Below are 57,671 nucleotides of genomic sequence, written 5' to 3'. Positions count from 1 at the left end.
GCTTGAGCTATTGTTATAGATGGAAGTACCCCATATGTATTATAATTTTTAATTGCATCTTCTTTTATTTTATTTATAAATTTTAATTCATGTGATAAATTTTTATCTTCTTTTTCTTCTTTTAGCATTTCCAATTGATATTTACCTAATTTTTCTATATATTTATGTACTTTTCTTTTTTGATTATTATCAAAGTTTAACTTCTCCATTACACTTTTTAAAGGAAGAATCTTATATTCACCTCTGTACGTTATAATAAAAGTTTTACCTATTTTAGTTGTAACCTTATCATCTATGGAATTAAAACTATTTTTATTTTGTACTGCTGCTATAGCTGCAATTTGTTTCCAATCTAATTGAACTTTCTTATCTCCTATCTTATCTGCCATATCCATGTAATGTTTCATATCTAAATTATTCATGTTTATACTTTTATTTATACCAAAATTATAAAAAAATAAAAAAGTAATCATTATTAAAACTATACTAATTACTAATAATATAATTTTAAATATTTTTTTCATCTGTTCACCTCGTTTTTACAAAATTAACCTATATATAAATATATCACCTTATACCTATTTGTCCAAGTTAAAAAGTGAGTTCACTTTTAGTAAACTCACTTCTCATCAATACTTAATTTTTGTTAAACTCATCTAATTAAGTTGTAGTATCTTCTATATTAAACTTTTCAATTAATGAATTTAAATACTCTGCATACTCTTTTAATTTCATAGCTTCACTTGAAACTTCATCAATTCCTCTAGCTTGTTCATCAGATGAAGCACTAACTTCTTCAGATGTGGCTGCTGTTTCCTCAGAAATGGATGATACTTCTAATATTTTTTTACTTAAATCATCTTTACTTGTTTCAATACTTAATAATGAACTATCCACTTCTACTATGCTTTCTTTAAGTTCTTTAATGTTTGAAACAATTAAGTTAAATTTATCTTCTGTTATTCTTACACTTTCATTTGTAACCTCGTTAAGTGATTTATTACTCTCCATTTCCTTATTAAGTGATACTATATCATTTTTAATTTTTTCAATTACTGCATATATATCTTTAGCTGAATGAGCACATTGATCTGCAAGTTTTCTAACTTCTTCTGCTACAACTGCAAAGCCTCTTCCTTGTTCACCAGCTCTTGCAGCCTCTATACTTGCATTTAACGATAGTAAATTTGTTTCTTCTGCTATAGATTCAATTACATCTATTATTTTACCTATTTCATTTGAATTTTGTTTTAAATTTTCTATTTTACTTGCTATATGATTATTAGATTTTTCATTCTTTGTATAATTATTTATTAAAGTATTTATTGCTGAAGTACCCTCAATTGAAGCATCTTCAACTTTTTCTGAAATGCTTAGCATATTTTTAGCACTTAGTAATGATTTATCTAATTCCACACCAAACATTTGTGTATTTCTTACACTTTCATCTAATCTTTCAGCTTGCTCATTTGCTCCTTGTGAAATTTGTTGAACTGCATTTGCAACCTCTTCACTTCTTTCACTAGATTCAAGCATTATAGAATATAAATTTTCTGCACCAGCTTTAACTTCATTAGATGATGCTTTTACACCATTCAGTACATTAGCCATATCATCTATAAGTAAATTTACTGCTTCAACTATAGCTAAAACCTCTACATTATATTTACTATTTACTTCTGCTTTTTCTGTAAAGTCACCATCTTTAATTTTTTCAAGTATATGAACAGAATCTGAAATTCCTTTTGATATTCCTGAAGAAATCTTTCTTGATACTATAAAAACAATTATCAAAATTAGGACAAATAATATAGCAAATGGTGCTATTTGACTAATTTCTTTATCTAATATGTATCTATTAGTTGTCATATTAACTAAAATTAAATTAGAGGTATTAAGTTTTTGTGTTGAAACCACATAATTTGTTCCATCAATAGATACAGTTTCTAAACTGTTATTTTCTATAGATAACAATTCATTTATCCAAGGTTTTTCACTTGAATCACTTCCTATAAATTCATTGTCAGTAGCAGAAACAATTAACCCTTCTCTAGAAATAAGCATGGATTTAAATTCTTCTGATCCTGTATCAAGTTTTTCATTTAAATTATCTATATCTTGATCTATAGCTATTACACCTATAACATTTCCACTATTACCTATAATTGCTTTTGAATATGTTGTTACAAATTTTCCTGTTATATTATCTTTATATGGATCAGTTAAACATACAGAATCTTTATTGTTTATTGCATCTTGATACCATTTAGTTGATTTAAAATCAAAATTATTTTTAATTGCAAAATTATCAGGTAAATCTACTATATATCCATCTTCTAATGCTATGTATACTGATAAAATGTGTTCCCTATTTTTTAAATAGCTAGCAAGTGTTTTTTCAAACCAGCTTCTTTCATTAAATTTATTTTCTAATGATCCTTTAGCATTTGCATCATCAGTTAAAAAGTTTAAGTCTTGTTTTACTGAATTATAAAATGAACTTATTGATTCATTTATAACATTTAATTCATAAAGACTTGCATTCTCAATTTCATTTTTTACATTATTTCTTACAGAATACAATGTTATAACATTTACTAATATAATAGGTATTATAGAAACAATCATTGCCATTCTTATAATTTCTTTTCTAAGTGTTAATCTTTTGTTTTTCAAATTTTTCACCTCAATGTTAAATATCTTTTCTTATGTAAAATTAATACATATAATAAAACTTATAATAATCGGTTACTTTAATTTTTCATAATATAAATTTATTATTATAATAATTACCATTCCTTATTAATTATATATCACACTCCATTATAACAAATTTTTGAAATTCTAAAATTACATATATCTTTTTAACCTTCGTATTTATAGAACTATACTTTATTAAGTTTTTGTTAATATTAATTAATTTTAATATCTTTCTTACATATAAAAGCTATAACTAAAATAACTAAATAAAAAATTAAATATCTTATAAACTCTAATTTTAAAAAATAAGATAACATAATATATGTTGTCATAGATAAAATTAGACTAATTAGTCCATTTTTAGTATTTCTAGATATATAAACTCCTTGTGTCAAAAAGATTATAGGATTAACTCCTAAAAGACAAACTTCTAAAAGCTCATTATTTTTCAATGTATAACATACCCCCATACTAATTATAATTACTATTGATGAAATTATCTTTGTTAACATAAACTCCCCCACACTTATAATTCTTTATATATCATTAATTAAAGCCATTCTAACATGATCTTTCCATTCACCATTTACCTCTAAAAAATTATGTGCTATTCCTTCATTTATGAAGTTTAATCTTTTGCATAAATTTAAAGATGAAGTGTTTTCTTCACGTATATAAGCCTCTATTCTATGCATACCATACTCATTAAACATAATTTCTATGCCTTTTTTTAAGGCTTCAGTCATATATCCTTTATTTGTTTCATCTTTATCTAACTTATATACAACATGACAAGATAAAAATGCAAATGGAACTATATTATAAAATGTAATTTCTCCTATTATTTTATTTAAATCTTCCTTTTTAAATATCCATAACTTTAACATTAACTTATCTTGAATAAATTTCAAATCAGTTTTTAATTGAGTTTTCTGAAAATTTTCAGTATAAAACTTTTTATCTCTCAATGGTTCAAAATCACTAAAAAAATCTACATTTCTATTTATGTATTCTGTAACAATACAACTATTTGAATCATCTAAAACTTTTAAAATTAATCTATTCGTTTGATAACTCTTCATATTAAATCCCTCCTTTTACATATATTACATATTATACATTATATGTTTTCTAATATATCATTAAAAGTAAAAAAAGACCTGCAATTAACAAGTCTTTTTATCATGTTTCTTTCTTATATATACGTAACTAACGATAGCTATTAATATAATAATGACTGCTAAATAGAGTAAAATTATATATGGATACTGAGGTTGTTCATAAACAATGGTCATCTCGGTGCCATCTTCTATATCACTTAGCTTATACTTCCATTTAGCAGTGTTTGAATCAACAATTTCTGTAGAATTGCTTTCTAGTATAGCACCTGGAACTTTTATTACATTTTCATAATCTATATCTTTTATAACTTTGCTTACTTGACTTGTAAATAAATTATAATTATCCTTAGATACTTGAGCTAATGCATCTTTTAATATATTTTTATTAACTTTTATATTTAATGCTACTTTATTCTTTAATATACCTGGGATTATTTTCTCTTGTAAATCTATATACTGTTTTATATTCTCTCTATTGTGTACTTTTTCAAAATTAAACAAAGTATATTTGTATTCTATTACTTTCATATTATCTTCATCATATCTCTTAACTTGAAACCCTTGAGATGATATATCTTTTTCATTTGATAATATAGGATCTATAACTTTGCTTACATACTTATCATATTTTATTTTTCCCATAATAAATCCAGTACCATCTTTATTTATTTCTGTTACTGTAGTTAAATTTACCTTTCCACATCCTACTAAAAAAATAGTTAAAAAAATAGCTAGAATTAAAACTCTAATTTTTTTCATTTATCTCTCCTCATATTTAAATTTATAGTTTATTATTAATTATACTTGAATTTTTGTCAATATAATTTTATATTGCAAGTATTCCATATTAATATTATAGACAATAAATCTCATATAAAGTAAAATTATACTATAACATATTTTATTGGAGATGATTTACTATGGAAAAAGGTTATATTCATGTATACACAGGAAACGGAAAAGGAAAAACTACTGCAGCGGTTGGACTTGCTGTGAGAGCTGTTTGTGCCGGGAAAAAAGTATACTTTGGTCAATTTGTTAAAGGTATGAAATATAATGAAGTAAACTGTGAAAACTATTTGCCTAATATAAAATTCGAACAATTTGGAAGAGGATGTTTTATATCAAAAGCTCCAGAACAAGAAGATATAGATAGTGCTAAAGAAGGCTTATCTAAAATAAAAGAAATACTTATAAATAATACCTATGATGTTGTTGTTCTAGATGAACTTACAATTGCAATGTATTTTAAATTATTCACATTAGATGATGTACTAAATGTTTTAAAATTTAAACCTGAAAATACTGAAATTATAATAACAGGTAGATATGCACCCGATGAGTTAATTGATTTAGCAGATCTTGTTACAGATATGACTGAAGTTAAACATTATTATTATAAGGGTGTACTTTCAAGAAATGGGATAGATAAATAAAATATAAAGTGCTAGAAACTCTAGCACTTTATATTTTTTATAAATTTAATTTTTCTTACTGGGAAATGGTATTATCTTGCACTTAGGCATTGGAACATATTCATCATCTTCTGCTTCTAATGTATCTAACATCTCTTCCATATCTCTTAAATTGTTTATCTTAGATAAATGACACTTATTAATTATATTGTCTAAATTATTATTATCTAGCATTTCTATAAGAGAATTTAATTCTAAGAATTCTTCTATATCTTCACTTGATAAATTTTCTATATCAATCTCATCATCATCAATATCTATTGTAATATCGTCATTATTAATATCTTTCTCTTCTGGTATATGTGATATAATTCCATCTTTTAATGCTTTCTCTTGAATTTCTTTTGGTACATATCTTATATCGGTTATAAAACCATCCAAATTTACAAGCCAAGTTAAAGGGTTTTTGCTTAAATTACTAGGAATAGTCCACTTTAAGTCTAAAGGTGTTATATCCAGTAAATCTGATATATTATTAGACTTAGAAGATACAGAACTTCCACTAACCTTAAAATAAGAATATAAATCTTTAGCTTTTATATGTATTGCTTCGCTTGGATCAAATAAAAAGTTAACTTTACCAACTACATGTATTATAGAGGGTGCCCAAACATCTATTTTCCCTCTGCTAATTCCTTTAGGATTTTTTCTACATACTTCTTCACATAAATTAATACAAAGTTTTTTATATTCATCATTTAAATAACTATCACAAAAACTTTTTATTAAATCTATTATATTATAATATCTATCTTCAATTTCTTTTGGTATAACTGACATAACTTAATTCTCCTTTTGAAAATAACTAATTGCTTTAAACTCATTTAATTTACTTATAATATTATTAATACTCTTTAAAGTCAATAAATTTATCTAATATATAAATTATATTTCAAAATCATCTACATTATCAACCTTAAAGTATGAATTTATTCATATATGTATCCAAAATATATTTAGTACATTTTTATATAAAAATTTATATTTATTTAATTAACTTGTAATATTAAAAGAAGATGCCATCTTTTAAGCATCTTCTTCTAATTTATTCAACATCTTTTTTTAAATTTTCATATTCAATTTTAGCTTTATCTATTTTTTCAGAAATTTTACGTTTTTCATCTTCACTTTCAACACACATCATTGCATACAATAAATTAGTTATCTCTCCACTTTTTCTACTTAAAGCTAATCTTTTTTCATCCATGAAGTTTCGCCCCCTATACCAATATCATGTATATATGAATTTAATATTTTTTTAAAATCATTTTCCTACTAATTTAATTTATGTAATATATACATATTTGCTACATTTTAAGATAAATTCTACTATAAAAATTGTTCAAACTGTCATAATAAGAAAGTTTTTGAATATATTCTTGCATTAATTCTAGCTAAACTTTATATAATCAAATTTTTATAAATACTACTATAAATTTAACAAAATAAGTATATATACATTCATTATCATGTTATTATAAATGTATATTTTATGAATTTGAAAGGATATGATTTTATGAATAAATTAAGTAATAACTATGAAATTGCTGTTTTTGCTGGTGGATGCTTTTGGTGTATGGTTTCTCCCTTTGATGTTTTAGATGGAATTATAGAAGTTATATCTGGTTATACTGGTGGCATTCTTGAAAACCCAACATATAAAGATGTAAAGTCTCAAGTTTCTGGCCATTATGAAGCTATTAAAATTTTGTATAATCCTAAAATTATTTCATATGAAAAACTATTAGATGCCTTTTGGCGCCAAATTGATCCAACTGATGATGAAGGACAATTTCAAGATAGAGGCTCATCTTATAGATCTGCCATATTTTATACATCTAAAAATCAAAAAACTTTAGCTGAAAATTCTAAAATAACTCTTGAAAATTCAAAAAGATTTAAAAAACCTATTGTAACTAAAATTCTTCCATTTTCTAAATTTTATAATGCTGAAGAATATCATCAAAATTTTTATATAAAAAATGAAGTGGAATATAAAAAAGATCGTACTAAATCAGGAAGAGATGAATTTATAAAAGAATATTGGGGCGAAGATTATTATAGTATATACAAATAGAAGCGTATTTTTATCACGCTTCTATCATAGTCAAAACATCCACTTTATAAATTATGTAATAGTTTATTTATGAAAACTTAAATTCTTTCTTTTCCTATAAATACAGCTGCTAAAGTTCCTGGTCCTCCATGTGTTCCAATTACTACACCTATTGAATTAATTATTACATCTTTTACAGTACTTTCTTCTAAAATTATATTCTTTAATTCTTCTGCCTCCGTCAAACAATCAGCATGGCAAATAAATATAGTCTGATTTTCTAAATCTATAGCATTATCTTTAATTTCTGAAGCTAAGTATTTTATTGCTTTCTTTTTTCCTTTAATTTTAGATTTTACAACTACCTTTCCTTCATTATCAAGAGTTAATGTAGGTTTAATATTTAAAATTGAACCTACTGTAGCCGTAGCACCTGATATACGTCCACCTCTTTTTAAATGAGCTAAATCATCAACAACAATTGAATGTATAACTTTTTCTTTAATATTTTCTATAAATTTAACTATTTCCTCTTTATCTAGCCCTTTATTTATTAATTCACATGCTTTATAAACAAGAAGTCCTTCTCCTAATGATACACTTTTAGAATCAATTACCGATATATCTGCATCATTATATTTTTCTAATACACTATTTCTAGCAATTACCGAACTATTAAAAGTTCCACTTAAAGCACTAGATAAACCTATATATATTATCTTATATCCTTCTTTTACATACTTTTCAAAAATTTCTTCAAATGCAAATACATTCGCTTGAGATGTTGATGGCATTTTACCTTGTCTAATTAAACTATAAAATTCATCCATTTTAAAATTTTCACCTAAATCATCCAAAATAAAATTTCCATCTATATTTACTCCTAGAGGCACAAAATCTATATCGTTATCTTTTACAAATTCTAATGGTAAATCACTTGCTGAATCTGTTATTAATTTTATTTTCATTTAAAAATCCTCCTAAAACTCACATGAGTTATGATTCATTATTTTAAAATTTACTATGAATTAATTATATGTTATTTTATTTTGACAATCAAATTATTCTTTATTCAAATTATTTGATTAGCTTTCTTTTTCGCTTTTATTATAATAATTACATTGATTTAAACATATATTTTCCTTTAAATTTATTTTTTATAATATTTAAGAATAAAAAAATCTAAAAACTATATGGTTCAAATTTCATCTTTTAATTTATTACTTTCAAAACTTGGACACCCTCAAAAGCGAGACTAGCTAAGAATTGTTTTCATCAGTTTTATATTTCATTATTAATTCTTGTACAATATTTTATATCTATATTTATCACTGAAATAAGAATAATTGAATTTTTGAACTTTTATAACTAATATATACTAAAAATAAAGAAAGGATGAATAAACTCATCCTTTCTTATTTCTTACATATAAACATTCCTGCTTTAGTAGTTATTTCTAAAGTCCCATTTTTGTCCACATAACTCCTTATATATTCTGTAAATTCCTTCTTCTTATTGCCTTTTAAAATTTCTGTACCTTTTATACTAGATGATTTATATGAAACTACTGCCTCTACATCAGAAGTTATAATTTTCCCTTTCAAAACTTTAACATCTGTATCTTTAAAATGATTTTTTAAAATATCTTTTCCATTTTCTAAATTAAATCTTTCACACATTCCATTACTATGAAGTCCCATAGATGCATCAAATTTTTCTACTAGCGAATTTAGCTCTTTCATTGCTTCACAAGAATTTGTAGTTACATAAAATGTTCCATCTTTTTTTAAAACTCTTTTAATTTCTGACAAAGCTTTATCTATATTAGGAATTAAATATAACATATGTTGCGCTATTATTATATCAAAACTATCATCATCATATGGTATATGTTCTGCATTAAAATTATTATATATAAAATTTCTATTCAAATTGATTAAGTTTTCCCTAGTAGTGTCCAACATACCTTTTGAATAATCTGATAGTACTATTTCTATATCTTTATTTAAATTTCCTTGGTTTTCACTCCAAAATTTACCTGTACCACAACCAATTTCTAATACTTTCATATTATTTTTAAAAACAATATTTGCAAAACACCAACTATTCCATGGTGTTTTATTAATATTATAGCTATGAAGACTAAGTCTATTTTTAAAATTTTCTGAATTTTCGTATTGTTTTTTAACCTTATTTTCTATATTTGTTATCTTGATTATATCAATGAGATTTTCAACTTCTAAAAGTCCAGTATTTCTAATTTTATCTTCAGCCTTTAAAAATACTTCTATAACTGTATCTAAATGTCTTCTTTTTTCTTCTAGGGCTTCCTTTTGAAACTTAATCATCTCTTCTATATTTTCTTCATTATTATATAAAATATTTTTTATTTCATTCAAAGAAAGTCCTATAAATTTTAAAGTAATTATTTGTTGAAGTGTTAAAAAATCTTTTTCAGTATAAATTCTATATCCTGCTTCTGTTTTATCACTTGGATTTAAAAGACCTATTTTTTCATAGTGTATTAATGTCTTTACAGTTACCCCTGACTTTTTAGCAAATTCACTAATTTTCAAGAAATCACCCCCTCAAAAATTATAATAATCTAACACCTTAGGTCAGAGTCAACAAATATTTTAAACTTTTTAAAGTGATTCTAATTTTAAGATCTTCTTAAACTCATAAATCTTTGAAACTTTAAAGTTACTAAACATGTAAGTCCAGCTACTATTGAATATAATAAAAATTTATTTGTAGCCTCACTTGGTAGTGTTATTACTATAAGTATCCATATAATAAATGATATTATAAGATCTTTTTTTGTAGAATTCATAATCTAATCACCCTTTCATAAATAAATTTAGCTTTCAAAATGTTTTTTCTAAACTTATTTATCTTTAAATATGACTTATAAATTTATAATAAATATGTCCTTACATTATATTTTAAGGTTTACATAAGTTTTAAATTTTATATTATTTATTAGTATACTTATATTATACATCAATTTTCAGTTAATTGACAAAAATTCTACTAACTTTTTTATAAAAATTTTTAATGGTTACTATTTAAATTAATAATTTTAAATTTTCTAACTAAATTTCCTTTATGATAACCCATCTATAGGGTTCCAAGTTCAAATAGCATCTTTATCAAATGATATTCCTAAGCTTAAATATTATTCTATTTTTATATTATGAACAAAGTAAGAAGTAAGAATGAAAAGTTAGTGAAATAAAACATAAAAAAGTGTTTAAATTGCAAACTAACTTAAACACTTTTATTGTAAATTGATTTAATAAAGATTTAACAAGCTTTCTATAGTTTTCTTTTCAAATCTTATCATTCCTTGCTCTTTCCTGTCTTCTATTCTTTTCATTTCTGATTCATATATGCTCATAGCAGCTTCTTTATCATTTTCAATTAGTAATTCATATGATACCAAAGCTCTTGCTTTTGTAATTGCATCACTACTTTTTATCATATTTTTGTTAACATTATAGTAGGTTTTAGCTTTCTCTAAATCTTTTTCTATAATTAAGTAATAATAGAAAATATCATGAGTAAAAGTAAACATATTTCCTACTAATGGTGTTATATCATATTTCTTATCAAAACTTATGACATTTTCAATACTTTTCTTGGCACTATCTATATCCCCTAAATCTAAATTATTTAAATATCTATAATAATCCATAGCAACATTACAATATTCTGAAACACCATCAATTTTATCATTATATAAATAATTTTTGTCAAAATCTTTTGGTTCTAAATCATCACTTACAACATCTATTTCCAATAAACTTACACCATTAGTATCCTTAATCAAAGAATATATCCAATATCCATCATTTATAAGATATTTAGATTTGAATATCATTAGATTCATAATAAACAGATAAATACCAATGATAACATTTATGGAACAAAAAATTTTTATATATTGATTTTCTACAAACATAGCTATAACAAAAGTAATTATTGAAAATATTACATTAAATAATCCACCACCTACAAGTAGTTTTATCATCTTTGTCTTTTCAAAATTATCTTTTGTTATATTTAATACGGTTTGTCCACCATATGCAGAACCTTTTAATTCATTATTCTTCTCAAATTTTAACTTTCCATCTTTTTTAAAAATCTTAAAGTTTAAAATTTTAATTTCTTTAAATTCATATCCTGCTATGATTCCAAGTATCGCATGTCCTATTTCATGAATTATTACTTGTATAAATAACGATATAAAAATACTTACAATTACAACTGGGAATAAAATAAAAGGTGAAATATCTTTTACTTTAAGTAACTTACCAGTGTATGCACCTATGAAAAAGCTCATAATAGTTATAATTACTATAGGCATCACCGTACTATATTTCTTCTTATTCAAAATTCATCCTCCTTAATTTAAGTTTTTAGAATTAATCTACATTGATTTAATTTCAATTTTTTGTTTTTTTATTACTTTTTCAAATATAGGTACTTTAAGCACTATAAGTGCCAAAATTGAACCACTAATTGAACTAAGTAAAAATGGCATTACATATGTAAATATTGCAGCTTCTTTTCCAAGTAATACTGAAGCTATTGGATAACATGCCATCGCCCCTATAATACCTGTTCCTATAATTTCACCTATAACTGCACAATAATATTTATTAATTCTTTTATAAATAATTGCACTTAAAAACGCACCTATCATACTACCTGGAAAGGCTAAAAGAGAACCTGTTCCCATAATATTTCTTATTAATGATATGCAAAACGCATTAATTACTGTATATAGAGGGCCTAGTAAAACCGCTCCAATAACATTTAAAAAATGTTGCATAAAAAATATTTTACCACCTACGAATGGTATAAATAAAGTAGATCCAACTATTCCAATAGCTATTAACATAGCACTTAAAACAATTCTTTTAGTTTTATTAGTATTTTTTTTCATAAATATCACCTCCATATGACTAAACTTATTCTAAATACATTATAATACATATTTAAGTATTTTTATGTTATTTAATTATTTATATAGGATATACTACTATATTTTTTATAAAAACATATGTTATCTATGTAAAATAATGACCTTTTGAATTTTTTGATTATTTTATAAGGCCATAATTTTCTATATAAAAAATAAAAATACTTGCATATGAGAGCAAGCATTTCTATTTTAAATTTTATTTATTATTTTCTTCATTTCTATTAATTGTTTGTGTTAATGTTTTGTATAGTGGAAAATCGATATCTACTTTATATGCACTATTCGCTTCATTTACATCATATTTTAATTCTAATGTTGTATTAAATTTTTCAAGGTTATTTTTACTATTCATAGGTATATTGGTTATATTACCTTTTATATTAATAGTTTCATGAATTTTCCCTTGATTTTTATCATTTAACTTCATTAGTCCATTCATCATGTTAATATATAAAGGCTTAAGCTCTTTTACCTCACCTTTGTTCCATAGATATACATTCTTCATATAATTTTCATAATCATAATCTTTTAAATAAAGCATATCTCCTTTGCCACAAAAATAATAACTTCTTATAAAGAATTTTAAAAGTTCAGCTCTTATTTTTCTATACTTTGATTTTTCAAAATCTATTTTATAAATTTTATCCATATATCCATTAGGATAATCTAAAAGTTTTTTAAAATAATCAAATACATCAATAGAATTCTCAAAATCCTCTTTTATATCCTCTATTTCTAAAGTGCTGATATTTGTAGGATCTAATTTATTTAAAGCCTCAAATATAAAAGAGTTTTCCTTATTACTAAAAATTTTATTAGGTAAAAGTGCATTTATATAATCTAAATTATTAAGTTTATGAATAGTTTTTTTGAATAATTCTGAATCACTATCCACAGATAAGTCTGGCACTAATAGTTCATAAATAAAATTTAATAGTTCCCTAGTTGAAATTTCTATTGTATTCTCTATACTACATTGAACTAATAATTGTGCTATTGATTTTTTTACATTTTCATTACTTAATAATTCATAGTTTCCTTTAATAGGACAACATTTTGAATTTTTACATTCAATACAATTTTTTTTATATGAATCATAAAAAATATTATATTCTGACGAATCAGTAATTTTATTTATTAAAAGTTCTATATAATTAGGTTCAACTTTTCCATTTTTCAATGTAAACATATGATAATCACTAAAATTTATAAATTTTAAAAAACTATCTTCATCAAAATTATTGATATTTCTACTAGTTTTTAAAATTTTATTATCTTCAATATATTTATTTAAAATAGAAAACTTCTCCACATTTTCAGATTTTATAAATTTCTCTAATGTCTCTATATTAAGTGTTATTATAACCTTATCATTGCTTTTATTAATTTTATCATCATTGAAGTTATGTAAAGCTTTAGTTAGATTATCTACTGCACTTATATTCTTTGATAGATTTTCTTTATTAACATTATAAATTTTAAAATTTTCCATAATATCAGAATATTTATTATTAAAATAAGATATTATATGAGATTTGCCATCTCCAACATTTCCACAAAGTAAAATTAATTGTGCTTTTTTTGATTTTTCAGCTTTTAAAATTACCTCTTCTAAATCCCTTTGAATTGCTCTTTCTATATGCATATATTTCTTAAAAGGTGTAAATTCATTATTTCCTTCTACTATTTCATTTGAAGATTTTTTTAATCTTAAAAGTTCCTGAATTAGACACTTTTTATCTACATTATTATTTAGTATACTTTCAATTAGCAACTCATATTTGATATCCTTCTTTATTTCATTACTATCGTGAGACACATGCACCTCATTTTTAATAATTTCATTATCATTTACATTACTTTCAACTATTGAATTTTCCACTTTATTTATTATTTTATTTATTGATTCTAAATCTTCTTCTTTAACATTAACTAAAGCTTTTTTGGGTACCTTATATGGAACCTCTTCAAATTTAGAATCTATATATTTATAAATAAACCAAGCAGTAATTTCATATATTTTCTTATGCATATTTAATGATTCTTCTAAATCACCTTTAATATTAGAGTTTACTATTGTATTATTAATTGATTTAAATAGACTATTTATATCTTCATTTATAATTTTATCTTCATAAAGCTTAGCTAATCTTTCTTCTTGTGTAACTTTACTCATAAGTCCATAATTTTCCAAATTGCATAATTCCTTTGTCAAATTCTCAATATATAACTTGCCTTTAATCATTGAATTTTGTGGTGAAATAATTACCGTTTTATTAATTTCACTTATATATCTATTTAAATATCTATAATTTTTTCCTAAGTAGTTAAAAACATCTTTTTCCAAACTTAATCATTCCTCTCTATCATCAAACTAAGAAGTTAAATACGATATATTAACTTCATCATATATTCACTATATGGTTCCATAATTACAATTTATATAATTATGAACCTTTTGAGAAAATTTAAATTAGAGCTTTGTATATTGAATTTTTCATATCAATCTATATTGAACTTATTATTCAAATTGTTATGAAAAAATAAAACTTATTTATATATAAATTTATAATTTTATGTATGGAGGCTTTTCAAACAAGATTATATACTTAATTTGATTTTTACTTGATAAATTATTAATTAATAGATTTGCATTTATGTGTATTTATAATTAAATTAGAATTTTTATATGAAAGTCAAATAATAAAAACATCCCTTTTATTATAGCTTTTGCAAATAACTTAATAAAAAGAATGCCAATATAATTCACAAATTTATCTAAAACAAATACTTACTTTTAATTATATACTATTTAAACGTAAAATCAATACTATTTATAGCTTAAAATAGTATATGTTGTAAATTTTTTAATAAATATCCTGTTAATTTTAATAAAAATGCATTTTAAAATATATTTTTGAATATATTTGTCGTTTATTTGTATTGCTAATTAAATACCTTAAATATGATTTAATATTTTTTGTTTTTTAAATTTAAAAATGGCTCAAAATAAAGCTTGTACACTTTTTGAACCATTTTCATTATTTTATTTACTAAATTAATTAGTTTTTTTCTTATTCATTTTATCTAAGATAACAATCATAAACAACCCTATAATTATTATAAGTAATAAAATTGTATTTATACTAGAAAAAGAAAGTTTATTTTTATGAATTCCTTCTCTAATAATAGATGCTGGTACTATTTTAATCCTATTAAATCCATAAAGTGTAATACCATATATAGAACATATAACTAAATTTAAACTTGTAAATATCTTATTAAATTTAATTTTTTCTTTTTTTACCGCTATCACTGTACTTATTGATAAAATTATTAATGATATAAAAAAAATATATCCTATGTTTACTCTCATTTCTAACCATTCAATTTTAAAACTGCTAATTGCAATAATCATAGACCATATAAAACTGTTATATACACTACTTAAATACTTCATAAAACACCTTTAAATTTACTTATTTTATAGTTCTAAACGTAACCGTTACGACTGTTCCATCTTCAGGTAATACTTCTTCATCACCATAAAATTTAACAACATTATTTTGAGTTGTTCCTGTTGGATAGGAAGCATCACTTGTTATACCTGTTGCACAACTATCTAAACAAAGAACACAACCAGTATTATTTTTTTTAGCACTTTCTATATTGCCACCAAATCTTAAATCCATAGGTCTTTCTTCACTAGCTTTTATAATATCTTCAAAAGGAATTTCTTTTTCTTGCCCTTCCCAAGTTACTACAGCCTCTAACTTATCTCCTTCAACAGATTTTCCATTATCTTTTTTAGCCTTCATATCTTCTGCCGTTAAATTGTTTCCAGCTTTAGCTCCAAGTTCAATTAATGCATCGTAAAAATTTTTTTCATCTGCTAGTCCTCGAAGAACTGACTTTTCTCCATTTGATCCATCTTTAAAAACAATTCCATGACGAGTAGACTCTGTAAAGTACTTTCCATTAACTTCACATAACATCTTTATTTCTTTAGTATTTTTATTAATTACTAATGTTTTAGCATTAGTATCTTCTGTTGAAGTTTTTCTTGAAGAATTGCCACAAGCTACAAGTGATAATGCAAAAGTTGTGGCTATTAAACCTGATAAAATTTTTCTTGATTTCATTTTTTTCTCCCTTTTCTCTTATATTTCTAAATACACACTTTTCTATTTTAAAGTTGATTTTTTCTTCTGTTTTTCTACATATATTTGTCTAAATAATATAACTAATGCTGATAATGCAAATAAACTTAAAAGTCCTGTTACAAATAACTTAGCTCCTCCAGTTAACATACTACCTACATAAGAATAAATAATAGTAGCTGGCAATTGTCCAATCCCTGTAGCAATTAAAAATGACCCAAATGACATTGATGTAAGACCAGCTGCATAACTAACTATATCAAAAGATATAAATGGCAATAATCTTGCAATTAATATACTCATCTTACCATGCTTTTCAAAAAACACGTCTATTTGGTCAAGCCCAGTTTTACTTGTTAACTTAACAGCAACATCACGACCAAGTATTCTTGCTATATAAAAACATATTGCTGCTCCCACCATAGCACTAGTCCATGAAAGTAATGCTCCTTTCCACCATCCAAATAAATTTGCATTGGCAAAAGTTATCAAAAATGCTGGTAATGGTGCAGCTATGGATTGTAAAATCATTAATAAAAACGATATAACTGCTGCATATGCACCATAAGACTCTACAAACTCTTTAATTACTGTAAAATCACCAGTAGCAAACATCTTAAATATGTTATTAGTTGAATTTTTTACCACTGGTATAAATAAATAACTTAAAATAACAGTTAAAAATAATAAAATTATTACTATCTTTCCAATCCAACTTTTCTTTCTATTAGTTGTTTTTTTCATAACGTACTCCTTATTTTATAAATTTATAGACTTAATTTCAAAAGTCGAAATTTGTCATTAATATTCATAATAATTTTATCATTATACTATTGCAATTGCCAATATAAAAAACTAATAGTATTTTTTTATCTATAGAAAATTAAAATGCAAAAAGCATCTTATTAATATTCCACTCTATTTTCTTTCAATATATCATTTCTTTATATTATGAATTTATAATGTTATAATTTTCTTATATTTAGGAGGTGTATTTTAAATGCCTAAAGTTAAATTAACTATTTTAGAAAGTAACTGCAGATGTAACTATTTTAAAACTGGAGATACTTTTATTGTAGAGGATATATGTCCTCCAATTTGCCATGAACTATGGAATAGTATATATCCTAATGTTTATACTCTTTTAAATGGTGGAATTTTAGACTATGGTAATACTAAAGCTAAGAAGTTTGAAATGGGATGCCCTGATAATGGACGAGTTGTTATAAAAGGTGAAACATTAGAAAATTAAAATAACAAGGTAAAATATATTTTTCCTTGTTATTTTTAATAGTTATACTTTTAAACATTGATTTTTTACTAACTCTAAATTTCTTCTTTTAACTAATACAATTGCAATTATAAATGTTATCAGATCTGATACAGGTTGTGCATATAATATGCCATTTAATCCAAATATATAGTGAAGTATAAAAATCATTGGAATATAAATGAATCCTTGCCTAGCTGTAGTTATTATCGTTGCCTCTTTAAATTTATGAGTACCTTGCAAAAACATTCCAGATATAGTTGTATATCCTATTAAAGGCAACGTAAATGATTGTATTTTTAGTATTTTAGACCCAATGTTAATAATACTATTGTCATTTCTGAAGATCCTTATTAGTCCATGGCTTTTTACAATAAATATTACTTCAATAAAAACCATAAATATAACAGCAAATCTTAATGTAAAATTTAGTGATTTTTTTACTCTTTCATATAAATTAGCTCCATAATTAAATATACAAATTGGTTGAAATCCATGACCAACACCTACCATAATATATGTTCCAGCAAGTATCAGTCTATTTACTATAGTAAATGATGCTATATAAGATTCTCCATATGCTTTTAGTTTATTATTTAGTATAGCTAATGAAAATGCAATAAATATTTCTCTTAAAAAATTAGGTATGCCACCAGAAAAAAGTTCTCTAATTATAACTTTGTTTACACAAAAATCTTTAATGTTATACCTTACACTATCTTTAAATCTACTTGCTATAATTAATGTTAAAAATCCTATTATTTCACCAATTATGGTTGCATATGCAGCTCCTTTAATACCTAAATCTAATCCAAAAATCATTATTGGATCTAATATACAATTGCTAACTGCTCCTAGCATAATAGCTATTGCTCCTAGCCCTGCATTCCCTTGCAATCTAAACTGATTATTCATTGTTAATGATGCTATCATAAAAGGTGTTCCTATTAATAAGATTTGCAGATATTCTCTTGTTAAAAATTCTAACTTTTTAGTTGCACCTAAAAAATACACTAAATCTATTACGAATGCATTCCCTAGTATCATAATTACAAGTCCAATAAAAAATGATACTATAAGACCTGTTATTGCCATTTTAGATGACTCTTTTCTATTCTTTGCACCTTCCATTCTAGAAATATAGTTACCAGATCCATGTCCAAATAAAAGTCCTAATGCTTGAATAACACTAATAAATGAAAATGCTAGTCCTACTGCTGCCATAGCATCAGTACTTATTTTAGATACAAAATATGTGTCTACAAGACTATAAGCTATGCCTACAAACATAGCAAGAGTCGAAGGAATAGCCATTTGTATTATTAATTTAGGTATTGATTCTTTAGTAAATTTTAAATACTTATCATTACCTCTCATGTTACTCCTCCATAATTTTTTTTATAATTCCATTATCACCATCAACTACAATATATTCACCATCAATTAAATTTGAAGTTGCATTACCAACACCTAATACTGCTGGAATACCATATTCTCTAGCTACAATAGCTGCATGTGAAAGTGCACCTCCAGTATCTGAAACTACGGCTTTTGCTACTTTAAATAACGGAGTCCATTCTGGGTCAGTATATGGGCATACAAGTATATCTCCTTTTTCTAATTTACTAAAATCATTATGATTATTTACAATACGAACCTTACCTCTAACTTTTCCTAAACTACCACTAACTCCATGAAAAACATTCTTATCATCATATCTAAAAGCATCTATTGATAACTGTTCCCAAGTAATCTCTGCTTGACTTCTAAGTGATTTTCTATGAGAAATTATATCTTTATATTTTTTACTTATTTCTTCTGCTACCAACACTTTTTGTAATTCATTTAATCTTAAATATAGCAAATCCTCATAAGGAATACTCATTATTTGGCTTATACTAGTTAACAACCATCTTAACAGTCCAAACCCTTTTTCCCAAGTATATTGACTTTCTTCTCTTCTTACATGTGCCAATCTATAATAAGAAATCTCATTATTAAGTTTATTAAACTTATTTATTTTATTATTAGCTTTTAAATTTTTAAGAATATATTCATATTTTTTATAATTACTATCATTACTTTCATTTTCTAATGACGACATAGATATTTTTAAAATTTTTAATAATCTATTGGGATCTTCATTCCATGATGTAGATGAAAATGGAATGCAACAATAATCAGATTTCCATCCATACTGTTTTAAAAAATCTTTTATTATAATTGATTCTTTATGGTAGTGTGACTTTAAATATTCATAATTAATTCCACTTTTTATATCATCCACCAAGACCTTGTTTTTAGCCATTTGTAATACAATTTTATCTATTTTTTTATTTACATCAAGAGTAATATAATTTAAATTTGATAACAAATCATATTCAGTGTATGACTTATTAATTTTTTTAATTTCTTTTTCTAAATTTTCACCAACAATTACTGCTGGAAAAAGAAAATATCTAAAACGTGCATATGCTATTTTTTTATGAATTTTTATGATGAAATTTATATACTCATTAATTTTTGATAATGAATAGCATTTATTACTATAAAGTTCTTTTTCAACTCTATTTATTTCTATATTACAAAAATTTAAAATCTTTTCTCCTTCCTCCATATTTTTAAGATTATTCTTATAATCTCTATAAACACTAGGGAATTTTAAAATTTTAAAATTTAAATTAAACTTAATTTTATTCATCTGTATAATTCCATCATTATCCATATAAATTGGACTCTTTAAATTTATCCCAACTTCCTTAAATAACTCAAACTTCATATTTTGTAGTATCATTGCAATTTCATAATCCAGTGGATAACAATGAACAGGAAAATGTTCAATCATATTATTTAAATATTTCTTTTCCTTGTCAGAATACTTTTTTTGTGGTTTCTTAACTTTTTTTATAGTAGTTATTGGTCTTGCCTGCAAAATATAAACTCTGTTATTTTTTATGGCCCACTCAATATCCATTGGCTTTTTATATAATTTTTTAATATTCATTGATACACTAAATAAATCTTTTAGGTTGTCCTTACTAAGACATCTTTCTTCTCTCATTTTATTTGAATTATCTATTTCCTTTGTTCCATTCTCAGAGTATACAATAGATATTTTTTTATTCCCTATTTTTGTATGAATTTCTTTTCCATCACTATCAAGTACATAATTATCTGGATTAACTTTTCCTGATACAATAGCTTCACCTAATCCATATGAAGCATCAATAATCATTTCATTGCTTCCTGTACTCGGGTTTGCTGTAAATAAAACCCCTGAGACCTCAGAGTTTACCATTTCCTGAACAACCACAGCAATGGAAACTTCAAGATGATTAAAATTATTATTAGTTCTATAAAGAAAGGATCTATTACTCCAAAGAGATGCATAACATTTCTTTATTGATAAAAGTAACTCTTCTTTTTTAGTAACATTTAAATATGTTTCTTGTTGCCCTGCAAAACTTGCCTCTGGTAAATCCTCTGCAGTAGCTGATGATCTTACAGCAACATGAATTGGTATGCTAAATCTATCATATTTTTTCAGTATTTCTTGTTTTATATTATTCGAGAATTCTCCATTTAAGATATTTTCTCTAATTTTTTCTAGTTCTAACTCAATATCATTTTCATTAAATTTATTTATTTTTTCTTCTATATCCTTTAATATACCATTATATTCAAGATAATTTTTGTAAGCATAAGCTGTTATTATAAACCCATCTGGAACTTGTATATTGTTTGATATCATTATTCCAAGATTTACACCTTTTCCTCCAACAATATCTAGTTGATTTTCTTTAACATCTCTAATATCAATGATATTATTGCTAATCATTTCTATTACCTCCTACATACATCTTCAACTCCCAAGTCATTTATGTCTTTAATAATACCATTACTAATATTTAAATATACTTTCAAACTATTCTAAATCACAATTAAAATTAACCATAAAACAAATATATCATCAATGATAATCATTTTCAATAGAGCCTGTTTATCACTTTTTTTGCAATTATTTCTTTTAATAAGAATATACGGTTTTTTTATCAAACTTATTATTTCCTTTAAGTTGTCTTCATAAATTATATTGATATTTTTTGTATTAAACCATTTTTAAAATTTTTATTGTCGCTTTTTTTATTATTTTTTATTATTCGACATATCTAAAATAGCTAGGTAGAATATTTTCTACCTAGCTATTTTTTTAATCATATCAACTTCACCATCAAAATTTTGAAATTCCTTAAAACCTAAACTTGTATATAGGTTCTTAGCTATGTCATCACCTTCAATGTAAGTTATAACTACTTCATTACTTTTTCCATCAGACTTAATCCATTCTAAAACTCTATTCATAGATTGTTTTCCATATCCTTTACCTTGACATTTTTCATCAATCATAAATTGCCAAATAAAATAATTGTTAAATTCCTTATTAAATCTAATCATGACAAATCCAATAACCAAATCATCATTATAAATAGCAAATGGATAAACGAATTCTCTATAAACATATGCTTTTGCTAAGCATTCTATAGGATTTGTTATAAATTTTTCTTGTTCATCTTTAACCTTAATATTGAAACATGCTTTGTAATTACTTTCATCAACTACTTTAATATTAACCATCCCCATAGCCCCCTAAAAAATTAACACTACTTTTTACTTACGCTTTTAAGAATTATCCCCTTCTTAAATCCACCTCTTAAAGCTAACTTCTCTTCCCTTTTCTTCATTAGGTCTTCTTCACTATAACCTAAACTATGTGCAAGTCCAAACAATACCTCCATAACATCAGCAAGTTCTTCTAGATTTTTATCTTCTAAATACTCACCAACCTCTTCCTTTAACTTATCCTCTAATCGTTTTGACAACTCATCTTTGTCACAAATTTCTATATCACACATAGAATCATCCTTACTTATTATATCTGGAATTAAATCTCTCACAAGCTTATCATAAACCTTCATAAAACACCGTCCTTTTACTTATTTTTTATATTATGTCTTGTTTCATAATATTTCAAAGTTCTTAAATCTATAGCATCTTTAAAATGTTTCTTAAATGTTTCATTGCTAATAAATATTTTCATATCACTATAAAAACCTAATACACAATTATCATCTTTTCTAAAAAAGTCACTATGAGTTTTTAAAAGTGCTTTTATAGGATTGTCTTTTGCTAACTTTATATATCTTTTTTTATCCCAACTTTCAAAATCAGCTGTTCCTTTATCTTTTAGCATATCTACTTTATTACTTCCCTTTTCATAAAAAGCCTTAAAACTTTCATATGCATCTTCTTCATTAATACTCATTTTTATATTGCCAGAATTATAAAATGCTAAAAATAGAGGCATCTTATATGATTTACTCATAGATGTAGTTTCTATCATATTTATAAACTCTCGTCCTATTGTGTTATATAATTCAAGTTCTTCCTCACTAAGCTCATTATTTTCATATAAAAATTCCATATAATTATTAAGTGGATTTATCTTAGCTTTAGTTTTTAAATTATCATAAATATCACTATCCATATTAATGAAGAACTCTACTCTACTTGGTCTATGTCCAATCTCTTCTTTTATTCTATAAAACTCTTCTTTTATCTTCTCTACTATAGATATTTCTTTTTCAGCCATTTTCTTAAAAATATCTATGAGTCTAAAGTCAAAATCTACTACACACTCCTCTGGGTAATCATAAGTCATGGGATTACTTCTAATTTTACCACTTTCTACTTTGTCTTTTCCTGTAAGTAAAAATGGTATTAAATTTGCTTTTTTATAATTTCCTATAAAATCTAATACATTTAAGTGCTTTTTATCTTTATATTTTCTAAGTCCTCTTCCAAGCTGTTGTAAGAAAATAGTTGGAGATTGTGTTGGTCTTAAAAATAAAACCATATCTATAGATGGAATGTCTAATCCTTCATTAAACATATCCACTGAAAATATAACTTTTATTTCTCCACTTTTAAGTTTATTAAGAGCTTCTTCCCTTGGAACGCTACAACTTCCGCTATAAACAGCTAATGATTTTACATCATTAGAATTAAAATAATTTGCCATATACTTTGCATGGCTTTTACTAGTACAAAATCCAATAGCAGACTTTGAATTATATTTTAAGTAATTATTTAGAATAAGATTAGCTCTCTTATTAATCATTAGAGCTTCTTCTAATTGTTTATCATTATATTTTCCATTTTTAAGTTCTATACTTGAATATTCAACAGTCTCATCATAAATTCCATAATATCTAAAAGGTACTAACCATCCTTTATTTATTGCATCTTTAAGCCTAACTTCATAAACTGTATTATAATCACAAATTGCAAAAACATCTTTTGAATCAAGTCTTTCTGGTGTTGCTGTAAGCCCAAGCATAAACTTAGGTGTAAAATACTCTATAATATTTTTATAATTATTTGATGTAGCATGATGAAATTCGTCTATAACTATATAATCAAAATAATCTCTTTCAAAATAGTTTGAATTCAAATATTCACTCTTACCTAGAGTTTGAACCAAAGCAAAAACTATTCTATTATTTGTAGACTTATTATCACCATAAAAAAATCCTATATCATCTGTTTTATTTACTATTTTGAAACTTTCAGCACCTTGTTTTATTATTTCCTCTCTATGTGCAACAAATAAAACTCTTTCATATTTCTTAGAATCAAAAGCTGCCAAATATGTCTTTCCAATACCTGTAGCTGCAACAACAAGGCCTTTATCAAAACCCTCTAAGCGAGATTTATTTAAAGAATACAATGCCTCTATTTGAGCACCTCTTGGCTCCACAATATCTATAACCTTCATTTCTTTACTACTATTATCTAAATCTTTATACACATGCGGTCTAACCCAGCTTTTAGAATAGTTTTCTAAAACTTCATCATCTATAATAATTGAATGATTAAAGAAAAGATCGTCAAATGTATTTTGAAACTCTTCATAATCACTTTTATGCTCTGACTTCAAAAATCTATAATTCCATTCTATAGAAGAAGTTAACGCTCCTCTTGAAATATTTGATGAACCTATATAAATTTCACTATCTAAATCATTATGAAACATATAAGACTTTGGATGAAATGACTTGCTTTTTATATTGTAAAATCTTAAATCAACTCTATCCTTTAACTTATCTTTTAAAAGATATAAAGCTTCTGGCTGAGTTATATTGAGATAATTTCCTGTTAAAATTCTAATTTTTACATTTCTACTAAGAGCTTCTTCTAAATCTTTCAAAATAAGTTTAACACCTGACTCCATCAAAAAAGAAACTATAATATCAATAGACTTAGCACTTTTAAAGCTCTCTTTAAGTTTATAATAAAGATAATTTCTATCTCCAGTACTAACATTACGATTAGAACCTATTTCTATTTCCTTTTCTACAATTAATTCCTCATTAGTTTCTAAAATTTTATTTATCACCATATACTAACCTCATATTTATATAAATTTAAATTCTTATTCTTTTTTAATTCCTTTGCACATAGTATATTTATTGCATTTAGGACAATGTAACCTTTTATAGTTAACTCCTCCATTAACTCCAAAAACATTATCCTTTAAAGAAATATTGAATTTCTCGTTACACATCATACCTTCTCATCCTATACTTAAAATTCAAAAAAATATACTAAACTAATCTCTTTTAAATTATTTATTTTATTATTTGTTAATGAAAATTTTAAATAAGCTATTCATTGAAATTTGAGTTAGAAGATGTTATAGATTTTTATTTGAATTTTAGGACCTTACCACAAGGACGTGGTAAGCTGAAGTTAAGATAGGAGGTCGCATCTGAAGGTAGTCATAAAATTTAAATAAAAAGATATTTACAACTTCTTTGAAAATTTCACAGAATAGTGTTTTAAATTTATTCATTATGGTATTTTTAAATTTAAGTATCTAAATCTAATTATTTACATTATACTATCCCCCAAAAAATAAAGCCATAAACTAATATGGCTTCATCTTAATTATTGTTTTTCATGCATAAAACATTTAGCCAAACTAAATTATCTCTATTTGGCATTTTATCCTCTGTTTTATACATTTCTATAATCTTTAAGCTTTTAACTTCTTTTAAAACATCTTTAAAGCTGTCTTCTGTATAGCAATTAAAATATCTATCATTACAATCTATATATTCAATGTCACCGTACTTAAAAGACATATAAAAAACTCCACCATCTTTTAAACCATGGCTAACATTATTAATAACATCTACAATACTCTCCTTACTAACATGAAGTAATGATGCTAATGCCCAAACCCCATCAAACTGCTCTTTATTTAAAGCCAAATCTTCAAACTTACACACCTTAACTTCCTTACTTAAAAGCTTAGAAGCTTTCCTTGCAAGATTTTCACTCCCATCAATTGCAGTAACATTATAGCCTTTTTTACTAAAGAAAAAACTATCCCTACCTGAACCACAACCTAAATCTAAAATATCACCACTATAATTTATATATCTTAAAAATTTATCATATAAATTACTCATATCTATACCAACTGTTTTATCATAATACTCATCAAAATAAGAATTATAATAATTTAATGTATTACTCATAGTTTCACCTAAATTCTATATTAATCTTTTATTCATCAACGACTACTTTGACATTTTCCCATTTGTAGATACTACTTATTATACCAATTGAAATTATACTAATAAAAAGGTTAGCTATACCATAACTTATGAATGGCATATTTACGCCTAAAATAGGAAATAAGCATAGGTTCATTAATATACTTATTGAAAATTGAACAAGGAATAACATAAACAATCCAATAATTAGTAATTTCCCATATTTGTTTTTAATTTTAAAGTATACAATTCCAATTCTCATTATGAATGCAAGTACTAATATTATTAAAGAAATAGCAGCAATCCACCCAAATGTAGATAAGATATAAATAAGTACAAAATCTATTTTAGCATTTGGTAGTGTTTCTAATATACTAATGTTACCTTGACCTATAAATTTTGAAGATTTTATAAGTTTTGCTATTGTGTTATAAATATAACCCTGACCATTTATATCTTGCTCATAATTTAAAAAAGTAAAAATCCTGCTTATTCTATATGGTTGTGACCACACCATTAAGTAGAAAAGAATAACAGAAAATCCACCTAATAAAGAAATGTATATTTTTTTCATGCCTGCTACTATAACAACTGTCATAATAGATATGCTATATATCATTGCATTTGGAAGTGATGGAATAAGTATAAAAAATAGAGCAGGCATAAGTGACATAATTAAGCATTTTAAACATTCTTTATTATTCCAATTATAATTATCGAATACCCCACATAATGCAATTACAAAGACAAATGGAGACATATTTATAAAACTAAAAGCTATTTTATGAAGTATTATAAATTTACTTATGTAAGTAGAAAATAATACTGTTAAAATTAATATAGCCCATGTACCTATATAAATATTTACAGAATGTTTCTTTAAACTTTTATAATCAAATTTTTGTAATACAATTAATACTAATAAACCTAATATGCCATATGATAAACTTCTAATAAAAAAATTTTCACTTAGATTATTATAATTATTATCTGGCATTGCTAAACTTACCATTCCTAAAGTTATCAGCATTCCTGTGATAATTAATAATAACCAATCTGGTGTAGATTTGTGTATTTTCCCAAGTTCCTTACCAACAGTTTTAAAATCCCCCATATTACAAATTGCAATTTCAATAGATTCATCTATAGATTTTCCAGATGAAATTTCTATTTCAACTCTATCTTCTATATGACATAATAATTCATCTTTTATGTCTTCATGTACAGATTTATTTTTAATCAATCTACAGACATTTTCTAAATACTCATAAACTCTCTTGTCATCTATTAATGACATACAATCCCCTCCCATAAAACACCATTTACTGTTGAACTAAATAACTTCCATTCATTTTCTTTTTCTTTAAGGCTTGTTTTACCTTCATCAGTAATTTTATAATATTTTCTCTTTCTTCCCCCTTCGCTCAATTCCCAATAAGACTCTATAAAACTTTCTTTTTCTAAAGCATGAAGTATTGGATACAGTGTACCCTCTTTAAATGAAAAAACACCTTTTGACCGAAGTTCAATCTCTTTAATCATCTCATATCCATACATATCTTTTCGATTTAAAAGACTTAATATAAGTATTGATGTACTTCCTTTCATGAGTTCTTTATTAATAGCCATAATATCACCTCCTATACCTTGTTATTCTATACATAGTAAATCTAGGTACAATTATAAACTACTATATAAATTTTGTAAATATATTACTTGTAAAATTTAACTTTTGATATTGTTGTAAATTAAGTATATAAAACCAAATTTAATTATATTTATCTAAATTTAATAATATACTTTCATTTTGTTTAAAATAAAATATAAAAACTTTAGCTTTATTTACGATATTTTTTATTATTAATAAAGTTAAGTTTCCTATATAATTGTTATAAAATCTAATTTTTGTATTTAAGGTGGTGTATGTTATGAATATTTTAATTGCAGATGATGATGAAAGAATTTTAAAATTATTATCTGATTATTTAAAGTTTAACGGTTATGGTGTAATAACTGCAAATAATGGTGAAGATGCTTTATTAAGTTTTAAGAATTATCAAGTTGATTTAGTCATATTAGATGTTATGATGCCTGTATATGACGGATGGATTGTTTGTAAAGAAATTAGGAAAACATCAAATGTCCCTATAATTATGCTTACTGCAAAGGATAGTGATTTGGATGAACTTTTTGGATTTGATATTGGTGTTGATGACTATATAACTAAACCTTTTAATATTGCACTAGTACTAGCTAGAATTAAACGCTTATTAAAGCCAAGTAATAATAATTTATTAACTTTTAAAGGTATATCTATTGATGAAGCTACACATTCAGTTAAACTTGATGATATTAATGTTGATTTAAATCCTAAAGAATATGCTATATTATTATATTTCTTAAAAAATATAAATATAGTTATAAGTCGAGATACACTGTTAACTCGTATTTGGGGTGATACTTATTTTGGTGACACAAGAACAGTTGATACACATATCAATCGTTTAAGAAATAAACTTGGAGCTTACTCTACATATCTACAGACTATTAGAGGATATGGCTATAAATTAGGTGAATAATAATGAAGTCTATTAAACAAAAATTAATAATTGGAATCCTATTAATTTTAACTATATTTTTATGTGGTATTTTAATTTATGGTTTAACATTTAAAACATATTTTAAAAAAGAACGCCTATTGGATATGCAAAATGCAAGTATTGAAATCCAAAACACTTTAAAAAATAGTAGTTCAATTAGCTATGAAAATGTTATTCCTTCTATATCAAATAAATATAATGTTGAAATTAAAATTAATAACTTATCTTCTAGAAAAACTGTGTTTTCAACTCACAAAAATGGTAACGGACAAGGTATGGGCAATCATTTAAATCGATTTCAGGTAGTTGAAAGTACTACATTAGAAAATGGTATGATTGAAGAAATTATCCATGATAGATCTACAGGTGTAAATTTTTTATCTATAATTAGCACTATTAATAATTTCGAAATTACTGTTGAAATATCTATTAACTTTATAGATGATGCAGCAATAAAATCTGTTACATTGCTTTTAAATATATTTATACCAATAACATTTATAATAATTTTACTTACTTCAATTTTTGCAAGAAAATTTACTAAACCAATCATAGATATAACAATGAAAACTGCAAAAATAAGTAATTTAGATTTTTCTGACCCAATAATTGTTAAAACTAAAGATGAACTTGGTGATTTGGCCACTAGTGTAAACATACTTTCAAATAAAATAAATACTACATTAACTGAATTAAAAAATAAAAATTCTAAATTAATAACTCTTATTGAAGATGAAAAGAAAAATGAAGAATTACGAAGAGAATTTATATCTTCTATTTCTCATGAATTAAAAAGTCCAATAGCTGTTATATCTGGATATGCTCAAATTTTAAACGAAGATTTACCTTTAAGTAGCGATGATATGAGTTATTATATTAATATAATTAATGATGAGTCTGAAAGAATGAGTGTTATAGTAAATGATTTATTAGACTTATATAAGTTTCAATCTAATACATTTAAGTTAAACTTAAAAAAAGTTTGTATTGATGAACTATTAGAAAAAATAATTAAGAAAAATTCTTTAATTTTTAATAAACATCAAATAAATCTTTCTATAGATTTTCAAAAATCATATTCATTTTGTGATGAAATAAGAATAGAACAGGCTATTCAAAACTATATTAATAATGCTATAAGCCATGTTGATAATAATAAAATAATACATTTATCTATTAAAAATATAGATAATTCAATTTTAATTTCAGTATTTAATAGTGGATTAAATATACCTAATACTTATATTGAAAACATATGGAATGGTTTTGTTAGAATTGATAAAGTCCGTAATTTTAAAGAAAAAAGAGTCGGTCTTGGGTTAACTATAGTAGCTCAAATTTGTAAATTACACAATGGAACGTACGGTGTTATAAATCATTGTGATGGTGTTGAGTTTTGGATATCACTAAAATCTTTTAAATAATTTATTTTTATAAAAATATTAAACTCTTGTGACATATTTGTTACATTAAAAATTTAAAATTTAAACATAGATTAAATATTAAATTTGGAGGTTGATCATTTATGAAAAAATCAATTTTAGCATTATCATTAACTTGTGTTCTTGTAATAGGAGGTAGTACTTTAACTTTTGCAGCTAATAATTCAACAATGAATAAAAACACAAATAATACAAATACAAAAGTTGAAACTCTTATGGATAGTGGCTTATCATTTGAAGATGCAAAACAATCTGTATTAGATGATAAACTTAAAAGGGTTGATGCTGCTTTAGAAAATGGCACTATTACTGAAGAAAGAGCTGCAGAAATAAAAAAAGATATGATAGAAAGATCTAGTACTTGTACAACTCCTGGAGAAAATAAATCTGAAAAGCCTAATTATGGATTAAATAAAGGTTTAAGAGGAGATGGTAAAGGTTCTTGTAATAGAATGAACTCAAATTTAAGCAAATAAATATTAAGGACACATTATTAAACTTATAAATAATGTGTCCTATATCACTTTTATTTACTCATATTTTTACATAGATACATATTAGAATCGGCTTCTTCCACAGACTTTAGTATGTCCTGACTTGCATTTCTAGTACTAATACTATATCCACACGAAATTGTAGGCATTACTGGATCATTTATTCTGGCATCATCTATATCATTTATCATACATTTTATACATTTATTTATATCATTTTCTTCTATATTAGGTGCAATAACACAAAATTCATCTCCACCAATTCTGTAACAATGCCCTATTTTACTAAAACTTTTTTTAATTATTTCTCCTGATATTTTAAGACAATAATCTCCAACTAAATGACCATAAGTATCATTTATTTTTTTGAAATTATCTAAATCAAGTAAAATCACTCCTATGTTTTTTGATTTCTTTATATGCTTCAAATTTTTCTCAAATTCTTGTCTATTTAATAAATTAGTTACTACATCATATTTAAATTGTAATTCTCTTTGAAAAAGATAATACATAACAAGAACTAAACTTATACTGTGCCAAGTAGAATGTATACTTGGAAATAAAACTTGAATAGTTGTTCCAATTATTATAATTAAATAAAGTATAACTAAGAATATTTTTTCACTAAGTTGAAATTTAGCACATTGATTATAATTAGAAATCATAAGAATTATTAATCCAAATATATATGTTACTACGTAAACACTAAAACATGGTCCTCTAGAATATTCATTATTCATTGATATAGAAAATGTCCAACTTGTCCATGGAGATAAAATAAATACTGCTGCATTTAAAATACTTGGTATTATAATATATTTAATTTTTTTATATAATTTTTCATCAAATACCACTGCTAATATCACAGAAATTAGAGGAGAAATTGAGAACCCAATAATATTAGCAATTATATTATAAGTACGAAATTTAGATCCAGATAAATCAAATATATTTGTAGCTATTTCTGCAATTATAATTATAATAGTCATAATAGTTACAATTATATATGCTTTCATTGTTTTAGATGACATAACAGTATTATTAAAAATTAAATATAGTAGAATTAAAAGCATTACTATGTTAATTGCACTACTTGCAATTAAATCAACATTGTAATTCACTAATTTCTCCTCCTTTTTTATTAAATAGTATAATTAAAATTTCTAACAAACTATATTAAACTGAATTTTCTGATATTCAACTCTTATATTTTATCACCTTATTTGTTTTAAATATACATTTTAATTATATTTTTACATAATATTATATTATTTCCTTACAACTTGTTTTGCAACTTAACTTATATATTTTTTTAAGGTAAATTATTAAGTTTTTATTTAATTTATTATATAACTACTTAGAAAGTAATAAATTTTAAAGCTCAAATTACTCTATAATAAAGAAAAGCAACTAATAGATTTATCTCTATTAGCTGCTTTTATGAGTTTTTTTATTAATAAACTCTAAATTTAATGTTTTCTAATTATGTGATAAGTTATTTAATTAAAATTATAATCAGTTAATATGCTGTCTCTATTTAATGTTTTGTCATTAAAGTATTCATAATAGCTTAAAGCTAAGAAGCTTCCAGTAATATTATATATATTGTCAAGTCCTAAATTTTGTAATAATAATGATACATTGTAACTTCTTTGTCCTGTTCTACAATGAAGATATACTGGTTCATCCTTAGGAATTTCATCTATTCTATTTCTAATTTCACTAAATGGAATATTTTTAACTCCTTTAATATGACCATTATTATATTCGTTTGTTTCTCTTACATCTATTATACATGCGCCTGATTCAATTAAATCTCTTATTTTATTAACTCTTACTTGCTTAAAGTTTTTATTTAAAAGATTAGAACCAATATAGCCTGCAAAATTCACAATATCCTTTGCTGTTCCAAATGGTGGTGCATAACAGAGATTTATATTTTTAAGTTGTTCTACAGTAGCGCCAAATGAAATTGCTGTTGCTATTACATCAATTCTTTTTGTAACATCACCTTTTCCAATAGCTTGTGCTCCCAAAATTTTACCTGTTGGTACTTCAAATAATAATTTAAAATGAATACTACTATTATCTGGCATAATTCCTACTTTATCATTATTTATTAAATGTACAACATCATAGCTAATATTCATATTCAATGCTTTAATAAGACCTTCGCTTAATCCAGTAGTTGCTCCATTAAAATCAAATACTTTTATAGCAGATGAACCAATAAACCCTACATTATTAACTGGAATTCCATTTATTTTATCAGCTACAGCTCTTCCTGCAATTTGAGCTGGCCCAGCTAAAGAAATTTTTGTTACATCTTCTATTAATGGATTAAATACTTCTATTGCATCTCCAATGGCATATATATCATTATCATTAGTTTTATAAGTTGAATCTACTTTTATTGCACCTGTCTTTCCAATTTCAAGTTTACTTTCTTTTGCTAAAGTTGTATCTGGAGTAACACCTATTGCCATTACAACTACTTTTGATTGAACTTTTTTTCCAGATTCAAGTAAAACTTCATTTTCAGTAAATCCAACAACTTTATCATTTAATATCAAATTAATTCCATTATCCATCATTTCTTTATGAAAAATTTGAACAAGATCATAATCAAAAGTTTTTAATACTTGTGACATTGCCTCAATTAGCGTAACATTATAGCCAGCCTTATTTAAATTTTCTGCTGCTTCTACGCCAATATACCCTCCACCGATAATTGCAATATTTTTATATTTATCCTTCTTTATAAAATCATTTAAATTTTTTATATCTACTACATTTCTTATAGTAAATATATTTGTCTTATCCATACCTTCTATTTTAGGAACTATAGGATTTGCTCCCGGAGATAAAATTAATTTGTCATAACATTCCTCATATATTTCATTTTTTATTAAATCTTTAACTATTATCTTTTTATTTTTTCTATCTATACTTAAAACTTCATTATTAATTCTTGCTTCTATTTTATATTGTGACATAAACTTTTTAGGATTCATTAAAATAAGTTTTTCCCATTCATCAACAACTCCACTTAAATAATACGGTAAGGAACAATTTGAGAATGATACATGTGGTCCTTTTTCAAACATGATTATTATGTCATCTTCATTTAATCTTCTTAATCTAGCAGCAGCTGATGCACCTCCAGCCACCCCTCCAACTATTAATATTTTTTTAGCCATAACTACTTACCTCTTTTCTACAATAAATAGATTTTATCTTTTTATATTTTTACCTGTATATGATCCGAAACCACCTTTTATATTAAACACATTATAACCAAGTTTATTTAATATTTTACAGGTTCTTAAGCTTCTCATACCTGATTGACAAATTATATAATACTCATCTTTCTTATTTAAACATTTTTCAGGGTTATTCAGTAAAGTGCTCATTGGAACTTTTTTAGAACCTTTAATAAACCCTTTACTTGTCTCATATGATTCTCTTATATCTATTAAATTAATCTCATTTAACTTTTCATCTAATTCACTTATTAAAATTGACTTTATACTATTCTTCTTAAAAATTGAAAACATCAATTTTACCTCCACTACATTAATAGTTTTTCTTGTTTAAATTATTATATTCTTTTAATATAAATTATACTGTGACAAAATCACATTTACTAAATAAAAAAAGTAGCCAAATTAATGACTACTTTCTTATACTTTTTACTTATTTATGATTTTTAGTTTTTCATTTTTTATTCTATTTACATTATAATAAACTTTTTCAATATCTATATTAGTAAATACACCATCTTTGTATACTATTTTACCATCTATTATTGATAAACATATATCATTTGCCTCAGCAGAATAAAGTATATTTGCTAATACATCATGTATAGGTTGCATATGTGGTTTATCAAAATCATAAATTACTATATCTGCTCTATTTCCAACTTTTATTACGCCTGAATTAAATCTTCCTTGAGCTTTTGCACCATTTAAAGAAGAAATTTTCATCATTTCTTTTGAGTTTAAAAATAGAGGATCCTTATTAGTTCCCTTATGTAATAATGCTGCTAAGTTAACTTCTTCTAGCATATTCAAGTTGTTATTACTTGCTGCACCATCTGTTCCTATAGTTACATTAATTCCATGCTCCATCATAGTTTTTAAAGGGGCTATACCACTTCCAAGTTTTAAATTACTACTTGGGCAATGTGCAATTGATACATTGTTTTCTTTAAGTATTGAAAAATCATCACCTTCAAGATAAACACAATGTGCTGCTGTTGTATTGCTTCTAAAAGTACCACAATTCAAGAAATATTCTGCTGGTGTTAATCCAAATCTTTTTTTACATTCTGCTACTTCAAGTTCAGTTTCAGATAAATGAATATGCATATTCATGCCTCTACTATTACAATACTCAGATATTTTGCTAACTGATTCTTCTGAAGAACTATATACTGCATGTATTGAAACATCTGCTTTAATTCTATCACTATTAATGCTTTCTATGTATTCATTTAATGCTTTTGTTTCTTTATATGCTGGACCATTAAAATAATCTTTTCTTCCTTCTATATCTGCATAACCATAAGATAAATTAGCTTTAATTCCTGATTCAAAAACAGCTTTTGAGATTCCTTCTAAGTTAAAATACATATCATTAAAAGAAACAACTCCACTTTTTATCATTTCTGCAATACCTAAAAGTGAACCATAATAACAATCTTCATTTGTAAGTAGCTTTTCAAATGGCCATATTTTCTCGCTTAACCATCTATCAAGTGGCAGTCCTTCACCATAACCTCTAAGTAATGTCATTGGCACATGGCAATGAGTATTAAAAAATCCTGGAGATGCAACTTTATTTTTTCCATCATAAACTTCACCATGATAATATTTAGGAATTTCTTTACCTATGTATATTATAGTGTTTTCTTCTATTAATATATTAGTGTCTTTTATAACATCATAATTTTCATCTATTAGTGTAATATTTTTAATTAACATAATTTCTCCTTACCTTACTAAAATTTATTATTTTTTTATTACAGAATCAACTTTATAATTTACATAAAAAACTACCGCAATTACTGATTATAAGTTAACTCCACAAAAGAATTAACTTATAATCAACTATTTACGGTAGTTGGTAGAAACGTTCAACCGATTATGAACTTATATAAGTCAAATTTAAATATATTAAAATTATCATTTATTATATATTCTTTTTTAATACTTTTCAAGTAATTTGTTCCTTTTTATAATCAAAAAATAATTTTATACTCTATAAACTATGTTAAACAAATTCAATTTTAATATAGTTATTGAATATAAATTCATATTATGTTATTTTAAAATAATAGTGGTATTTTTGAGGGGGTAATATTTTTGAGTAATAGATTTGAAAAAAACTATAAAGTAAACGTTTATGATGTAGATTCTACAATGAAATGTAAGTTCTCATCATTATTAAATTACTTATGGGATGTTGTGATTGCACAATCTGAATCATTAGGTGAAACTAAGGAAGGAATAATTCATAACAGTTGCATTTGGGTGCTTCTAAAATATGATATAAATATATATGAATATCCTAAATTTAAAGATGTGATAACTGTTGATACTGAGGCTATTGGAATTAAAAAATTCTATGGATATAGAAATTACACTATAAAAAACTCCGACGGCAAAATTATAGGAGATGCTTTTTCTACAGCTATAGTAATTGATGCTGAAAAAAGACGTCCTCTTAGAATAACACCAGATCAATATGATATCTATGGAATTACTGGTGAATTTGATAAAACTGTTGTGTTAGATGATTTAATATCACTTGAAAATGCACAGTATTCTAAAGAATATTCTATAAGATATAGTGATATTGATTCTAATAACCATGTTAATAATGTAAAGTACATTGAGATGTCAATTGACACATTACCAGAGGACATAGTGAATAACTATAGATTATCAAATATTAAGGTGTTATTTAAAAAGGAAACATCTTATGGAGATACTATACATATTTCAACTGAAGTGATAAAAAATGAAAATGATAAAATTAACACGCTTCACACAATAACATCAACTGAAGGAAAACTTCTTACAAAATTACAATTAGAATGGCAGCAATATGAATAAAAATAAATCACCTAAATGGGTGATTTATTTTTATTCATATGTTAACTTGTTCAGTACTTATTGTCTTATTTTTTTTCTTAAATACTTCTCTATTGTTATAAATATATTTTCCAAGTATTATGTTTGCTATAATTAAAAGTGTACTTCCAATTATTAAGTCTTTAGTAGGATTTATATTACTTACTATATTCTTATTTAAGGTTCCATTGAAAAAATCTACAATGTTAAATATAGCTACAATAGTATTATTAAGCATGTGGATGCTCATTGGAATTAATATATTTTTATACTTTTCATATAATATACATGCTATAAATCCAAAAATCATAGCTCCTGCCTTTGCTGAATCCAAATGTAATGCACCAAATATTATAGATGATAATATTGCTCCAAAAATTATTCCTATATTTCTAGAAAAACTCTTAAATATTATTCTTCTAAATACTAGTTCCTCTAATATAGGTGCTAAAATAGCTATAACAATTATAGCTCCTATTAATTCTAGTCCATTATTTATATCATAATGGTTTTCATTCATAATCTTAATTGCCTTTTGAGGATTAAATTTATATATTATAGCTGTAATTACAGTACTACTTCCAAAGGAAAAAACAGCTAATGTAATATATAGTAATACAATCTCTTTTATATTAAATTTATTTTTGAAATCATTAAATCTTTCACAAATTGAATTCTTATTTGCCTTTCCATAAATTAATAAAATTATTATTAAAGTTGAATCTATAAAAATTCTTTCTCCTAACCGAGTAATATTATAGTTTGTTATAGCACCAATTATTCCAAATAAAATAAAAGTAAATATACAAACCAAAATTTCTATAAAAATTAATTCAAATACTCCAATCTTCTTCATTGTTGTCCCCCTTAAAAATGTAAATATTATGTATAATTTTAACATCTAATATTCTTTTTGTAAAATAAAACAAAGCACCCTATATAGGTGCTTTTACTAATCTCTTATTTTTCCAACATAATTGCATATATATGAGTGCTCTTTTTGAAGTTGTCTTTGATACCAATCAGTTTTTATTACACTAATATGTGCATCTACCATCTTTTTAACTCTGTTTTCTTTTGTAAATTGTTCTATTATAGCTATTCCAAAACATATAATTATTGCCACTGTTAGTATACGTTTAGTTATAGTCTCAAAACTTGGGAAAATACAAAGAGCTCCACCACCAAAAACACCTAGTGCAATACACATATATGTTATATATTCCATGTGATATTTAAGTTTTTTTACTTTTCCTAGTAATCTATCTATTACTCCAAAATCTTTAAAATATATTTCTAATTTACTTTTGTATAATACCATAAATTTATTTAAAATTTCACCACATCTCTTATCTCCAACAGATTCAGATATTCTCATACACATAACTAATGGATAATCATAATCTCCAATATCTTTGTACTCAAATTCATCTCTTTTTGTTAAACTTGGAATTTTAACTTTTAACTCATACTTACTATCAATAACTAATTCATAGTTATCGTTTACTAATATTGTGTAATTATCTCTTATATTCTCTAATGCTCTTAAAATTGTTCTGTTATTGGAATATGCTTTACTTACAATATCTATAATAGTCATTATGTCACCTCTTTCATTATTTTTATATTTATTATAAAAGGAACTATTTCAAATAGTTCCTTTACCTCACTAAAATACTTTAATCTTACGTTTACTATATATAATATTTTCGAGTTATTTTCAAATTTCTTAAGGTTGTAATTAATATTTTCAAAATTAAAAGTATTTAATTTTTATTATATGATTTTTATGTACTAAAGGTAATAAAACAATTAAATATAAATCTATAGTTTTGCTATACAACTAAAAAAAGTTTTAAAATAAAGAATTTAAATCTCTATTTTAAAACTTTTTTAATTACTTTAAATACTCTATAACTGCATTTAAATACATTGTATATGATATTGGTGACTTATTAGCTGTAGCAAAAAAATATCTTATTTGCTTTTTAGTATATTCTTTAAGCTTTTCATCTTGTGTAATTTTAGATAATTTTAAAAGCACGTATGCCGCTACAGAATTACCTGACGGAATTGCACCATCATATAATTCTTTTGGTCTTAAAATTAACTTTTCTGCATCATTTCCATATAAGAAGAATCCACCTTTATTTTCGTCCCAAAATTTATCAATCATGTTATTAGTAAATTTTATAGCATCTTTCAAATAAGCTTCTTTGTCAGTTGATTCATACATTTCAATAAATGCCCATACAAGAAAAGCATAATCCTCTAAATATGCTAAATATTTAGATTCACCATCTCTAAATCTTGCAAGTAACCTACCTTTTTCATTTATTAAATTTCTTTTTATAAAATCAATTGCATTCTCAGCAGCATTTAAATATATATCATTTTTAAGGATTTTATATGCTTTTGATAAAGCAACTATCATTAAAGCATTCCATGAAGTAAGTATTTTATCATCTGTATATAAATTAGTTCTTTCTTTTCTGTATTTAAATACCTTTTCTCTTAACTTATTAATTTCTTCATTGCTACTTTCAAAACTATCATTATATAGTAAATTGGCTATGCTTTTTCCTTCAAAATTACCACTTGGAGTTATATCAAAATAGTCATTAAACCTTTTTCCATCCTCATCTCCAAGTACTTCACAAATTTCTAATGGGTTAAACACATAAAACTTTCCTTCATGTCCATCACTATCTGCATCTTGTGCAGAATAAAATCCATTTTCTTTACCTTTAAGTTCTCTTAAAACATAATCTATAGTTTTAATTGCAACATCCTTATAAAAATCCTTTTTAGTTAATTTATAACACTCTAAATAAGCTATTATAAGTAATGCATTATCATAAAGCATTTTTTCAAAATGAGGCACTAGCCATTTTTCATCAGTAGAATATCTAGAAAAACCAAATCCTACATGATCAAAAATACCTCCTCTATACATACCCTCTAAAGTTTTTTCAACCATATTTAGTGCTTCTAATTCACTAGTAATCTTATAATAATTTAAAAGAAACAGTAACTTATGAGGTGTTGGAAATTTAGGTTCTTTACCAAACCCACCATAAACACCATCAAAGATTTTTTTACAAAATTCATAACCATCTTCAACTATTTTAAAAGAAACATCTTCATTATATTCCTCTGAATCAAATTCTTTTGATATTTCATGCATAAACTCTAAACTTGCTTTTTCTATTTTTTCACTATTATTTTTCCATTCTAAGCTCATTGTATCTAAAATCTCTAGAAAACCAGGCATATTATATTTAGAATATTTAGGAAAGTATGTACCAGCATAAAATGGATTAGCATTAGGCGTTATAAAAACACTTAGTGGCCATCCCCCTCCACCAGTTAGAGATTGACAAACTGTCATATAAACATTATCAATATCTGGTCGTTCTTCTCTATCAACCTTAATACAAACAAATTTATCATTCATTTTACTGGCAACTTCATCATCTTCAAAGCACTCATGTTCCATAACATGACACCAATGACATGTAGAGTAACCAATACTTAAAAATATAGGTTTATTTTCTTTTTTTGCCTTTTCAAAAGCTTCATCACACCATGAATACCAATTGACTGGATTATAAGCATGTTGAAGCAAATATGGAGACTTTTCATTAATTAATCTATTAGCTTTACTTTCTATTTTCATAAATACTACCTCATATTATAAAACTTTTTAATAATATAGTTATCTTTAGATAAAGATTTTATTCAATTATACCTATAAAATATCAAATTCATCTAATATAGATAATAAAATAACCTAGCAATTAGAAAACCTTTTACTCCAATTGCTAGGTTATTTTTATATTTCATTTTCCAGATATAACATTTTTTCTTCACGTAGTTCATGCAGCGTTTTATCATTGCCTTTAATCATAGCCCAGTCATAAATTCTAATGCTAGACCAGCCTGTTACCTTTTGTCCCCATTTATTAAAAGTAAGTTTTTCATTATTAAAATTAACATACTTACTATCAATAACTGTAGCTTCTGAATTGTATCTATTTTTAATCACTACAATATCTCCACTTTTGATAATTCCCCACTGAAATAACTTATCCATACCAGGAAGTATAGTTCTAGTTATAGCTGTGTCACTCTTGCTCTTATATTTTGATATCTTTTTACTATCCACCTCAACATAAAAATCTTCTAAAGATGGCGGAGGTAGTATTCTACTTATATCTATAAAATATTCTTGTCCTATTTTCATTGGACTTAACTGAAAACAACTAATATCTACACCATTTTCTATAAGCCAAGCAGATGCTGATAATGTTTGTTTATCAAAAGATGATGCTATAAGTATTATTCTCTGCTTTAAATTAAAAGTCTTTAATGAATTATTCTTTTCAAGAAAATCATTTAAAATTCTTGATGCCTTTTCGCAAGCTGTTAAATCTCCAAGCTCAAATTCTTCTCTATACTTTTCAATATATGCTCCAAAAACCTTATCAACTAATTCATCTTGAGTTTTAATTTTTGCATAACTTGCAGCATACCTTATAGCTTGAAACTCAAAAGCCTCTTTTCTTTGTATAATATCCGCAGCATCTCTTTTAATCTCAATAAGCACAACATTGCCATTTTCATCTACTGCTGTTAAATCACTTCTTCCATTTTCCTTATTCACAACTTGTTTTCCAACCACAAGAAGACTTTCATCCTGAAAAATAACATCTATATTTTTTCTTAAAAATTCTTCTATATGTTCTTCTCTTAAGTTTAAAGATTTAAAGTTAGTATTTTCTATTTCAACATCTTCAACTTCTATAGAATTTTGTATTTTTACTGGAATTAACATTATCACTACCACCTAATTATTGTTATATTTATGATTATAACCTTTTAGTAAAATTCTAATACACTTATTAATTATAGTATATAGCAAGATTTCACTCTTACATTTATATTATTTTCACAAATTAGCGTTTTAAATTTCTCACTTGACCTATAGTTAATCCTGTTTTTTCTGCTATTACTTCTATTTCTAATACATCTAATAGTTTCTTTGCTATATTTATCTTTTCTTCAAGCCTGCCCATGTTTATATATTCTTCTATAAATTCGTTTTCGTCTTCTTCATCTTTTTCTCTTTTTTCCCAAAATTCAATTTCATCATTATAATTTCTTAAATATTCTAATCCTTGTTCAGTTATACTTATTTCCATTTCCCTCATAATATCAAAGTTTCCTCTGTAACTTATCATTCCCATTTTAATAAGCTCTTTTACTCTCCAAAAGATATACACATCTGAAATTAAAATTTCACTATTTCCAAGTACTTCACCTATGATTCTTGCTGATTTTTTAAATTCTTTTGGAGTATATTTTAATATAAATGCATCAAAATAATCCTCATTTACATTTTCAACTTTTCCTTTTTTAAAAATACGAAGATTTGAATTTTCTTTTTTTAATGATTTCCATTGTGTTGATAGTTTTATATATTTATCTTCATCTATATTCCTATTTATTTTAATATATTCTCCAAATTTTCCTGGCATAATTTCACTTGTACATCGTGGTATGTATATGCCATATTTTACTTCAATAGGCCTATCAGATACATTTATAAGATAAACATTTTTCCATTTATCCTTTAATAATTCTAATGTGTACATTAATCCACAAATTTCAATAGCATTTTGTCCATGCCAAAAATATATGATGTCGTTATCCTTTATCTTAGAAATTTCATTTTCAAATTCTATATAATTTTTCCTAAGCTCATCAATATTCTCATAATAATACTCATCTTTACTAATTGTTTCTTCAAACCAACTAATTCTTCTCTCTACGTCTATGTAATGTTCAATAGGACCTTCAGAAATATTATCATATAATGATATAACTTTTTCACCTTCTATGATTTTTTTATTAATAGCATATTTTAAACTTCCTCTTGAAGATTGTGAAAAACATATATGAATTGTCTTATTCATAAAAAATCTCCCTTATAGTTTATTTATAGTGTCTTTTATACTCATTCTTATTTATATAAAACACATATTATCATTTAAAAATTTATTTTCTAATAGTAAATTATCCTATTAAAAATCATATCATAACTACTCTTATAATTCTAATAACATAACACTAATTTTGATTAATTAAATGTTCATATTAATTCTTTTTTATATTTAGATATTTACTCAAAACTAGACATTAATTTAACGTAATATTTAGCATCACCTGTTAAGTAATAGTTGTACCAGGCTTGTATTGTTTTAGCTGAATAAATATTTAGATATTCAATAATTTGTTTTGCCCATAGTAGCGAACCAGCGGAACTTGCAGTTATTACATTATCATTTATTACTGAAAGTTCATTTATGTATAGAGATTGACCTTTATATTTTTTTGAGAACATAGAAAGGTATTCAATTGAATTACTTGTATGTGCATGATTATTTAATATACCTAATTCAGCTAATGCTAAAGTTGCACCACATATAGCAGCAACTAAAATTCCTCTTTTTACATATAAATTAGCTTTTTCTAAAATAAGTTTTTGTTCTTCATCATGCCATGTATTTGCACCAGGTAGTAATAATGCTGCTATTTCATTTTCATTTATTTCTGTAATTGATATATCTGGTATTAATGTTAGACCTCCTAGTGTCTTAATTGGTTCTTTTCTTATACCAACAGTTTTAATTATGTACTTAGATTCTTTAATCATATTTTGCATACTAATTGCTTGCAAAACATAACCAATCTCACAATCTGCTAAAGTGTCTAAAACATAAATGTATATTATTTTTTTCATTTAATTACTTCCCTTCTTTTATATAAATTTTCTTAACAAAAATATTATATAGAAAAAACAGTGACATCTATTTGTCACTGTTTTTATAAACTCTTAATGTTTTTTCAAGATGTTTCTGAATTTTAAGTGCAAAAGAAGGTGGTGATAGTACTTTTATTTTATCACCAAATCCAAGTATAATAGAAAATAGCATAAAGTCATTTCCTTTCATACTAAATTCACTAGTAATTACATTATTAAATTCCATAGTTGTTGCATTTGGAAAATATTCTTCTACTAAAGTCTTCATATCTTTCTCATATTCTATGCAAACACTTATATTTCTATCATTTCGCTCTGTTTCATATTTTTCTAATTCGTATTGAATGTTATATTTTCTTAACCACTTTTCATTAGTAACTGTTAGGTTTCTTATACGAACAATTTTATACATACAAAAATTTTTATTGTCACGATTATAAGCAAATACATACCATGAATACCACCTATAAAAAACATGCAAAACATCTGCTTCAACTTTACTTGATTTATTTTGAGAATTAGTATAATTAAAAGTTATAGCAAAGTTGTTCTGTATTGAGTTTTTAAGTGTATCTATAATTTCTACAACATAATCATTTTCATTAATAACTGAAAGGTCAATTTCTAGCATATTTTCTACACTAGAGTCTTTTAAAATATGTTTTACCTTCTCATATGTTTCTTTAACTTTTTTATCACCATAAATATCTTTTAAACTCTTAAGTGCTAATAACATATACTTTGAATTATCATCATCAATTATTTTTTCATTTATTTTATAATTACTTTGTATAGAGTACCCACCCTTAGAACCAATTTCAGAATATATAGGAATACCTGCTAAAGTAAGATCATTTATATCTCTTAAAATGGTCCTTCTTGATACACCAAATTCTTTAGCAAGCGTATTTGCACTTACACAATTTCTATTAAGTATATAAAATAAAATTTTTAGTTGTCTTTCAATCTTCAATTTTTTCTCCTATATGTTTATTTATATATAATGACGTTGTAACATGTTTATTTATTAATTCTAATATTTCACATTTCATGCCCTTATTATTGATATTAAAAACTTTTAAATCAATAAAATAATTAATACTTTCTTTTGGTATTATATTCATATCCACAATCTTTACAATGATATTTGGGAATATCTATATCAGCTGGCATACAACATCCTTTTAGAATAAGATTACCTTTTTCACTTTCTAAATAATGTTCATAAGTTGGTTCTCCATATAATATCTTAATAATGTTCCTTGAATTACATTTAGGACATTTTTTGTAAATTTTTCTCATAGCTATCACATCGTTTCTAGAATATTTTTCATCACAAATTATATTCCATTACCTATTATTAAATTTTAAAACCATCGTCATATCTATTTAAAATATGACAATAACATTTACTATTATGTGAAATATTGTTCTTAATATCTTTTGCTATCATAGCTGCTACAACTCCAATATATCCTGCTTCTGAACTAAGTGGACCTGTATATTTTTTTGCTATACCTTCTATTTGTGTTTTTATAGATTGAGGCATATTAATATAAATTTCACTTGATGAATATTCATGCCCTTTATGTTTTAATAAAAAATTTTTTACTTCATCTTCAACTAAACTTAATATTCCAGCACTATTTAATAAATTTGCTTGTGGATTCATAATAAACAACACACCCTTTTCTAATTATTTTTTAAACGTATAAGTTCTGATGCTGCTTTAAGTCTTCTCTCTGGATCTTCTGACCTTAACTCTTCTTCTAATATGGCTATTGCTTCTGAAAGTAAATTATCAAGTCTATCTATATTATCATTTATTATAAAACATTTCTTTCCTAAAACTTTATCTATATTATATGATTCTACAACATCTTTATATTGACATATTGTGTTTCTATTGCTTAATAACTTCTGAATATCATTACTTAAATCTTTTATTAAAACTTTATTTGTCCATTTCACCTTTCGTCTATGACACATAGCATCTATTTCATTATCAAACTGTTCTTCGTATATATAATCATCAATAACTCCAATATATGCCCATTGTTTTTCAGATACTAATACAACATCACCTTTTTTCATTGTATTAACAAATGTATTAACTTGTCCTAAAGCATTTCCAAGCTTATAACCTGAAATTTTATATTTATTTTGTAATGTATTTCGTATTTCATCTTTATTTTGATTTTTAAGATTTCCTATTCCAGGCCATCCAATGCATATGAAGTTTTCATCAATAAATTCTTTTATCCTTTCATTTCCATGTGGCTTTGATTTCATTTGAAAAATCTTCATAATAAACCTCCATTCTATTTTTATTGAAAATTAAGTTTTACTTCTTTATAATTATCATATTCTAGAATGCAGTGTTAAATAACATAGCTTTATACTTTTTTAAAATTCTACAATAGTTCCAGTGCTAAAATATTGTACTTTTTCACCTACTGTACTTCTAAGTATTTTATAAGCTGGATCGCCTGTGCAATGACAAGTGTATATATGTTCTACACCTAAATCAATTAATCTCTTTCCTAATGCTTCTACCTCTTCTTTTGTAATATTCATAGAATTTGGTCCCTTAAGTCCCATTAAATGAAATCCACCAATGACTGCAAATACTTTCTTCCCTTTAAAAGTGTTTTTTACTTCTTTTACAATATTATCTATACCACCATGAGAACAACTATTTAAAACTATTAGTCCATTTTTAGTTTCAAACACTAGACTTTGCTCATGCTTAAAATCATCTGGCTTTAATCCATTTTTAGTCATACGATACATATGAGCTTTTTTACCTCTTGATTCTAAATTCTCAGTTTTATGTGATATAAGCCACACACCATCATCAATTTTATAATCTTCATCTATATAAATGAACCTATTTGAATATTTATCTAAAATTCCTTCAGGAATACCTATATATTTCTTAATTGGTCCTATTTTTATATAACATTTGTTTTTCACTTCATTTCTCACATATACATTAGCTTTCTTATTTATATTAAAAAAACCATCATATCCCCCAGAATGATCTGAATGGTTATGTGAAAGAATTGCAACATCTACATTTTCTAAATCAATATCTAACTTTTTAGCATTTTCAACAAAGTTGTCAGATAACCCTGTGTCTAAAAGATATTTCTTTTTATTATATTCAATATACACAGCTAATCCATGTTCTGCTATAAGATCATTATTAGATTTATTTTCTATAAGTGCAATCAACTTCATTTAACTTTCCTCCCTAATAAATACATTAATGTATTTATTGTAAAAATTTGAATTTTTTATTATCTAAATATATTTTACTACTTTTCTGAATATAATAGTTAATATATAAAATTTATAAGGTGGTGTTCCTTTTTGAACATTTTATTATTAGGTCTATTTGTTGCATTGCTAATTTTTGAAATATTTACACTGCCGAAAAATATTAAAAACTATGTATCCAAAGGTCTGTGTAACTTTAAAATGTTAACTTTTGATATTATTGTTTTATCTATATTTGCCTTATTAATTATTATTACAAATATAGATTCACCTACCAAAACGGATTTTGCTTTAGAACTTATATTACTATCAACTCTATTTGTCATTTTCATTAGAAATACAACAAATAGAATAACCGAAAATGTTATTTATATAAACGGCAATAATTATGATATAGAAACTATTGATAATTTTGAGTGGAGTGATAAAAAATCTAAAAAATACTTTTCTAAAACTATTGAATATTATACTTTAGCTTTGACAGTTAAGACAAAGCATAAGATTTTTGATACTAACACAGAAACCATTTATATTGATATACAAAGCAATGATAAAGAAAAAATAAATTGTCACCTAACACAAAAGCTTAATAAATTAGCTTAAATTTAAACCTATTTTTTAGCTGTAAATATATTAATTTTAAATTAATAGTTCATTTTAAGATGATTTTATATATTAAAGTCATCTTTTTTTAGTAAAAATTTAATATACATTAGGCTTCTAATCTCAAATGGTATTATATAGTTTATTCTATTATCATGTTTGAAACCAATTCAACTTTCAATTTTCCATTTTTAATTAAATTAATTATAATTCTCAACTGAAACATGAATAACTTAAATTTGAACTTGGATTCCTATAATAATTGACAAGATTGAAATCTAAACTACAAAAAAGTAGAAATGAGTATGGTAATTTTATTTTTGCAAGTCTAATATACAATGTAATGAATCGTTAAGATTTATAAAATATCTTATGTTAAAACAAGTTTTTATTATAGATTTTAAGTATAAATTATGATTTAAAGTAAAAAATAAATAATCATTAGATGACTAATGACTTTTGATATCTTTTACCTTTATGAAAGGGTGTGTTATGAATTGACTAAATCTGTAATAATTGTGGGCGCTGGTATAGGTGGTTTAGCAACTGCTGCTAAACTTTTAAGTAAGGGCTATAAAGTTACTATATATGAAAAAAACTCTACAATTGGAGGCAAACTTAATTTTATTAAAACTGAGAACTTCAAATTCGACTTAACTGGATCTATTTTAATGACTCCTGAAATATATAAAGAAGTTTTTAGTTTTGCTGGTAAAAACTATATTGATTATTTTAAACTTAAAAGATTAGATCCACTTTATAGAGCTTTTTATTGTGATGGTAGTCACTTTGACCTATTTAATAATATGCCTAAATTAACTAAAAGCCTTGAAAGAATATCTAAACATGATTCTATTGGATATTATAAATTTTTATCTAAGGTTTATGAAAAATATATCATAGCTGATACAAATTTTTTAAAAAACTCTTTCAGTAATACAAAAGATTTTATAAATTTAAACTCATTACAAAAAATACTTAAAATAAATACCTTTTCTACAGCATATGATTATATTTCAAAATACATAAATAATGAAAAACTAAGAAATCTTTTAGCCTTTCAAGCATTTTATGTTGGTATTTCACCATTTGAAGGTCCAAACATCTATAATCTTATACCTACTATAAGTCAACTTTATGGACTTTGGTATATTGAAGGCGGCATGTATTCTTATGTAAAAGCATTAGAAAAATTAATTGTAGAGCTTGGTGGAAAAATTATTACAAATACTACGGTTAATGAAATTGTAATACAAAATAAGAAAGCTATCGGAGTTAAAACTTCTTTAGGATTTCAAAAATCCGATATAGTAATATGTGATGCAGATTTCCCTTATGCAGTAAGTAACTTAATAAAAGATAGGTATTCCAAAGGTAAATATACAGAGAAGAAAATATCCAATATGAAATATTCTTGTTCAACATTTATAATGTATATTGGTCTTAAGAAAAAATATCCTTCTCTTAAAGTTCATAATTTATATATTGGGGAAAACTTCAAGAAAAATTTAGAATGTGCTTTTATTGGAAAACTTCCTTTAAATCCTTCAATGTACATATATTGCCCAAGTAGTATTGATAATTCTATGGCAAATGAACATATGGAATCTTTAAATATTATGGTTAGAGTACCTAACACTTTATTTAAAAACATAAAATGGAATGAAAAAACTATCAAATTAATGAGAAATAGGATATTTAATGAACTTTCAAAAATAGATGGACTTTCTGATATTAAAGAAAATATATTATATGAAAATTATTTAACACCTAATGACTTACTAATTAAATTTAATTCTTATGGTGGAACTGCTTTTGGTCTTAGCCCTACTCTTTCTCAAACTAATTTTTTTAGGCCTCATGTTAAATCACCTACAGTAAATAATCTATACTTTGTAGGTAACTCTGTGCATCCAGGTACAGGTATATCTATAGTATTGCTATCAAGTAAGCTTGCTGTAGAAGAAATCCTTTATAATAAATAAATATGAAAAATTTTACTTCATAATACAAAAAACTTGCCAAAATAACATTTTAGCAAGTTTTTATATTATAAGTTTGTTGTACCTATTTCTGTATGATTATTCTCTTTATATTCTTTAGAAAAAATAAATGGTCCAAACATAATAAGTGAAATTATTATGTTTATTATTAAAGATACTATAGTAAATGCTCCTCCATCCATTTCTCCACCATTAAATATACTGACTAAAGAATTATTTGTTATATGAATTAATATTGGAGTCCATAAATTTTTAGTTTTCATATATTCATAATCGCCTAATCATTTCCAAAATTTATTTTTATAAACTAATAAAAGTAACATTACAATAAATATACTTCTCAAAAATTTAATTTCTTGTAAAAATCATTCATTATAATACTATCTTTTTTAAATTTAATAATACATGTTATTGTAATTGTTTTCCTAAATATTCTTTTTCCCAATAAGTATAATAATCATTATTCCACTTACTTCCATCATAATATTCTACATCTCTTACACATGCTATTACAGTTTTTATAGTTCCATAATTTGTACGCAAATTCCATGAAGAATTATAACCAAATTCACCACCTGGTTGTATATTCACTAATTCAGCTTTTCCTTTAAATAATTGTTTTTCACCAGCAAGAACACCAGAATTAAGAGGATAACCATTAACATCATACATTAATATACCTACTGTAAAATTTTTAACAACTTTATTTGTATTATTTTTAAAAATAATTTTTGCTTCATCTTCAATTTTAAAGTAATCAGGCACTACTGAACAATTAATTACACTTAATTCTTGATTTTGTTTTGATGTTTCCTTAACTTTTTCCTCCTCAATCTTTTTATATGAATTAATTTTGTCATTTAACTCAGAATCATTCCCTATTATTTCATTAGCCTCTGTTAATATTTTTATAGCCTCTTTATAATTTTCTTGATTTAAATATTCTTCACATCTTTTTAAACTATCTTGTTTATATTGTCCTATATATTTCTTTATTTCTTCTTGTGCCTTTGCATAATTTTTATCATCTTTTATTACATTTTTATACTCTTTTATTCCATTCTGAATATCACCTTTTTTAATAAAATCTTCTCCTCTTTTAAATGACTGCCTTGAATTATTAAGCCTACTAATTTTAGCTACAGGAATATTACTGTTTACACTTATGCTATTTGTATTATTTATATTTTTTATTACTTCCATTTTCTTTTCTGCTTCATCATAAGTTATTTTTTCATTTTCAAATAAATTTTCAATCTCTTTAAAATTACTATCTAATATGTCCATAACCTTTTTTTCATTTTTCTTATTTCCCTTAATCTTACTTGCAAAAATTTTATTTGCCTCTTTGGAATTATTATTTTCAATTTTATTTTTAAATGAAATAATGGGATTGTTAGCGTAAACCATTCCACATACAAAACTGATTATAATTATTAATGTACTAACTATAATTACAATCTTTTTTTTGTTATATATTTTATTCTTCTTTCTTAAAGTATTAGTTCTTAATTCATTTTCATTCTCTAGTTCATTATTATTTGTTTCCTCTGTTAAAAGTTTATTTCCACATTGAGTACAAAATAAATTTTCTTTTTTATTTTCTTTCCCACATTTTGAGCAATACATATACATACCTACCTTAATATTTATTATATAATTAACAAAATTTTATTTTATATATATTATATTAATCACTTCATATTGCTCTAATTTGTACTTATAATTGTTTTTAATTTTTTCAAATACCATCTCATATCCCCCTAATTTTAATATTTAATTCTAATAAATATCAATTTATATTTATTATTCATTAGAATACATTATGACCATATTTATTAATAATTTTTTTAGTAACCTCTATAGTTTCTATTGGGTTTCTTCCTATACCAACTTCACCTGCAAGCATTACTCTATCCACTTTATTTTCTATAAAGTTGTATAAATCATCTACTTCTGAAATTTGAGGTATTATTGACCTCTTCATAGAATCCATAACATATGTTGCTATTATTAATTCTTTTTTCTTTGATTTCATTTTTTTAATTATTTGATTTTGTATATATGGTATATCTGTAATATCTATTTCTGAAACTAAGTCGCCTCTTCCAAGCATTATACCATCTACACTTTTTAGAATTTCATCAAAGTTTTCTATAGCTTCCCTACACTCAACTTTTGCCCAAATTTTAGGAATTTTTACTTGCTTGTTATACTTTTTTATCTTCTTTATATACGTTTTCAATTCATCTATATTATCTTTGCAAGTTGTATAAGATAAGCATATAACATCTACGCCATTTAGAAGTCCAAACTCTATGTCTTTTTTATCCTTTAATGTTAAAGTCATAGCTTGTCTATCCATATCTGGGGCATTAATACCTTTTTCACCCCTAATCATTCCACCAACAATAACCTCTGCTTTTATGGCTTCTCTATCTTTTAATTTTCCTATAACTTTAAACTGCATTGTTGCATCTTTCATAAGTATACTTTTACATTTAGTAATCCATGAAAATTCTCCTTCAAATGCAATTGGTATAAATATATATTGATTAGAAAATCTAATGTTTTCTTTATAAAATTTTTCACTACAAAAGTAGACTTCTTCCTTTTCTCTAACTTTTAATTCTCCTTTAAATAATGGAGATACCCTAAGTTTATTTCCTTGCAAATCTTGTATTATATCAATATTAGAAAAATTTTTTCCATACTCTATTAGTTCTTTAAATTTATTATAATCTGCATGAGAAAAATTTAATCTCATAGAATCCATACCTGCATCTATAAACTTATCTAAATCATTGGTTGTCTTTACATTTGGGCCTATTGAACATACTATCTTCATTCTATCACCTAACTGTCTATCTAAAATATATAATCTATTTCCATTATACACTAAAAATTAACAAAAAAATATCTAGTGAAATTTTATCACTAGATATTTATATATATTTAAACTTTATTCATGTCCATATATATCAAAAACTCTCCATGGTGCATCTTTAGTTTCTTTTACAACAACATAATATCTAACCCATGTACCACTACCCCATTTTGCTTTTTCATCATATTTCTCTGTAAGTTTTGTAGTATATTTTACTTCTACAATTTGATATTCCGCTGGATTCAATTCTTTTAATTTATCCATGTAAGCATAATAAGTTTTGCTTTTAGAATCTTTTGTATACTCATCTTTGTTCAATATTTTCATGTTATGAACTACTATTGCTTCAGTATACATTCCTTTTTCAAAACTTTCTTTATAAACATTTGGATAGTCTTTATAAAGATCACTTTGAACATATAAATCCTTAAACTTATCGTATTCATCACTAATAGTTACTTTGAATAAATCTAAAATTACTTTTTCACTTTCTGTAGTTGGATTAACTTCTGATTTGAAAAATCTATCATCATTATTATACTCTATTTTATAATCTCCATTATTAAGATTTGCTTCAATCTCTGTATAATTATATTTCTTTTCATTTTTTCCAGTACATCCAACTAATGATATAGTTATTAATACTATAGATATTACACTTAAAATTTTTCCTTTTTTCAAAATGCCACCTTCTTCTTTTGTTATGTATAAATATTAAATATTATTTATCTATTTTTTAATAATATACATTATACACTATGTTACTACTAATTTTTATATTAATTTTTTGCAAATTATTTTTTTAGTTTACGTTAATTTTAAACGTCTTAATTATAATTATGTAAACTAAATTAAATAAATAAGTACATCATTTTAAATATTGACCTATAAAACGATGTACTTATTTATTTATTTATTATTTATCTTTTTTAATAGTTTTTGAATGCTTTCTGTTGCATCTAATAGTGATGATATAGATTTATCATAATTAAGTTGATTTACAATTCTTGCAAGAAATTCTGACATATCCACTTCCTTAAACCATTCTCTATCTTTAATTTCTTTTGGAATGTATGTTAAATTAGTTGAATAGACTTTATTTATAATCCCTTCTTTATGAAATTTTTCAAATTTTTCTGCACCTTCTGTAAAAAGTGCAAAAGTTGTTGATACATAAATATTTTTAGCATTTCTCTTTTTTAATTCTACAGCAATATCAAAAATTGATTCACCAGATGCTATCATATCATCTACAATCAATATATTTTGATTTTCTATTGGTCTTCCCATATATTCATGTTCAACAATTGGGTTCTTTCCATGAACTACTTTGGTATGATCTCTTCTCTTATAAAATAATCCAACATCAAGTCCTAAAACACTTGAATAATATACTGCTCTATCCATAGCTCCTGTATCAGGACTTATAACAATCATCTTAGATTTATCTACAAGAACATCCTTTTCTGTTTTTAAAAATGTTTTTAAAATTTCATAAGTAGGATATATGTTAACTAAAGAACTTAATGGTATTGCATTTTGTATTGTAGGGTCATGAACATCAAAAGTTAATATTTCTTCAACTCCTAGTCTTTCTAATTCTTGAAGTCCAATTGCACAATCTAGTGATTCTCTTCCTTTTCTTTTATGTTGTCTAGCCTCATATAGCATTGGCATAATTACAGTAACTTTTCTAGCTCTTCCACCAATTGCTGAAACTACTCTTTTTATATCTTGAAAATGTTCATCTGGTCCTTTATGATTTGTAAAACCAAACATTTTATAAGTACAACTATAGTTTCCTATATCTGCAAGGATATATATGTCTTTTCCTCTTACACTTTCTGAAATTTTAACCTTTCCCTCACCATTGGAAAATCTGATTTCTTCAATTGAAATGAAAAAAGTTTTAGCCTTTTCATTTATAATTTTTTCATCATTTGCATTTTCCAACCTCATGTTAGCAATATGAGTACATATTTTTTCACCTAATTCTCTACAGCTTTCTAATGCTATAATACCAAGTTCACCATAAGGAATAATACTTTGTTTTTTATTTTCCATAATTAAGCTCCTTTTTGATAATTAAACTTATTGTAAAATTTATAATTGATTCATGATTTAAATACATAATTTATTTTCCTATATTATTATAATCATATTCCTCTTTAGTTATTAAATAAAATAATTCTTTAACATTTTCTTTACTAAATTTGTATTTAAACCTATTTTTTTAAATCACCTTAGCTGACTTATAATTAAAATCATAATGACTAGTCCATACTAAATCTACATTTAACTTATGAAATAAATATTTTAAAAATATTCTTATAATTTCAATTCATAACCATTATTCCAATATTTCTTATTTATCATAAATCCAATAACTTTTTTTGTATCTTTAAGTTCAATGGCAAAAGAAGAGTTACACTTAATTTTTTATTTTTTTCAAATCTTCCGATTATTATAGTTATAATTAAAGTAGCTCCCTCTTCCCTCCCTCACTTAAATTAATTAGTACTTGGTTGTAAATTGCAAAATGCCTGTAAATTGTACTCACTTTTAAAAGCTTTCTGTACCTTTGTAACATTACTGAGTGTACTTTATAATTATTAGGCTTACTCCAAAGCTTATCCTGTATATAATCATTCTAGATTTCTCCTGCTAGATTCAGGTTTGTACTCACTTTAATATAAGCTACCAACTTTAATACTATTCTATTAAATCTATATTCCAATTCATTCCTTGAAGTTTTGTATCTGTCTCTCTATATTCTTTTGAAATTTTATCAATTTCTTTTTGTAATTCAGAAACATTTACTGTACTATAAAATTTAACTTCTTTTTGTGAATACCTATCAAATTGTATAGTAGCTGCTTCTACTAAATCTCTTAATATTTTAGTTTTCTTTCCTAATAATTCTCTTTTATTTATTAAATCTGAAAGACATAACTCATTATCTATAATTGTATTGCTATTAGTTCTATTTATTTTATTTATAATTATTTCTAATTCATTTAAGTTTTTACTTAACTCATTTAGTAAACTTTGAGGATTTTCAGCTGGATTATCTCCTTCTTGTACCTTTGCATTTCTAATAAGTCTATCTTTTAATATTGCAATTCTTTTTTGCAAATCACTTCGTAAAATTAAAGCTTCTGCTAACTTCATAAATCTTCTCCTTTTTAAACTCTATTATCATTATAATATATTAAATTTTAAATTTATACAATTTATATATTTACTAATATCATAATATTTTTAAACCATTTAAGAAATACTAATTCTTGAAAATCTAAACTTATAATGAATTAGAGAGAAGTGGTGAAATATATGACTTGGTTTATAAATTCTATAAGAGCTTATCCTGAACTTGCACTGTTTCTAACTTTAGCAATTGGTTATGCTGTTGGAAAAATTAAAATAGGTTCATTTAAAATTGGGTCAGTAACTGGTGTTTTAATTACAGGTGTTGTTATAGGTCAATTAAATATAACCATAAACCCAACTGTTAAATCAGTATTTTTTCTTTTATTTTTATTTACTTTAGGATATAATTCAGGTCCACAATTTTTTAAAGGTTTAAGAAAAGACGGTATTCCTCAAGTTATTTTTGCTATAATTGTTTGTATTTCTGGTCTTATATCTACAGTAATTGTGGGGAAACTACTTGGCTATAATGCTGGTCAAGCAACTGGTTTAGCTGCTGGTGCATTAACGCAATCTTCAATAATTGGTGTTGCCCAAGATAGCATTTCAAAATTATCTTTACCTTCTAATGAAATAAAAAACATGATGGATTTTGTTCCTGTTGGCTATGCTGTAACTTATATATTTGGAACAGCTGGTACCGTTTTTATTCTTTCTACAATTGCACCTAAGATTCTAGGTGTAAATTTAGAAGATGAATGTAAAATTATAGAAAGCAATTTTAAAAATCCAGATATTTCATCTAATTTGAATTCTAATATATCAGACATTGAATATAGAGCTTTTGTAATTGATGAACACTTTGCTGGTAAGTCAGTTTTAGATATAGAAAAAACTGTGTCTACTAATGCTGTACGTTCATTTATAATACGTATAAAGCATAATAATAGTATTTTTACAGCTAAAGAAGATACAATTTTAAATTTGGGAGATAAAATTGTTTTTTCTTTTAAAAGCAATGACATGAAAAATATTTCACTATCTTCTCTTGGAAAAGAAATTTTTGATTTATCCTTATTAAACTTTCCTACTGAAAATTTAAGTGTTTATGTGAAATCTAAAAAAGTTATAGGAAAATCAATAGATTTCATAAAAAAATCTACACTAACTCGTGGAGTGTATATTTCTAAACTTAATAGTAATGGTGAAGATCTTTTTTATGATAAAGATATATTAACTCTAAGTGGTCCTAAGGATATTATTGAAAATCTATCATATAAAATTGGAACACCTATTTTTCATACTTCAGAAACAGATATGATATTTGTTAGTCTAGGAATTCTTCTAGGAGGATTAATTGGTATTCCTTCTTTAGTGCTAGGAGGCATTAAAATTAATTTATCTACTAGTGGTGGTGCTCTCATTATGGGACTTATATTTGGATTTATACATTCTCGCCGTCCACAAATAGGTCATATTCCTATTGGAACTACATGGTTTCTAAGCAATGTAGGTTTAACAGCTTTTGTTGCTGTTGTTGGCATAAATGCTGGTCCTGGATTTGTATCTGGAATAAAAACATCTGGAATAAGTTTTTTAATTGCAGGAATTGTAGTCACAACCATTCCAATAATTGTTGGAATTCTAATTGGAAAATATATATTCAAATGGAAAGTTCCAATAATCTTAGGTGCTTGTGCTGGTTCAATGACAACAACTGCAGCTGTTGGCGCAATTTGTGAAAAATCTAAAAGTAATATTCCTGTACTTGGATATACAGTTACATATGCAGTAAGTAATATTGTGCTTACTATTTGGGGCTCAATACTTATATTCTTTTTTTAATAAATT

Annotated in this window: 56 protein-coding genes and 1 riboswitch (1 of these 57 cut by a window edge); of the genes, 10 read left to right on the top strand and 46 right to left on the bottom strand. The window is 24.7% G+C overall.

Annotated features, from left to right (window positions below; genetic code table 11):
- From BN346_RS12280 to BN346_RS12260, 5 genes are all read right to left on the bottom strand, one after another.
- Positions 1-524 carry the 5' portion of a glycoside hydrolase family 73 protein gene (locus BN346_RS12280; protein ID WP_040328938.1) on the bottom strand. Its footprint begins 394 nt before the window's first position, so only the first 524 of its 918 coding nucleotides appear in the window; the start codon lies at positions 522-524; the stop codon falls past the left edge of the window.
- 136 nt (positions 525-660) lie between these two features.
- Complete coding sequence (locus BN346_RS12275; protein ID WP_051540367.1) at positions 661-2,676, bottom strand: methyl-accepting chemotaxis protein; 2,016 nt, start codon at positions 2,674-2,676, stop codon at positions 661-663.
- Between the two features lie 236 nt (positions 2,677-2,912).
- Complete coding sequence (locus BN346_RS12270; protein WP_040328935.1) at positions 2,913-3,212, bottom strand: hypothetical protein; 300 nt, start codon at positions 3,210-3,212, stop codon at positions 2,913-2,915.
- Between the two features lie 24 nt (positions 3,213-3,236).
- A complete protein-coding gene (locus BN346_RS12265) occupies positions 3,237-3,782 on the bottom strand; it encodes a GNAT family N-acetyltransferase (protein WP_040328934.1) in 546 nt (181 codons plus the stop codon).
- Positions 3,783-3,866: 84 nt separating this feature from the next.
- The gene (locus tag BN346_RS12260) at positions 3,867-4,580 is read right to left on the bottom strand and encodes an LptM family lipoprotein (RefSeq protein ID WP_040328933.1); all 714 of its coding nucleotides are present in this window, start codon (positions 4,578-4,580) and stop codon (positions 3,867-3,869) included.
- Positions 4,581-4,741: 161 nt separating this feature from the next.
- On the opposite strand from BN346_RS12260, the gene cobO reads away from it, so the two are divergent.
- Positions 4,742-5,257 (top strand): cob(I)yrinic acid a,c-diamide adenosyltransferase, encoded by a 516-nt coding sequence (gene cobO / locus BN346_RS12255; RefSeq protein ID WP_040328932.1) that lies wholly within the window; start codon positions 4,742-4,744, stop codon positions 5,255-5,257.
- A 45-nt stretch (positions 5,258-5,302) separates the two neighbouring features.
- Here cobO and BN346_RS20610 read toward each other — a convergent pair whose 3' ends face one another.
- Together BN346_RS20610 and BN346_RS21700 are read right to left on the bottom strand one after the other, a co-directional pair.
- On the bottom strand, positions 5,303-6,076 hold the full coding sequence (locus BN346_RS20610; protein ID WP_051540365.1) for a DUF6398 domain-containing protein: 774 nt from the start codon (positions 6,074-6,076) through the stop codon (positions 5,303-5,305).
- Positions 6,077-6,341: 265 nt separating this feature from the next.
- Complete coding sequence (locus BN346_RS21700; protein ID WP_158644489.1) at positions 6,342-6,503, bottom strand: hypothetical protein; 162 nt, start codon at positions 6,501-6,503, stop codon at positions 6,342-6,344.
- A 309-nt stretch (positions 6,504-6,812) separates the two neighbouring features.
- On the opposite strand from BN346_RS21700, the gene msrA reads away from it, so the two are divergent.
- Positions 6,813-7,373 carry a peptide-methionine (S)-S-oxide reductase MsrA gene (gene msrA, locus BN346_RS12245; protein ID WP_040328930.1) on the top strand — a complete coding sequence of 187 codons (561 nt, stop codon included), beginning with the start codon at positions 6,813-6,815 and terminating at the stop codon, positions 7,371-7,373.
- A 77-nt stretch (positions 7,374-7,450) separates the two neighbouring features.
- On the opposite strand, the gene BN346_RS12240 is transcribed toward msrA, so the two are convergent.
- The 9 genes from BN346_RS12240 to BN346_RS12205 all read right to left on the bottom strand — a co-directional run bounded on the left by BN346_RS12240 (position 7,451) and on the right by BN346_RS12205 (position 17,246).
- Positions 7,451-8,320, bottom strand: a complete 870-nt coding sequence (locus tag BN346_RS12240; protein WP_040328928.1) for a DegV family protein — start codon at positions 8,318-8,320, stop codon at positions 7,451-7,453.
- A 447-nt stretch (positions 8,321-8,767) separates the two neighbouring features.
- Positions 8,768-9,928 carry a MerR family transcriptional regulator gene (locus BN346_RS12235; RefSeq protein ID WP_040328926.1) on the bottom strand — a complete coding sequence of 387 codons (1,161 nt, stop codon included), beginning with the start codon at positions 9,926-9,928 and terminating at the stop codon, positions 8,768-8,770.
- Positions 9,929-10,014: 86 nt separating this feature from the next.
- Complete coding sequence (locus BN346_RS21695) at positions 10,015-10,185, bottom strand: hypothetical protein (protein WP_158644488.1); 171 nt, start codon at positions 10,183-10,185, stop codon at positions 10,015-10,017.
- Between the two features lie 462 nt (positions 10,186-10,647).
- Complete coding sequence (locus BN346_RS12230) at positions 10,648-11,748, bottom strand: site-2 protease family protein (protein WP_040328924.1); 1,101 nt, start codon at positions 11,746-11,748, stop codon at positions 10,648-10,650.
- 36 nt (positions 11,749-11,784) lie between these two features.
- Positions 11,785-12,303: an energy coupling factor transporter S component ThiW gene (gene thiW / locus BN346_RS12225; protein ID WP_040328922.1), complete on the bottom strand. Its 519-nt coding sequence runs from the start codon at positions 12,301-12,303 to the stop codon at positions 11,785-11,787.
- A 235-nt stretch (positions 12,304-12,538) separates the two neighbouring features.
- Positions 12,539-14,689, bottom strand: coding sequence for a DNA phosphorothioation-dependent restriction protein DptF (gene dptF, locus BN346_RS12220; RefSeq protein WP_051540363.1), 2,151 nt, complete (start codon positions 14,687-14,689; stop codon positions 12,539-12,541).
- A 711-nt stretch (positions 14,690-15,400) separates the two neighbouring features.
- On the bottom strand, positions 15,401-15,802 hold the full coding sequence (locus BN346_RS12215) for a hypothetical protein (RefSeq protein WP_040328921.1): 402 nt from the start codon (positions 15,800-15,802) through the stop codon (positions 15,401-15,403).
- 19 nt (positions 15,803-15,821) lie between these two features.
- The gene (locus tag BN346_RS12210) at positions 15,822-16,484 is read right to left on the bottom strand and encodes a YdjY domain-containing protein (RefSeq protein ID WP_040328920.1); all 663 of its coding nucleotides are present in this window, start codon (positions 16,482-16,484) and stop codon (positions 15,822-15,824) included.
- A gap of 42 nt (positions 16,485-16,526) precedes the next feature.
- Entirely contained in the window at positions 16,527-17,246 is a 720-nt protein-coding gene (locus BN346_RS12205; RefSeq protein ID WP_040328919.1) for a TVP38/TMEM64 family protein, read from the bottom strand.
- 256 nt (positions 17,247-17,502) lie between these two features.
- On the opposite strand from BN346_RS12205, the gene BN346_RS12200 reads away from it, so the two are divergent.
- A complete protein-coding gene (locus BN346_RS12200) occupies positions 17,503-17,754 on the top strand; it encodes a TIGR04076 family protein (RefSeq protein WP_040328917.1) in 252 nt (83 codons plus the stop codon).
- 42 nt (positions 17,755-17,796) lie between these two features.
- Here BN346_RS12200 and BN346_RS12195 read toward each other — a convergent pair whose 3' ends face one another.
- The 9 genes from BN346_RS12195 to BN346_RS12160 form a co-directional block, all read right to left on the bottom strand.
- Entirely contained in the window at positions 17,797-19,149 is a 1,353-nt protein-coding gene (locus tag BN346_RS12195; protein ID WP_040328916.1) for an MATE family efflux transporter, read from the bottom strand.
- A gap of 1 nt (position 19,150) precedes the next feature.
- Positions 19,151-21,610, bottom strand: a complete 2,460-nt coding sequence (locus BN346_RS12190) for a PEP/pyruvate-binding domain-containing protein (RefSeq protein ID WP_040328914.1) — start codon at positions 21,608-21,610, stop codon at positions 19,151-19,153.
- A 356-nt stretch (positions 21,611-21,966) separates the two neighbouring features.
- The gene (locus tag BN346_RS12185) at positions 21,967-22,407 is read right to left on the bottom strand and encodes a GNAT family N-acetyltransferase (protein WP_040328913.1); all 441 of its coding nucleotides are present in this window, start codon (positions 22,405-22,407) and stop codon (positions 21,967-21,969) included.
- Positions 22,408-22,433: 26 nt separating this feature from the next.
- A complete protein-coding gene (locus tag BN346_RS12180; RefSeq protein WP_040328912.1) occupies positions 22,434-22,748 on the bottom strand; it encodes a nucleoside triphosphate pyrophosphohydrolase in 315 nt (104 codons plus the stop codon).
- A 14-nt stretch (positions 22,749-22,762) separates the two neighbouring features.
- On the bottom strand, positions 22,763-25,231 hold the full coding sequence (locus BN346_RS12175) for a DEAD/DEAH box helicase family protein (protein WP_101541700.1): 2,469 nt from the start codon (positions 25,229-25,231) through the stop codon (positions 22,763-22,765).
- 33 nt (positions 25,232-25,264) lie between these two features.
- Positions 25,265-25,399, bottom strand: coding sequence for a hypothetical protein (locus BN346_RS22250; RefSeq protein WP_278245517.1), 135 nt, complete (start codon positions 25,397-25,399; stop codon positions 25,265-25,267).
- A 376-nt stretch (positions 25,400-25,775) separates the two neighbouring features.
- Positions 25,776-26,375 carry a class I SAM-dependent DNA methyltransferase gene (locus BN346_RS12170; protein ID WP_040328910.1) on the bottom strand — a complete coding sequence of 200 codons (600 nt, stop codon included), beginning with the start codon at positions 26,373-26,375 and terminating at the stop codon, positions 25,776-25,778.
- A 28-nt stretch (positions 26,376-26,403) separates the two neighbouring features.
- On the bottom strand, positions 26,404-27,690 hold the full coding sequence (locus BN346_RS12165; protein ID WP_040328908.1) for an FtsW/RodA/SpoVE family cell cycle protein: 1,287 nt from the start codon (positions 27,688-27,690) through the stop codon (positions 26,404-26,406).
- Positions 27,681-28,022, bottom strand: coding sequence for a PadR family transcriptional regulator (locus tag BN346_RS12160; RefSeq protein ID WP_040328906.1), 342 nt, complete (start codon positions 28,020-28,022; stop codon positions 27,681-27,683). The genes BN346_RS12165 and BN346_RS12160 overlap by 10 nt, the downstream gene beginning before the upstream one ends.
- A 299-nt stretch (positions 28,023-28,321) precedes the next feature.
- On the opposite strand from BN346_RS12160, the gene BN346_RS12155 reads away from it, so the two are divergent.
- From BN346_RS12155 to BN346_RS12145, 3 genes are all read left to right on the top strand, one after another.
- Positions 28,322-28,972: a response regulator transcription factor gene (locus BN346_RS12155; protein WP_040328905.1), complete on the top strand. Its 651-nt coding sequence runs from the start codon at positions 28,322-28,324 to the stop codon at positions 28,970-28,972.
- A gap of 2 nt (positions 28,973-28,974) precedes the next feature.
- Entirely contained in the window at positions 28,975-30,417 is a 1,443-nt protein-coding gene (locus BN346_RS12150; RefSeq protein ID WP_040328904.1) for a sensor histidine kinase, read from the top strand.
- Positions 30,418-30,518: 101 nt separating this feature from the next.
- A complete protein-coding gene (locus BN346_RS12145) occupies positions 30,519-30,911 on the top strand; it encodes a hypothetical protein (RefSeq protein WP_051540361.1) in 393 nt (130 codons plus the stop codon).
- A 50-nt stretch (positions 30,912-30,961) separates the two neighbouring features.
- Here BN346_RS12145 and BN346_RS12140 read toward each other — a convergent pair whose 3' ends face one another.
- From BN346_RS12140 to BN346_RS12125, 4 genes are all read right to left on the bottom strand, one after another.
- Positions 30,962-32,050, bottom strand: coding sequence for a GGDEF domain-containing protein (locus BN346_RS12140; protein WP_040328903.1), 1,089 nt, complete (start codon positions 32,048-32,050; stop codon positions 30,962-30,964).
- 378 nt (positions 32,051-32,428) lie between these two features.
- Complete coding sequence (locus BN346_RS12135) at positions 32,429-34,129, bottom strand: FAD-dependent oxidoreductase (RefSeq protein ID WP_040328901.1); 1,701 nt, start codon at positions 34,127-34,129, stop codon at positions 32,429-32,431.
- 33 nt (positions 34,130-34,162) lie between these two features.
- Complete coding sequence (locus BN346_RS12130; protein WP_040328900.1) at positions 34,163-34,486, bottom strand: rhodanese-like domain-containing protein; 324 nt, start codon at positions 34,484-34,486, stop codon at positions 34,163-34,165.
- A 135-nt stretch (positions 34,487-34,621) separates the two neighbouring features.
- Complete coding sequence (locus tag BN346_RS12125) at positions 34,622-35,917, bottom strand: amidohydrolase (RefSeq protein ID WP_040328899.1); 1,296 nt, start codon at positions 35,915-35,917, stop codon at positions 34,622-34,624.
- A gap of 99 nt (positions 35,918-36,016) precedes the next feature.
- A riboswitch (purine riboswitch) is annotated at positions 36,017-36,113 on the bottom strand.
- A 185-nt stretch (positions 36,114-36,298) separates the two neighbouring features.
- Between BN346_RS12125 and BN346_RS12120 the strand changes: the two genes are divergently transcribed.
- Positions 36,299-37,051, top strand: coding sequence for an acyl-[acyl-carrier-protein] thioesterase (locus BN346_RS12120; protein ID WP_040328898.1), 753 nt, complete (start codon positions 36,299-36,301; stop codon positions 37,049-37,051).
- A 34-nt stretch (positions 37,052-37,085) separates the two neighbouring features.
- Here the strand turns inward: BN346_RS12120 and BN346_RS12115 are convergent, their stop codons facing one another.
- From BN346_RS12115 to BN346_RS12065, 11 genes are all read right to left on the bottom strand, one after another.
- Positions 37,086-37,925 (bottom strand): CPBP family intramembrane glutamic endopeptidase, encoded by an 840-nt coding sequence (locus tag BN346_RS12115; RefSeq protein ID WP_040328897.1) that lies wholly within the window; start codon positions 37,923-37,925, stop codon positions 37,086-37,088.
- 96 nt (positions 37,926-38,021) lie between these two features.
- Positions 38,022-38,669: a hypothetical protein gene (locus tag BN346_RS12110; protein WP_040328895.1), complete on the bottom strand. Its 648-nt coding sequence runs from the start codon at positions 38,667-38,669 to the stop codon at positions 38,022-38,024.
- A 297-nt stretch (positions 38,670-38,966) separates the two neighbouring features.
- The gene (locus BN346_RS12105; RefSeq protein WP_040328894.1) at positions 38,967-40,748 is read right to left on the bottom strand and encodes a thioredoxin domain-containing protein; all 1,782 of its coding nucleotides are present in this window, start codon (positions 40,746-40,748) and stop codon (positions 38,967-38,969) included.
- A 156-nt stretch (positions 40,749-40,904) separates the two neighbouring features.
- A complete protein-coding gene (locus BN346_RS12100) occupies positions 40,905-41,906 on the bottom strand; it encodes a PDDEXK family nuclease (RefSeq protein WP_040328892.1) in 1,002 nt (333 codons plus the stop codon).
- 121 nt (positions 41,907-42,027) lie between these two features.
- On the bottom strand, positions 42,028-43,047 hold the full coding sequence (locus BN346_RS12095; RefSeq protein ID WP_040328891.1) for a DUF1835 domain-containing protein: 1,020 nt from the start codon (positions 43,045-43,047) through the stop codon (positions 42,028-42,030).
- A gap of 206 nt (positions 43,048-43,253) precedes the next feature.
- A complete protein-coding gene (locus BN346_RS12090; RefSeq protein WP_040328890.1) occupies positions 43,254-43,874 on the bottom strand; it encodes a DJ-1/PfpI family protein in 621 nt (206 codons plus the stop codon).
- 67 nt (positions 43,875-43,941) lie between these two features.
- On the bottom strand, positions 43,942-44,868 hold the full coding sequence (locus BN346_RS12085; protein WP_040328889.1) for a helix-turn-helix transcriptional regulator: 927 nt from the start codon (positions 44,866-44,868) through the stop codon (positions 43,942-43,944).
- 122 nt (positions 44,869-44,990) lie between these two features.
- Entirely contained in the window at positions 44,991-45,197 is a 207-nt protein-coding gene (locus tag BN346_RS12080; protein WP_040328887.1) for a hypothetical protein, read from the bottom strand.
- A 58-nt stretch (positions 45,198-45,255) separates the two neighbouring features.
- The gene (locus BN346_RS12075) at positions 45,256-45,567 is read right to left on the bottom strand and encodes a hypothetical protein (protein WP_040328885.1); all 312 of its coding nucleotides are present in this window, start codon (positions 45,565-45,567) and stop codon (positions 45,256-45,258) included.
- A 20-nt stretch (positions 45,568-45,587) separates the two neighbouring features.
- Positions 45,588-46,202: a hypothetical protein gene (locus BN346_RS12070; RefSeq protein ID WP_051540359.1), complete on the bottom strand. Its 615-nt coding sequence runs from the start codon at positions 46,200-46,202 to the stop codon at positions 45,588-45,590.
- Between the two features lie 99 nt (positions 46,203-46,301).
- Positions 46,302-47,138: an MBL fold metallo-hydrolase gene (locus tag BN346_RS12065; protein WP_040328884.1), complete on the bottom strand. Its 837-nt coding sequence runs from the start codon at positions 47,136-47,138 to the stop codon at positions 46,302-46,304.
- A gap of 132 nt (positions 47,139-47,270) precedes the next feature.
- On the opposite strand from BN346_RS12065, the gene BN346_RS12060 reads away from it, so the two are divergent.
- Both BN346_RS12060 and BN346_RS12055 read left to right on the top strand, forming a co-directional pair.
- Positions 47,271-47,780, top strand: a complete 510-nt coding sequence (locus BN346_RS12060; RefSeq protein ID WP_040328883.1) for a hypothetical protein — start codon at positions 47,271-47,273, stop codon at positions 47,778-47,780.
- A gap of 497 nt (positions 47,781-48,277) precedes the next feature.
- Entirely contained in the window at positions 48,278-49,765 is a 1,488-nt protein-coding gene (locus tag BN346_RS12055) for a phytoene desaturase family protein (RefSeq protein ID WP_040328881.1), read from the top strand.
- A 65-nt stretch (positions 49,766-49,830) separates the two neighbouring features.
- On the opposite strand, the gene BN346_RS12050 is transcribed toward BN346_RS12055, so the two are convergent.
- The 6 genes from BN346_RS12050 to BN346_RS12025 form a co-directional block, all read right to left on the bottom strand.
- On the bottom strand, positions 49,831-50,046 hold the full coding sequence (locus BN346_RS12050; protein ID WP_040328879.1) for a CAAX protease family protein: 216 nt from the start codon (positions 50,044-50,046) through the stop codon (positions 49,831-49,833).
- Positions 50,047-50,191: 145 nt separating this feature from the next.
- Positions 50,192-51,412, bottom strand: coding sequence for a DUF5780 domain-containing protein (locus tag BN346_RS12045; RefSeq protein WP_040328877.1), 1,221 nt, complete (start codon positions 51,410-51,412; stop codon positions 50,192-50,194).
- Between the two features lie 184 nt (positions 51,413-51,596).
- Entirely contained in the window at positions 51,597-52,682 is a 1,086-nt protein-coding gene (locus BN346_RS12040) for a pyruvate kinase (protein WP_158644487.1), read from the bottom strand.
- Positions 52,683-52,745: 63 nt separating this feature from the next.
- Positions 52,746-53,351, bottom strand: coding sequence for a DUF4829 domain-containing protein (locus tag BN346_RS12035; RefSeq protein WP_051540357.1), 606 nt, complete (start codon positions 53,349-53,351; stop codon positions 52,746-52,748).
- Between the two features lie 228 nt (positions 53,352-53,579).
- A complete protein-coding gene (locus BN346_RS12030) occupies positions 53,580-54,734 on the bottom strand; it encodes a ribose-phosphate pyrophosphokinase (protein ID WP_040328875.1) in 1,155 nt (384 codons plus the stop codon).
- Positions 54,735-55,382: 648 nt separating this feature from the next.
- Positions 55,383-55,841 (bottom strand): DIP1984 family protein, encoded by a 459-nt coding sequence (locus BN346_RS12025; RefSeq protein ID WP_040328874.1) that lies wholly within the window; start codon positions 55,839-55,841, stop codon positions 55,383-55,385.
- A gap of 162 nt (positions 55,842-56,003) precedes the next feature.
- Between BN346_RS12025 and aspT the strand changes: the two genes are divergently transcribed.
- Complete coding sequence (gene aspT / locus BN346_RS12020) at positions 56,004-57,665, top strand: aspartate-alanine antiporter (RefSeq protein WP_040328873.1); 1,662 nt, start codon at positions 56,004-56,006, stop codon at positions 57,663-57,665.
- Positions 57,666-57,671 lie beyond the last annotated feature (6 nt).

Origin of the sequence: Clostridium ihumii AP5, from assembly GCF_000612845.1 — a bacterium.
In the GTDB taxonomy this organism is placed as follows: Bacteria; Bacillota; Clostridia; order Clostridiales; family Clostridiaceae; genus Clostridium_J; species Clostridium_J ihumii.
This window is presented reverse-complemented; position numbering and strand designations above follow the sequence as displayed.

Bases quoted from the DNA above. Each gene is read 5' to 3' on its own strand.
- BN346_RS12270 (WP_040328935.1), bottom strand. From the start codon at position 3,212: ATGTTAACAAAGATAATTTCATCAATAGTAATTATAATTAGTATGGGG.
- BN346_RS12265 (WP_040328934.1), bottom strand. From the start codon at position 3,782: ATGAAGAGTTATCAAACGAATAGATTAATTTTAAAAGTTTTAGATGAT.
- BN346_RS12260 (WP_040328933.1), bottom strand. From the start codon at position 4,580: ATGAAAAAAATTAGAGTTTTAATTCTAGCTATTTTTTTAACTATTTTT.
- cobO (WP_040328932.1), top strand. From the start codon at position 4,742: ATGGAAAAAGGTTATATTCATGTATACACAGGAAACGGAAAAGGAAAA.
- BN346_RS20610 (WP_051540365.1), bottom strand. From the start codon at position 6,076: ATGTCAGTTATACCAAAAGAAATTGAAGATAGATATTATAATATAATA.
- BN346_RS21700 (WP_158644489.1), bottom strand. From the start codon at position 6,503: ATGGATGAAAAAAGATTAGCTTTAAGTAGAAAAAGTGGAGAGATAACT.
- msrA (WP_040328930.1), top strand. From the start codon at position 6,813: ATGAATAAATTAAGTAATAACTATGAAATTGCTGTTTTTGCTGGTGGA.
- BN346_RS12240 (WP_040328928.1), bottom strand. From the start codon at position 8,320: ATGAAAATAAAATTAATAACAGATTCAGCAAGTGATTTACCATTAGAA.
- BN346_RS21695 (WP_158644488.1), bottom strand. From the start codon at position 10,185: ATGAATTCTACAAAAAAAGATCTTATAATATCATTTATTATATGGATA.
- thiW (WP_040328922.1), bottom strand. From the start codon at position 12,303: ATGAAAAAAAATACTAATAAAACTAAAAGAATTGTTTTAAGTGCTATG.
- BN346_RS12215 (WP_040328921.1), bottom strand. From the start codon at position 15,802: ATGAAGTATTTAAGTAGTGTATATAACAGTTTTATATGGTCTATGATT.
- BN346_RS12210 (WP_040328920.1), bottom strand. From the start codon at position 16,484: ATGAAATCAAGAAAAATTTTATCAGGTTTAATAGCCACAACTTTTGCA.
- BN346_RS12205 (WP_040328919.1), bottom strand. From the start codon at position 17,246: ATGAAAAAAACAACTAATAGAAAGAAAAGTTGGATTGGAAAGATAGTA.
- BN346_RS12200 (WP_040328917.1), top strand. From the start codon at position 17,503: ATGCCTAAAGTTAAATTAACTATTTTAGAAAGTAACTGCAGATGTAAC.
- BN346_RS12195 (WP_040328916.1), bottom strand. From the start codon at position 19,149: ATGAGAGGTAATGATAAGTATTTAAAATTTACTAAAGAATCAATACCT.
- BN346_RS12190 (WP_040328914.1), bottom strand. From the start codon at position 21,610: ATGATTAGCAATAATATCATTGATATTAGAGATGTTAAAGAAAATCAA.
- BN346_RS12185 (WP_040328913.1), bottom strand. From the start codon at position 22,407: ATGGTTAATATTAAAGTAGTTGATGAAAGTAATTACAAAGCATGTTTC.
- BN346_RS12180 (WP_040328912.1), bottom strand. From the start codon at position 22,748: ATGAAGGTTTATGATAAGCTTGTGAGAGATTTAATTCCAGATATAATA.
- BN346_RS12175 (WP_101541700.1), bottom strand. From the start codon at position 25,231: ATGGTGATAAATAAAATTTTAGAAACTAATGAGGAATTAATTGTAGAA.
- BN346_RS22250 (WP_278245517.1), bottom strand. From the start codon at position 25,399: ATGATGTGTAACGAGAAATTCAATATTTCTTTAAAGGATAATGTTTTT.
- BN346_RS12170 (WP_040328910.1), bottom strand. From the start codon at position 26,375: ATGAGTAATACATTAAATTATTATAATTCTTATTTTGATGAGTATTAT.
- BN346_RS12165 (WP_040328908.1), bottom strand. From the start codon at position 27,690: ATGTCATTAATAGATGACAAGAGAGTTTATGAGTATTTAGAAAATGTC.
- BN346_RS12160 (WP_040328906.1), bottom strand. From the start codon at position 28,022: ATGGCTATTAATAAAGAACTCATGAAAGGAAGTACATCAATACTTATA.
- BN346_RS12155 (WP_040328905.1), top strand. From the start codon at position 28,322: ATGAATATTTTAATTGCAGATGATGATGAAAGAATTTTAAAATTATTA.
- BN346_RS12150 (WP_040328904.1), top strand. From the start codon at position 28,975: ATGAAGTCTATTAAACAAAAATTAATAATTGGAATCCTATTAATTTTA.
- BN346_RS12145 (WP_051540361.1), top strand. From the start codon at position 30,519: ATGAAAAAATCAATTTTAGCATTATCATTAACTTGTGTTCTTGTAATA.
- BN346_RS12135 (WP_040328901.1), bottom strand. From the start codon at position 34,129: ATGGCTAAAAAAATATTAATAGTTGGAGGGGTGGCTGGAGGTGCATCA.
- BN346_RS12130 (WP_040328900.1), bottom strand. From the start codon at position 34,486: ATGTTTTCAATTTTTAAGAAGAATAGTATAAAGTCAATTTTAATAAGT.
- BN346_RS12125 (WP_040328899.1), bottom strand. From the start codon at position 35,917: ATGTTAATTAAAAATATTACACTAATAGATGAAAATTATGATGTTATA.
- BN346_RS12115 (WP_040328897.1), bottom strand. From the start codon at position 37,925: ATGAAGAAGATTGGAGTATTTGAATTAATTTTTATAGAAATTTTGGTT.
- BN346_RS12110 (WP_040328895.1), bottom strand. From the start codon at position 38,669: ATGACTATTATAGATATTGTAAGTAAAGCATATTCCAATAACAGAACA.
- BN346_RS12105 (WP_040328894.1), bottom strand. From the start codon at position 40,748: ATGAAAATAGAAAGTAAAGCTAATAGATTAATTAATGAAAAGTCTCCA.
- BN346_RS12100 (WP_040328892.1), bottom strand. From the start codon at position 41,906: ATGTTAATTCCAGTAAAAATACAAAATTCTATAGAAGTTGAAGATGTT.
- BN346_RS12095 (WP_040328891.1), bottom strand. From the start codon at position 43,047: ATGAATAAGACAATTCATATATGTTTTTCACAATCTTCAAGAGGAAGT.
- BN346_RS12090 (WP_040328890.1), bottom strand. From the start codon at position 43,874: ATGAAAAAAATAATATACATTTATGTTTTAGACACTTTAGCAGATTGT.
- BN346_RS12080 (WP_040328887.1), bottom strand. From the start codon at position 45,197: ATGAGAAAAATTTACAAAAAATGTCCTAAATGTAATTCAAGGAACATT.
- BN346_RS12075 (WP_040328885.1), bottom strand. From the start codon at position 45,567: ATGAATCCACAAGCAAATTTATTAAATAGTGCTGGAATATTAAGTTTA.
- BN346_RS12070 (WP_051540359.1), bottom strand. From the start codon at position 46,202: ATGAAGATTTTTCAAATGAAATCAAAGCCACATGGAAATGAAAGGATA.
- BN346_RS12065 (WP_040328884.1), bottom strand. From the start codon at position 47,138: ATGAAGTTGATTGCACTTATAGAAAATAAATCTAATAATGATCTTATA.
- BN346_RS12050 (WP_040328879.1), bottom strand. From the start codon at position 50,046: ATGAAAACTAAAAATTTATGGACTCCAATATTAATTCATATAACAAAT.
- BN346_RS12045 (WP_040328877.1), bottom strand. From the start codon at position 51,412: ATGTATTGCTCAAAATGTGGGAAAGAAAATAAAAAAGAAAATTTATTT.
- BN346_RS12030 (WP_040328875.1), bottom strand. From the start codon at position 54,734: ATGGAAAATAAAAAACAAAGTATTATTCCTTATGGTGAACTTGGTATT.
- BN346_RS12025 (WP_040328874.1), bottom strand. From the start codon at position 55,841: ATGAAGTTAGCAGAAGCTTTAATTTTACGAAGTGATTTGCAAAAAAGA.
- aspT (WP_040328873.1), top strand. From the start codon at position 56,004: ATGACTTGGTTTATAAATTCTATAAGAGCTTATCCTGAACTTGCACTG.